Annotated in this window: 38 protein-coding genes; 12 read left to right on the top strand and 26 right to left on the bottom strand. The window is 52.5% G+C overall.

Annotated elements, in window-relative coordinates; genetic code table 11:
• The 16 genes from NMK_RS12600 to pqqA all read right to left on the bottom strand — a co-directional run.
• The coding region (locus tag NMK_RS12600) for an alginate export family protein (RefSeq protein WP_181376276.1) at positions 1–761 on the bottom strand (761 nt) is incomplete at its 3' end.
• A 13-nt stretch (positions 762–774) separates the two neighbouring features.
• Positions 775–1,467, bottom strand: a complete 693-nt coding sequence (gene narI / locus NMK_RS12595) for a respiratory nitrate reductase subunit gamma (RefSeq protein WP_109016113.1) — start codon at positions 1,465–1,467, stop codon at positions 775–777.
• A gap of 10 nt (positions 1,468–1,477) precedes the next feature.
• Positions 1,478–1,996: a nitrate reductase molybdenum cofactor assembly chaperone gene (gene narJ, locus NMK_RS12590; protein ID WP_109016112.1), complete on the bottom strand. Its 519-nt coding sequence runs from the start codon at positions 1,994–1,996 to the stop codon at positions 1,478–1,480.
• Positions 1,997–2,005: 9 nt separating this feature from the next.
• Entirely contained in the window at positions 2,006–3,550 is a 1,545-nt protein-coding gene (gene narH, locus NMK_RS12585; protein WP_109016111.1) for a nitrate reductase subunit beta, read from the bottom strand.
• 23 nt (positions 3,551–3,573) lie between these two features.
• Complete coding sequence (locus tag NMK_RS12580; protein ID WP_305778755.1) at positions 3,574–7,071, bottom strand: nitrate reductase subunit alpha; 3,498 nt, start codon at positions 7,069–7,071, stop codon at positions 3,574–3,576.
• Between the two features lie 184 nt (positions 7,072–7,255).
• Positions 7,256–7,918, bottom strand: coding sequence for a response regulator (locus NMK_RS12575; protein ID WP_109016110.1), 663 nt, complete (start codon positions 7,916–7,918; stop codon positions 7,256–7,258).
• Positions 7,915–9,876, bottom strand: a complete 1,962-nt coding sequence (locus NMK_RS12570) for an ATP-binding protein (protein ID WP_109016109.1) — start codon at positions 9,874–9,876, stop codon at positions 7,915–7,917. The genes NMK_RS12575 and NMK_RS12570 overlap by 4 nt, the downstream gene beginning before the upstream one ends.
• 19 nt (positions 9,877–9,895) lie before the next feature.
• Positions 9,896–10,153, bottom strand: a complete 258-nt coding sequence (locus NMK_RS12565; RefSeq protein WP_109016108.1) for a DUF2249 domain-containing protein — start codon at positions 10,151–10,153, stop codon at positions 9,896–9,898.
• 17 nt (positions 10,154–10,170) lie between these two features.
• On the bottom strand, positions 10,171–11,268 hold the full coding sequence (locus NMK_RS12560; protein WP_109016107.1) for a DUF8744 domain-containing protein: 1,098 nt from the start codon (positions 11,266–11,268) through the stop codon (positions 10,171–10,173).
• Positions 11,269–11,595: a metal-sulfur cluster assembly factor gene (locus NMK_RS12555; protein WP_109016106.1), complete on the bottom strand. Its 327-nt coding sequence runs from the start codon at positions 11,593–11,595 to the stop codon at positions 11,269–11,271. It abuts the gene before it with no gap.
• A gap of 81 nt (positions 11,596–11,676) precedes the next feature.
• Positions 11,677–12,594 carry a hypothetical protein gene (locus tag NMK_RS12550; RefSeq protein ID WP_109016105.1) on the bottom strand — a complete coding sequence of 306 codons (918 nt, stop codon included), beginning with the start codon at positions 12,592–12,594 and terminating at the stop codon, positions 11,677–11,679.
• The gene (gene serC, locus NMK_RS12545) at positions 12,581–13,663 is read right to left on the bottom strand and encodes a 3-phosphoserine/phosphohydroxythreonine transaminase (protein WP_109016104.1); all 1,083 of its coding nucleotides are present in this window, start codon (positions 13,661–13,663) and stop codon (positions 12,581–12,583) included. Before serC ends, NMK_RS12550 begins: the two co-directional genes overlap by 14 nt.
• Complete coding sequence (locus NMK_RS12540; protein ID WP_109016117.1) at positions 13,641–14,147, bottom strand: urate hydroxylase PuuD; 507 nt, start codon at positions 14,145–14,147, stop codon at positions 13,641–13,643. The genes serC and NMK_RS12540 overlap by 23 nt, the downstream gene beginning before the upstream one ends.
• Before the next feature lie 96 nt (positions 14,148–14,243).
• Positions 14,244–15,380 carry a pyrroloquinoline quinone biosynthesis protein PqqE gene (gene pqqE / locus NMK_RS12535; protein WP_109016103.1) on the bottom strand — a complete coding sequence of 379 codons (1,137 nt, stop codon included), beginning with the start codon at positions 15,378–15,380 and terminating at the stop codon, positions 14,244–14,246.
• Positions 15,349–15,642 carry a pyrroloquinoline quinone biosynthesis peptide chaperone PqqD gene (pqqD, locus tag NMK_RS12530; RefSeq protein WP_227871474.1) on the bottom strand — a complete coding sequence of 98 codons (294 nt, stop codon included), beginning with the start codon at positions 15,640–15,642 and terminating at the stop codon, positions 15,349–15,351. The genes pqqE and pqqD overlap by 32 nt, the downstream gene beginning before the upstream one ends.
• 49 nt (positions 15,643–15,691) lie before the next feature.
• On the bottom strand, positions 15,692–15,766 hold the full coding sequence (gene pqqA / locus NMK_RS19085; RefSeq protein WP_109016115.1) for a pyrroloquinoline quinone precursor peptide PqqA: 75 nt from the start codon (positions 15,764–15,766) through the stop codon (positions 15,692–15,694).
• 280 nt (positions 15,767–16,046) lie between these two features.
• On the opposite strand from pqqA, the gene mnmL reads away from it, so the two are divergent.
• The 5 genes from mnmL to NMK_RS12500 are packed head-to-tail and all read left to right on the top strand — an operon-like array spanning position 16,047 to position 19,737.
• Complete coding sequence (mnmL, locus tag NMK_RS12520) at positions 16,047–17,003, top strand: tRNA modification radical SAM protein MnmL/YtqA (protein ID WP_109016102.1); 957 nt, start codon at positions 16,047–16,049, stop codon at positions 17,001–17,003.
• Positions 16,993–17,994, top strand: coding sequence for a ubiquinone anaerobic biosynthesis protein UbiU (gene ubiU, locus NMK_RS12515; RefSeq protein ID WP_109016101.1), 1,002 nt, complete (start codon positions 16,993–16,995; stop codon positions 17,992–17,994). The genes mnmL and ubiU overlap by 11 nt, the downstream gene beginning before the upstream one ends.
• 2 nt (positions 17,995–17,996) lie before the next feature.
• On the top strand, positions 17,997–18,890 hold the full coding sequence (gene ubiV / locus NMK_RS12510) for a ubiquinone anaerobic biosynthesis protein UbiV (protein ID WP_109016100.1): 894 nt from the start codon (positions 17,997–17,999) through the stop codon (positions 18,888–18,890).
• Between the two features lie 8 nt (positions 18,891–18,898).
• Positions 18,899–19,354, top strand: coding sequence for a ubiquinone anaerobic biosynthesis accessory factor UbiT (gene ubiT / locus NMK_RS12505; RefSeq protein WP_109016099.1), 456 nt, complete (start codon positions 18,899–18,901; stop codon positions 19,352–19,354).
• Positions 19,351–19,737 (top strand): putative zinc-binding protein, encoded by a 387-nt coding sequence (locus NMK_RS12500; RefSeq protein WP_109016098.1) that lies wholly within the window; start codon positions 19,351–19,353, stop codon positions 19,735–19,737. Before ubiT ends, NMK_RS12500 begins: the two co-directional genes overlap by 4 nt.
• Here NMK_RS12500 and NMK_RS12495 read toward each other — a convergent pair.
• Positions 19,717–22,836, bottom strand: a complete 3,120-nt coding sequence (locus NMK_RS12495) for a bifunctional diguanylate cyclase/phosphodiesterase (RefSeq protein WP_109016097.1) — start codon at positions 22,834–22,836, stop codon at positions 19,717–19,719. The two genes, NMK_RS12500 and NMK_RS12495, sit on opposite strands and share 21 nt — an antisense overlap.
• A 352-nt stretch (positions 22,837–23,188) precedes the next feature.
• Here NMK_RS12495 and nirK point away from each other — a divergent pair, with 352 nt between their 5' ends.
• The 3 genes from nirK to NMK_RS12480 are packed head-to-tail and all read left to right on the top strand — an operon-like array spanning position 23,189 to position 25,991.
• Entirely contained in the window at positions 23,189–24,640 is a 1,452-nt protein-coding gene (nirK, locus tag NMK_RS12490; protein ID WP_109016096.1) for a copper-containing nitrite reductase, read from the top strand.
• Positions 24,637–25,398: a formylglycine-generating enzyme family protein gene (locus NMK_RS12485; RefSeq protein ID WP_227871473.1), complete on the top strand. Its 762-nt coding sequence runs from the start codon at positions 24,637–24,639 to the stop codon at positions 25,396–25,398. Before nirK ends, NMK_RS12485 begins: the two co-directional genes overlap by 4 nt.
• Positions 25,395–25,991: an SCO family protein gene (locus NMK_RS12480; protein WP_109016095.1), complete on the top strand. Its 597-nt coding sequence runs from the start codon at positions 25,395–25,397 to the stop codon at positions 25,989–25,991. Before NMK_RS12485 ends, NMK_RS12480 begins: the two co-directional genes overlap by 4 nt.
• A 119-nt stretch (positions 25,992–26,110) precedes the next feature.
• On the opposite strand, the gene NMK_RS12475 is transcribed toward NMK_RS12480, so the two are convergent.
• Positions 26,111–27,010: a LysR family transcriptional regulator gene (locus tag NMK_RS12475; RefSeq protein ID WP_109016094.1), complete on the bottom strand. Its 900-nt coding sequence runs from the start codon at positions 27,008–27,010 to the stop codon at positions 26,111–26,113.
• A 113-nt stretch (positions 27,011–27,123) separates the two neighbouring features.
• On the opposite strand from NMK_RS12475, the gene NMK_RS12470 reads away from it, so the two are divergent.
• Positions 27,124–27,882, top strand: a complete 759-nt coding sequence (locus NMK_RS12470; protein WP_109016093.1) for an SDR family NAD(P)-dependent oxidoreductase — start codon at positions 27,124–27,126, stop codon at positions 27,880–27,882.
• 722 nt (positions 27,883–28,604) lie between these two features.
• Here the strand turns inward: NMK_RS12470 and NMK_RS12465 are convergent.
• Entirely contained in the window at positions 28,605–29,603 is a 999-nt protein-coding gene (locus NMK_RS12465) for a GTP pyrophosphokinase (protein WP_109016092.1), read from the bottom strand.
• Positions 29,600–30,685: a nucleoid-associated protein gene (locus NMK_RS12460; protein ID WP_109016091.1), complete on the bottom strand. Its 1,086-nt coding sequence runs from the start codon at positions 30,683–30,685 to the stop codon at positions 29,600–29,602. Before NMK_RS12460 ends, NMK_RS12465 begins: the two co-directional genes overlap by 4 nt.
• A 366-nt stretch (positions 30,686–31,051) precedes the next feature.
• Between NMK_RS12460 and NMK_RS12455 the strand changes: the two genes are divergently transcribed.
• Genes NMK_RS12455 through NMK_RS12445 form a run of 3 tightly spaced genes read left to right on the top strand, consistent with a single transcriptional unit; the run spans position 31,052 to position 34,340 of the window.
• Positions 31,052–32,539 (top strand): ATP-binding protein, encoded by a 1,488-nt coding sequence (locus NMK_RS12455; RefSeq protein ID WP_181376275.1) that lies wholly within the window; start codon positions 31,052–31,054, stop codon positions 32,537–32,539.
• Positions 32,540–32,548: 9 nt separating this feature from the next.
• A complete protein-coding gene (locus NMK_RS12450) occupies positions 32,549–33,235 on the top strand; it encodes a hypothetical protein (RefSeq protein WP_109016089.1) in 687 nt (228 codons plus the stop codon).
• Positions 33,228–34,340, top strand: coding sequence for a hypothetical protein (locus NMK_RS12445; RefSeq protein ID WP_146187204.1), 1,113 nt, complete (start codon positions 33,228–33,230; stop codon positions 34,338–34,340). Before NMK_RS12450 ends, NMK_RS12445 begins: the two co-directional genes overlap by 8 nt.
• 847 nt (positions 34,341–35,187) lie before the next feature.
• Here the strand turns inward: NMK_RS12445 and NMK_RS12440 are convergent.
• The 6 genes from NMK_RS12440 to NMK_RS12415 form a co-directional block, all read right to left on the bottom strand.
• A complete protein-coding gene (locus NMK_RS12440) occupies positions 35,188–36,648 on the bottom strand; it encodes a bifunctional 2-methylcitrate dehydratase/aconitate hydratase (protein WP_109016087.1) in 1,461 nt (486 codons plus the stop codon).
• A gap of 88 nt (positions 36,649–36,736) precedes the next feature.
• On the bottom strand, positions 36,737–37,891 hold the full coding sequence (gene prpC / locus NMK_RS12435; RefSeq protein WP_109016086.1) for a bifunctional 2-methylcitrate synthase/citrate synthase: 1,155 nt from the start codon (positions 37,889–37,891) through the stop codon (positions 36,737–36,739).
• Positions 37,892–38,038: 147 nt separating this feature from the next.
• Positions 38,039–38,923, bottom strand: a complete 885-nt coding sequence (gene prpB / locus NMK_RS12430) for a methylisocitrate lyase (RefSeq protein ID WP_227871472.1) — start codon at positions 38,921–38,923, stop codon at positions 38,039–38,041.
• A 12-nt stretch (positions 38,924–38,935) separates the two neighbouring features.
• Positions 38,936–39,928 carry an HpcH/HpaI aldolase/citrate lyase family protein gene (locus NMK_RS12425; RefSeq protein WP_109016084.1) on the bottom strand — a complete coding sequence of 331 codons (993 nt, stop codon included), beginning with the start codon at positions 39,926–39,928 and terminating at the stop codon, positions 38,936–38,938.
• A 13-nt stretch (positions 39,929–39,941) separates the two neighbouring features.
• Positions 39,942–41,000 (bottom strand): MaoC family dehydratase, encoded by a 1,059-nt coding sequence (locus NMK_RS12420; protein WP_109016083.1) that lies wholly within the window; start codon positions 40,998–41,000, stop codon positions 39,942–39,944.
• Positions 40,993–41,874 carry an HpcH/HpaI aldolase/citrate lyase family protein gene (locus NMK_RS12415; protein WP_181376274.1) on the bottom strand — a complete coding sequence of 294 codons (882 nt, stop codon included), beginning with the start codon at positions 41,872–41,874 and terminating at the stop codon, positions 40,993–40,995. The genes NMK_RS12420 and NMK_RS12415 overlap by 8 nt, the downstream gene beginning before the upstream one ends.
• Positions 41,875–42,232: the final 358 nt, after the last annotated feature.

Genomic DNA, 42,232 nt, shown 5'->3' with positions numbered 1-42,232 from the left:
GTAGCAGCGTTGCCGAACCAACTGCGCCCGTGCCCCAGGTCTTCGAAGCTGGACAGATAGGCGTAGCCGACGACGGATTCCGTGGGCGAAATACTGTATTTGACGTTGGCGATGTTGAGGCTGCCGTCGTCGCGCAGCACCGTGGTGATCTGCCGCACGCGGTTGAAGTGCGCGAGGAAGATCTGGGTATCTGGCAGGGACTTGTTAAGCAGCGATTCGCCGTCGAACGCCTGCATCGCCTGGCGGAAGCCGATATCGCCGACGAAGCGCACGTTATCCAAATTGACTTGTTGACGGCCGATACGCAGACGCGTGTTCTTGATGCCGGTCCAGTCCAAATACAATTGGTTCACGCCGGTGTAGTCGGGGTCGACGATCTTGGCGTACTTCACCTTGTCGGGTTGGTTGGAGACGCCGTTAATCAGCGTACCGTTAGTGCTGTCGTTGTAGTCGTCCTGGAACTTGCTGACATCGATCAACTGCGCGGCGAAGCTGAAGTTGTGGAACGGCGCGGTCTGCCAACCGATCAGGCTGCGCAGTGTGGTGCCTTTGCCGTCTTGTAGATCATTATTGGCCGCTGAAGTATTAGCGGGTCCCAAGCCGTCCTGCGAAACATCCTCGTAGCGCAGGCGGAAGCTGGTCATGGGCTGACCGGTCTTGATGGCGTCTAGCAGGGTATCCGGTTGCTTCGGTACGGTTTCATCTGCGATGGCGGGTAATGTGGCAAGGAGCGCAGCAGCAATTATCCATTCGGTTTTCATCTCGAACCTTTCTTTATCGGAAAGAACGTTTGCTGCGTACGATCTGGTAGGAGCGTCCCACATAGCCGAAGGGGGCGCTCCACACATGCACCATGCGCGTAAAAGGGAACACAAGGAACACCGTCATGCCAAAGAAAAGATGTACTTTGAAGACGGTGTCGACGGGAGCAAGCAAGGTTGGATCAGGGTGTAAATAGACGATACTTTGCACCCACTCGGCTAGTGCAATCATTACGCCGGGATTTCCTGTATCGGCATGGCCCATGGAGACGGGAATCGTCGATAGTCCGAGCATTAGCGTAATAAGTAGCCAGCTCAGAATGAATTTGTCCGTGCCGCGACTCGTAACGCTGATACGCGGATTAAACATACGCCTTAGCCACAGCATTGCGCCTCCAATCAACGCTAAAAGGCCGAAGACCGAGCCGGCCCAGATCGCGATTATTTGGTGCGTCATATCGGATACCCCAATTCCTTGAAACCAATGATGTGGAGTTAATAGACCCACAGCATGCCCACCGAAAATAGCAAGTACGCCGACATGGAACAGGTTACTGCCGAGTCGCAGTTTTTTGCGCTCCAGCAATTGACTGGAATCGCTCTTCCATGTGTATTGCTCTCGGTCGAAGCGCTGCAGGCTTCCTAAAAGAAATACTGAGAGTGCGATATAGGGGTACACACCGTAGAGGAAGTTATGGAAGTTCATGAGCATCTCCTTAGGCCGCTAGGCGGGTCAGAGTAGCCCGCCCTTCGATAATCGATAGAAGCCCGGCATAAGAGCTACCGGCTTTTTTGAGGTTATCTGTGAGTACTTTGAAAATCTTATGCGCGTCGGACAGGAAAACCATTGCCTCGGTATCGTCGAGATAGGCAGCAAACTCAAGTACCAGAGGCAAATAGTCCGGCAATTCACTTTCCACGGCTTCTACACCGTAATCCTTGTAAAGCTCGCCTAAATCGATAAGCGCCGGGCCCCGATTATTGTCATCGCCAAATAAGTGATGTGTGAGATGTAGGCTGTGTTCTGCCGTAAGGTCGAAGGTCTGAACATAGTCGGCTTGTAACTCGGTGAGCGTTCGACCCTGCAAGTGTGCTAGAAAACCCAGCACCGCATGACGCTCAGGCTCGTCCACTTCCTCGCAGCGTTCTGTCAGATCGTAGAGTTCGGGCAGGTGATCGAGTAATTCCTGTTTCGGGTAGTCAAGCAGGGCGGAAAGCAATTTGTAGATTTGCATGGTGATCTCCTATTCGTTTGCCGAGGGGGCTGGGTCCTTGGGCTCCATCGAGCCTTTGCGACGACGTGGGAATAGCGTGATCTTGCTGACTCCCGCTGAGGTGTCGTTGCCGAAAGTGAAGCCGTTCTGCCCCTGGAATCCGTGGAAATCCTCAAGAGTGACTTCTGCATGTCCGGTCGGGATTACAAAGCGATCCTCGTGGTTAGCGATGGCGAGATAACGGTACATTTCCTTGGCGGTATCCTCGCTGATGCCGGCTGCCTCCAATGACCTTTTATCTGCAATACCTTCGACGTGCACCGAGCGCTGATAACTGCGCATTGCAATGAGGCGATTGAGCGCGCTCTCGATCGGTGCGGTCTTGCCCGCAGTGAGCAGATTTGCGAGATATTGCACCGGCAAACGCATGGTCCCGGCGACAGGAATCGCGCCATCTGGACCGACCGGCAAGTTACCCTGATCGATTTGCGACTGAACCGGCGAGAGAGGCGGTACGTACCACACCATGGGCAGGGTGCGGAATTCGGGATGCATGGGGAAGGCGATTTTCCATTCGATCGCCATCTTATAGATTGGCGATTTTTGCGCCGCAGTGATCCAGTCTTTGCTGATGCCCTCTGCAAGTGCGGCCTTGATTACTTCAGGATCGTTAGGGTCGAGGAAAATATTGCATTGCGCCTCGTACAGATCCTGCTCGTTCTCTGTACTTGCCAGTTTTTCGATCTTGTCGGCATCGTAGAGCATGATGCCGTTGTAGCGAATGCGGCCAACGCACGATTCCGAGCATACTGTCGGCATGCCGGATTCCACACGCGGATAACAGCCGATGCATTTCTCCGCCTTGCCAGACTCCCAGTTGTAAAACACTTTCTTGTATGGGCAAGACGAAACGCACATGCGCCAGCCGCGGCACTTGTCCTGATCCACCAATACGATGCCATCTTCTTCACGTTTATAAATTGAACCCGAAGGACAAGCCGCTACGCATGCCGGATTGAGGCAGTGGTTGCAGATGCGCGGCAGATACATGTGGAAGGTGTGCTCGAACTGACCGTAGATTTCCTTCTGGATGTTGTCTAGATTTTTGTCTTTGCTGCGTTTGGCGTATTCGCCCGCGAGATCGTCTTCCCAGTTGGGACCCCAGGTAATCTTTTCCATAGTCTCACCTGTGATCTGCGACAATGGGCGGGCTGTCGGCGCTGCCTCGGATAACGGTGCGTTTTGCAGGCGAGCGTAGTTATAGGTGAAAGGCTCATAGTAGTCGTCGATCTCGGGCAAGTCGGGATTGGCGAAAATATTGAGCAGCTTAGAGGCGCGTCCGCCGGATTTGAGCTCGAGCTTGCCATCCTTGAGTTCCCAACCACCGTTCCACTTTTCCTGGTTTTCCCATTGCTTGGGATAGCCGACGCCGGGTTTGGATTCGACGTTGTTGAACCAGGCGTATTCAACGCCCTTGCGGTTGGTCCAGACGTTCTTGCAGGTGACCGAGCAGGTATGGCAGCCGATGCATTTGTCGAGGTTAAAGACGAATGCGAATTGTGCACGTACTTTCATAAAATTCTCCTAAATTGCCTTGCTCAGCGAGAGCCCACGCCGACCGGGTTGCGCTGTGCCTCACGTTCTGGCGTCAGGTCCCGTTCCAGCCAATCGATGTCCGCATCCGCAACCTTGTGCAGCACGATCTGCTCATCGCGCTGGCAACCCACCGTGCCGTAGTAGTTGAAGCTGTAGGAAAGTTGAGCGTAACCGCCGATCATGTTGGTCGGCTTGACGATCACGCGGGTGACTGAATTCAAGATGCCACCGCGTTTCTTGGTGGATACTGAGCCCGGTACGTTCACGTTCTTTTCCTGTGCGTGATACATGACTGCCATGCCCCTCGGGATTCGCTGCGATACCACGGCACGAGCCATGGTTGCGCCGTTGGCATTAACGGCTTCCACCCAGTCGTTGTCCTGCAAGCCGATGCGCTTGGCGTCGTCTTCCGACACCCAGACATAAGGGCCGCCGCGGAACAGCGTGAGCATGCGAAGGTTGTCCTGGTACGAGGAGTGGATGCCCCACTTGGAGTGCGGCGTGATCCACGAAAGGACGAGGTGCGGCTTGGATTTAACTGCAGCCGGGATCGTGTTCTGCGCCTTCATGTCGAGCGGTGGACGGTAGGCACAAAAGCCTTCGCCGAAATCCAGCATCCATTCGTGGTCCTGATAGAAATGGGCACGACCGGTCAGCGTGCGGAACGGGATGTGTTCGTGTACGTTGGTATAGCCTGCGGTGTAAGAGACCGTTTCCGATTCGATGCCGGACCATGTCGGCGCGGTGATGATCTTGCGCGGCTGGGCTTGAATGTCCTTGAATGTGATCTTGTCTTCGTGGCGCCCGGCATAGAGGTGGTGGTGATCGATGCCGGTCTTCTTCGATAACGCGCTCCAGGATTTATGTGCGACTTCGCCATTGGTCTCCGGCGCCATGCGCATGATGGAATCGCACACCGAGATATCTTCCTCGAGCGAGGGCATGCCGAACGAAATGCCGGGCTCCTTCACTGTGTAGTTGTGGCGCTTAAGCTCTTCGTATTCCTGTTCGGTATTCCAATCGATGCCCTTGACGCTGTTGCCAAGCTTGACCATGAGAGGTCCTAGCGCAATGAACTTGCGATAGAGGTTCGCGTAATCGCGCTCGACCACTTTGAGGATTGGCATGGTCTTGCCTGGAATCGGTGCCACGCCATCACGCTTCCAGTCGATCACTTGGCCTAATGGTTGCGCCAACTCGGCGGCTGAGTCGTGTTGCATCGGCAGAGCCACCACGTCTTTTTTCGTGCCAAGATGTTTTTCGGCGAGACCGGAGAAGGCTTTGGCGAGCGTCTTGAAAATCTGCCAGTCGGACTTGGACTCCCAGCCTGGATTCACCGCCTCGGACAGCGGGTGGATGAAAGGGTGCATATCCGTGGTATTGAGATCGTTCTTCTCATACCATGTGGCCGTCGGTAGGATGATGTCGGCGTAGGCCCCCGTCGAATTGAGACGGAAGTTGATATCCACCATCAAGTCGAGCTTGGCCGTCGGTGCTTCCTCGTGCCATTTAATTTCCTGGTTGTCGCGACCGGCGCCAGATTCCTGCAGCACGCCATTCTGGGCGCCAAGCAAATGCTTGAGGAAATACTCGTGCCCCTTAGCTGATGTCCCGATGAGGTTGCCGCGCCAGACGAAGAGGTTGCGCGGCCAATTCACCGGGTTATCGACGTCGGCGAAAGAGGCGTCGAGTGCCCCGGTTTGCAGCTTATCGACGACATATTGGGCAACCCCAGTCTCGTCGGTCGCTCCGGCCTTTTCCGCTTCCTCGGCGAGCTTTAGCGGATTCATGTTCCAGTGCGGCGCCGAAGGTAGCCAGCCCATGCGCGTTGCGGCAACGTTGTAGTCGGCGAGTGAATAGCCCTTGTACTTGCCCTTGGCCGAAGGTGTCAGCAACTCGTCGGCTTTGACGGTTTCATAACGCCACTGGTCGGTATGGAAGTACCAGTACGAGGTGGAATTCATGTGGCGCGGCGGACGCTGCCAGTCCAAACCAAAAGCAATCGGTGCCCAGCCAGCCTGCGGACGCAGCTTTTCCTGGCCCACATAATGAGCCCAGCCCCCGCCGGTCTGGCCCACGCAGCCGCACATGTGCAGCAGGTTCATGATGGCGCGATAGGAGAGATCGTTGTGATACCAGTGGTTGATGGCGGCACCCATGATGACCATGGACTTACCTTGGGTCTTCGAGGCGTTGTATGCGAATTCACGTCCTGTGCGCTCGATGTCGGCTGCTTTAACGCCGGTGACTTTTTCGGCCCAAGCCGGCGTATAGGCAATTTCGGCATCGGAGTATGAGCTTGCAACATTGCCGCCACCCAAGCCACGATCGATGCCGTACTGCGCCACTTGCAGGTCGAACACGGATGCAACCAGTGCTTCTTCGCCGCTGGCAAGTTTTACTTTGCGTACCGGCACGTTGCGGTAGAGCAGTTCGTCTTCCCCTGGGTTGAAGTGCGGAAACCCGACTGAGACTACTTCATCCTTTGCTCCGATACAGGATAGCTCGGCGATAATTTCCTTCTGGGTCGCGGCATTCTTCGGTAGCAGGTTCCACTTGCCGTTCTCGCCCCAGCGAAAGCCGATAGAGCCGTTGGGCGCGACGAAGGACTGGGTACTTTCGTCGTAGACGATGGTTTTCCATTCAGGGTTATTGGTTTCGCCCAGAGCACCGTCGAAATCAGATGCGCGCAAGAATCGGTCAGAGACGTATCTGTCGTCATGCTGGCGCAACAGGACTTGCATCGGTAGGTCAGTGTACTTGCGGGCATATTCGGCAAAGTACGGGTCCTGGTTGTCGATGTAGAACTCCTTGAGTGCGACGTGGCCCATGGCGAGGAAAGCCGCGGAGTCTGTGCCCTGACGGATTGGCATCCACAAGTCGGAAAACTTAACGAATTCAGCATAATCGGGGGCCATCGCGACGATCTTGGCGCCCTTGTAGCGGACTTCCGAAGCAAAGTGGGCGTCCGGTGTGCGCGTCATCGGCAGGTTGGCGCCGGTAATGATGATGTAAGTGGAGTTGTACCAGTCGGCTGCCTCGGGCACGTCGGTTTGCTCGCCCCAGGTTTGGGGTGAAGCAGCGGGTAGATCGCAGTACCAGTCGTAGAACGAGCCGCAAGCCCCGCCGATGAGCGAGATGTAGCGCGAGCCGGCGGCGTACGAAATCATGGACATCGCGGGGATTGGCGAGAAGCCGTAAATGCGGTCCGGACCCCATTTGTTGATGGTATGCACGTTGGCGGCGGCAATGATCTCGTTGACTTCGTCCCAGCTGGTACGCACAAAGCCCCCCAGGCCGCGCACCGCCGTATATTGCTTACGCTTGCCTTCGTCGGCCTGGATCGCAGCCCAGGCTTCGACGGGATCCTTCCCTGACTTGCGCTCTGCGCGATAAAGATCGAGCAATCGGCCGCGGATCATAGGATGTTTGATGCGATGCGGACTGTAGAGATACCACGAGAAAGAAGCACCGCGTTGGCAGACGATGCGTGGCGGCAAAGAAGACGCTGCAGCAACTGTTCCGTGAATGTTAAATGGGATGTTTAAATCTTATTTTGATGTGCAGCAAATTCTTTCGGCATAGAAAACCGATTTCCACAAAGGTACTAGTGACAAGAAGATGTTGCCTTGATTTGAATCAAGAAGAGGCTTGTTGTCAGTGATACTGCACTAATGAGATTGACTACTCGCTAACCTTTTCCTCATAGAGCTTGGCGTAGCCATGTTCCGACGCATACACCGCTGCTTGTACCCTGCTTGAGAGATTGAGTTTCCGAAGAATGTGTTGAATGTGGATTTTCACCGTGCTTTCGGCGACTTCGAGTCGCCGTGCGATATCTTTATTGCTGGCGCCTTTGGCGAGCAAGGCCAGTACCTGTCGCTCGCGCGGACTCGTGACTTCGCTTTCTGTCGCGGTGTTCTGTCCCTGTAACCCGCTCATGAGCTTGCCCGCAAGTTGTGGAGAAACGACAGCATCGCCCTTGTAAGCACGATGCAGACATTCAATGAATGCATACATGTCGATGTTCTTGAGCAGATAGCCGTTGGCGCCGGCACGAATTGCGGCCATGAGATCATCAGCGTCTTCAGAAACCGTGAGCATTATGATGCACAATTCGGGCATCTCTTCACGCACCATTTTGAGCGTGTCCACGCCCGATATGCTTGGCATGTGAAGGTCGAGTAACAAGATATCTGGCTCAAGCTGTTTAGCGAGCTTGTAGCCTTCCAGCCCATCAGCAGCTTCGCCCACGATCTGAAATTCTTCTTGCCTTTCCAATAGAGCGTGAATGCCGCTGCGGAATAGCGCATGGTCATCTACAAGTAGGATGCGTATCGCCGTCATTCAAGGTTCCTCTCGGCTATTGTAGGTACTCGTAATTGGACTTTGGTGCCATGCCCCGGATAGGATTTGATTTCAACGCTACCGCCTATGCGCTCTACACGTTCTCGCATAATGCTCATGCCGATTCCCTCGTTACCTTGGCTAATGGTGTCTACGTCAATTCCGCAACCGTCATCGCGGATCGAGAATTTGTAATCTTCGCCGCGCCGCACGATAACCTCGGCCAAGGTGGCATGCGCATGCTTGCGTACATTGGAGAGCGCCTCCTGCACAATATAGAGCACCTGTGCCTGTTGCTCGGGGGGGAGTGGTAAAGCATGGCCATACTGGATGAGAGATGTCTTGATGCCAGTTTGGGACTCGAATTTGGTCAGCGTCCGCGCCAGTTCGGTTTCGAGGTCAGACTCGCTCACCCGACTGCGAAAATGTACCAGCAGTTCTCGCACATCTTCGTAACTTTCTTGTACGCCGGTGCGTATGCGTTGAAGATCATCGCTGACTTGTGCTGAGTCATTGCGCGCGATCGCGTTTTCAAGCATTTGCGTTTGCAGGTTGAGGAAGGCAAGCGACTGGGCAATGCGGTCATGCAATTCCTGGGCAATGATGTTGCGTTCGGAGGATATCGCTAGTTCTTTTTCCGCTGCCACGATGCGTGAACTTTCAATGGCCGCACCCAAATGCTGGGCAAGTGTTTCCAGCAGTTTGCGCTGCTGTGGGGCAATGACGCGATTTTCTTTAAAGAACAAGTTGCAAAGGCCAAGACTACGATCGTGCCAAAGTACTGGTAAGGCGAGTACTGCTCCGAACCCCTCGCGATTACAACCGTATTCGTAGCGAGAATGATCTGAGGCATCGATGAGATGAACGGTGGGGTACGGATGTGCTGCTACCTCACCACAAAAACATTCCCCCATTCCCTTGCACTGTTCGGCTGTAACGAGTGTGGGTGGCAAGCCTTCATGTACGAACAGATGCATTTTTCCCTGATTGCGATCCGTCAGCCTGAGCATACCCCCATCGGCGTTATATTTGCTCATGAGTTGTTGCAGGAATGTGCGGCACATTTCTTCCAGGTTGGGCGCATGTGCAAGTAGGGCAGTGGTTTCGTATAGTGTTTTGAGCTCGTCACGATGCGCTTCCAAGCTGTGGGTTTTTTCGACGACGCGCAGCTCTAGTGTGTCGTAGAGCTGCTGAAGATGAGACACCATGCTGTTGAAGCCAATTGCGAGGTCGCCGATTTCATCCATAGAGCGCATGGGGACGCGCACATTGAAATCCTCTGCCTGCATGCGGCGCATGCCATCGCGTAGCGAAATGATCGGGCGGACCACGACAAGATAAAGGAGCCCCATGAGGACGAAAGTGCCGAGCAGTGCCAGTACTAGCAATCCGATTTGCAGAGTACGCAATGCACTAAGGTTGTTGTCGCTATGGCGTTCCAATATGGATACCAATGCGTCAATACGTGTCACGAAAGTGTCCAGCCGGTTGGAAAAGTCGGCGATAAGCATTGCTTTATGCGAGACGTCGGCAGAACGAATTGAAGCAATGGCAGGAAGTATTTCGTCTGACCATTCTTGCGCGATCTTGTCCATATGGGCGTAGACCGTTTCAGACTTAGGCAAGTAAAGCGGACGTCGGGGATCACCGAGGCGAATGAGGCGTAGCGTATCCTCGAACTGTGCAATTTCGCGGTCGAGTTCCTGTAGCTGGCCCTGTTCGAGAAGAAAGGCGATATGGTAGGAACGCATACGCTCGCTACCCAAGGCATTGATTGCCGCCCCGGCCCCCTCAAGATTCCATGATTCGACGAGCGTGAGTCCAATCGCGATAAATGCGACCAGGAGAAAAGCGCCAGAAATTGTGGCTAGCTTGGTAACGAGTTTGCGTGATGAAAACACGAAGTCTTTGTATGGAAGCAGTGCCTTCACGTGATTGGCGCAATCGCGTGAAGGCATCTATCTCCAAAGTCGATGTCTACACGCGTGCGAAATCGATGACGATTTGGCCGGGCTCGCGCTGTACATAACTGATATTTACGGCAGGGCCGTAACGCTGGGACAGCTGTTGCAGCAACGGCAGTGGATCGTGGTCGTTAACGAATCGCATTGTTTCGCCGCTGACTAAGGCGTCTAGTGCTCCGAATATGGCGGCATGGCGAAAGCGTTTGGCGACGCCTCGGGCATCGAAATGGTAGATTTGGTCGGGAAGCAAGTGCAAATGAGGGTGGGACATCATTGATACCTCTATCGTTAGGAAAGTTGCGTTGATTTTCTGGCGCTCATTACTGAGGTCAGAACGGCTATGAATACGAACAGCAGCAGGGCGAGGGCGGTTAATGCACCTCCTAGTTGCCGGTAGGGTGAAATTTGAAAAAAATCTCCCGCAACACGGATAAGCAGGGCACTGTGCAATAGCGCCAGCGGCATGTACAACAATGGGGTATAAGCAATCCTTACCCTGACGACAGCAGGGAAAATCACCAGTGCGTGGCCGAAAATCATGGCGAATACAAACCCTACGAAAATTGCATGCAAAAATGCGTCATACCCGGCTCCGGGGATGAGTTGCACGTTCAGTAGGCCAATGAGCGCCGCTACGGGTAGCCATGCATAACCTGAAAGCAAACAGATGGCTATGAATCGGGTGAGCCCGCTCTGCTTGATCGTGCGGCGTGCAATATCGTGGCGTAGCAACCACAGTGTGAGGGTAAGAAGCGTTGCTGAAAACAGCTTCATGCCGAAAAGAGGCATGAGGAGCACGCCTGCGAGCAGGAGCGCGATGATGGTTATGAAAGCCTGTTCGCTGACTCGTGAAGTTTGAAGCAGACGAGATAATTCAAGGCGCTCGCCTGCGATTGTGAGGACGAGAAAAGCCGCCCACCAGATCACTATGCCGGGAAAATTTAACCTGCACAGCCACAGCAAGTCGCCGATAAGCCAGCATAAGGCCCCTAATAGCAGCGTAAGCGTGAATAGAGCGGGTTGCTTCTGCCAGATGAAGAAGGCGCAGATGACATAGATGCCGGCTGAGAGTACGAACAGCATGGCACCTGCCTGCCATTCTCCGGCAAGCGTGACGATGGCTCCGATGGCTGTGGCCAGGGGGGCGATGTAAGCCAAGCGGTTACCGAGCGCGACGGCACGCTCCAGAGTAATCAGTGTACCCAAGAATCCGCACACCATGAGCGGACCATGAAACTCTATGAGTGAGGTGGAGGGGAGCACAGTATTCAAACCTAGCCTGAGCAATCCAGCGTTGATTCCCAAGACAAGACTTGCAAAGGCGGCTGCCATCAGAGGAACGCGCCAGATCACGGGCAGGTTGGCTTGATTGGCTGAGGGCAGCATTTATTTCCAACCCAGACGGTCGCGAGCTTCGGTGGATATCATTTCAGGAGTCCATAAGGGATCCCAAACCAACCTGATGTTGGCTTCGACTTCTTTGGGCAATGCTGAGGATAGGGCTGCCATGACGTCGTCTATGATCATCTCGCCCATGGGGCAGGCCATGGATGTCATGGTCAGCCTGATCTCTACAACCTCCTCCGCTGCTGTAATCCCGTATACCAGCCCAAGATCGACGATGTTTTCACCAATCTCCGGGTCGATCACATGGCGGAGCGCATTGTACGCATCAGACTCCAATGGATTATGCCGTTCGGGGTGCGTGCTCATGAGTCACCTTAAATATGCATAAAAAATGCATGTTTAATTTATCATAGGTCCAGTGCATAAACAAATGTTTATGAAAAAACCTCACGGCTGATCCTGACGTCCGTATGAATCTTTATTCGGCCTCTCGCAGTGGCCTTGAACCCGTAGAAACGTATTCATCTGTCTGATCAATCCAGGACCGGATTGAACCAGTCCCGTGTGCACCTGGATCAAGGATGCCCCAGCCATCAATCTATCGGCCGCATCCTGCGGGGTGCGGATTCCGCCCACTGCAACGATTGGAATGCTGCTGTTCAGTGATCTAGTTACATGCTCCAGCATGTCTGCCGGTCGTGATCCCGAGCCGCAGAGTACGATTCCATCCATGCCTGCTTCTAAACCCATGCATACAAGCTCATGCGTGCTGCTGCGTGCCTGGTCGATTTTTATCATCATGGGCAGCCGATTGCCGTATTGATGAAAGAGCCATTCCCGTTCTTTCCTGACAGCATGCAATACATGGCCTAGGATGTTTCTGTGCTCCAGCTGGTGAAGGTCTGGTCCAGCGCGAACGCCCAGATTGATCACGATGTAATCTGCGTGCTGCCATGCGGCGTGCATGCATGACAGATAATCCTGTGCCATGGATTGAAGCTGGGTATCACGGTTCATACTAATGCTGATTCCTAGTGGAATGCGACGACGGTGGACGTATTGTCCAAGCGAATGGGTGACGGCATGGATGCCGCGGCTTCTCCCGGGCTCCGGTAGCGGCGTGACGGTGCCGATTTCCGCAAAACCAAATCCCGCGGTTTGTAGATAAGGATAGAGGTCGCCATGCTTGTCGAATCCAGCAGCCAACCCGACGACTCCGGGAAATCTCAAACCCATGACATCGATTCCCTGATCGACGGGCAAGTTTTTTCTCCTAGAGAGGCTCGCCAGCCGCAAGGCAAACGCGGCCATCGACCGGGCGTGGTGCGGCTCGATACGTCTGGCGATGGATTCATAGATCTGCATATTGCTTCCTGAACCGATGCATAAAGTCGGCTAGAGCCACGACACCGGCATCCGGCATAGCGTTGTATAGACTTGCGCGGATGCCGCCCTTTTGAACGTGTCCTTTAAGATTCACAAGGCCAGACCAAGCTGCATGGTCAATGAACAGTTGTGTGAGTGGCTCGTCCGGCAATTTGAAGCAGAGATTCATCCGTGAACGCTGATCGGGTGGAATATCACATCGGTAAAACCCCTCACTGGCGTCGATCACGTCATAAATCATCGCGCTTCGCGTTTGGCTGCGCTTCGCCATAGATGTAATGCCGCCTTGATGACCTATCCATTGAAACACCAGGTTTGCTAAATAGATTGAATAGGTGAGGGGCGTATTGACCAATGAGCCAGCCTCGACTTGGTAGGTGTAGTTGAGCACTGTGGGCGTCAAGGCATGGGCGCGCCCCAAAAGATCATCGCGGACGATGACAATGGTGAGCCCGGCTGGGCCGATATTTTTCTGAGCGCCCGCATAGATGAGACCGATTGGCTCGAAGTCGATGGGGCGAACGAGAAAGTCCGAAGTCATGTCCACGATCAGAGGAGTGGAAGCTTTGAGCGCTAGCGACAGTTGCAAGCCGTCGGCGGTCTCGTTGCTTGTAATGTGGCAGTAGGCGGTATTCGTCGAGGTGTGAATATAGTCTTCTGCAATGGCTGCATGTTCGACCTGGCAGTAACGATGTGCTTCATGGATCGCTTTGCGCGACCAATAGCCGCTATCGACATAGGCCGCACACTTGCTATCTCCGAGCAGATTTAGCGGTACGAGGGAGAATTGAGCAGATGCTCCCCCATGCATGAACAGGATATGGAAATGGTCGGGAATCTTGAGAAGTTCACGTAGCGTGTCGCGCGTTCGTCCAAGAAGCCGTTTGAATTTAACGCCTGAGAAGGGGGTTTCGAGTAAGGAAAACCCCTGACCGTCCCAGTCCGGCAATTCTCGCTGAGCTTGAAGAATGACCTCCTCTGGCATGACACCCGGTCCCGCGGCAAAATTGAAAACGCGACGTGATTCAGCTAAAAACGGCTGTGCCATGGGTGCTTGCTGCCATGAAGAAGAGGAGTGGGATTGAAAGCATGGTGTTGATGCGCGAGGAAAGATAGGTCACGCGTGCGCAACGGATGCGATCATCCAGCGAGGCGGGAACAAATCCGAGGACCTTTTTCTGGTGCGGCCACAGCACTAACCATAAGTTGGCGAGCATGAGCGTGCCTATCCACATCCCGAGACCGATCACGGCAAAATAGCCCTTGAGCATAATCGCATCCATCAGCCACCCCCGTTGCAACAGCATGACTATCCCGGCGCCCCATGTCACCACCGAGGCGTAACGGAATGTGCCGTGTTCGCGGTTGAGTAAGGCCATGAACGTGGCACTGCTGGCATCTGCCATTTCCTCACGTTGCAGCGGTCGGTAGCTCGGTCGCTGCACAACATTGGCATAGTTGTGGCCTATCCAGATGAGCCCGCCGAGGAAATGGGCCCAACGCAATAGCAGGTCGAACGCGTGCGCCTCCATCTCACGCTCCCAGTTGATAGCGCACGAACATGAACAGGACGATCGTGAGAACCAGGCCGCAGACGATGGTCCCTGTAGCGGTATCAAGCGGGTTCTTCATGATGGAATCACCGTGGTGCCGCCAGGCGTGCGCATTATCAATGGCTTGTGCTCGCGCGGCTTGCGGCTGCCGAGAATGGCCGATTCTATGATGTGATGATCGGGCGATTTGGCACAGGCTGGATCGGTATTGGAAGCTTCGCCCGTGAGCAGGAAAGCCTGACAGCGGCAGCCGCCGTAGTCCTTTTCTTTCTCATCGCAGGTGCGGCAGGGTTCCTTCATCCACTCGTCGCCCCGGAATTTCATGAACAACGGGGATTCGTGCCATAGCCATTGCAGGCTGTGCTCGCGCACGGTAGGAAACTCCAAGCCTTCAATGACACGGACCTCTTGGCAGGGTAACGCGGCGCCGTCGGGAGCTATGGTCAGGTGGATGGATCCCCAACCGTTCATGCAGGCCTTGGGGCGAGTCTCAAAGTAATCAGGAATGACGAAATAGATCGTCATACGTTTGCCCAATCGCGCTCTCGCACGATTAACTGCAGCTTCGGCATTGTCAATCTGCTCGCGACTCGGCAGCAGTTCCTCGCGGTTGAGCAGGGCCCAGTTGTAGTATTGGATATTGGCAAACTCGAGGTAGTCCACACCTATCTCCTCAGCCAGTGCGAGGATCTCTTCTACCTGATCGATATTTTGGCGGAAGACTGGCACGTTGAGCACCATGGGGAAACCCGCAGCCTTGATGCGTCGGGCGGTATCTAGTTTGAGATCGTGCACGCGTGCGCCTACGAGTTGGTCTGTGAGCGTCCGTTGTGCAGATTGGAGGCTGAGCTGAATCTGCTTGAGCCCGGCTTGTTTGAGTGCCGATAGTCGTTCAGGCGTCAATCCTACGCCCGAGGTGATCAGGTTGGTGTAGTAGCCCAGGCTTTCGGCCTCGGCGACAAGTTCCTCGAGGTCGTCACGCAACATAGGTTCGCCACCTGAGAAGCCTAGTTGCAAAGCACCCAATTCGCGGCCTTCGCGCAACACCTGTTTCCATTCTTCGGTGCTGAGCTCTTTTGAAGCATAGCTGTCGTAATCAAGCGGGTTGTTGCACCAGACGCATTTGAGCGGGCAACGATAGGTCAGCTCAAGTACAAGCCACATTGGCTTGCCGAGGCCGTCAAGGCTGGTTACTGATCCATCCTTTGGCATGTGAAGTCTCCAAAAATCTGTAAATTCCGTTTTCGACGATTATGTCGTCCTCATTGAAAAGCGCCTGGAGTTCGCCTACGAGTTCGGCGACTGTAGCCGCTCCATTGCAACGCTTGAGGATCTCCGCTGCACTAGCGTTGAGCTTGATGACGCCTTCTGGATAGAGCAGAACATAGGCATCCTGTGTTTTTTCCCAGCGCAGGAGGAACATTGGATTGAGTGCGAATTTGTCCTGCGGCTGTATCGTGGTATCTGCCATCATGACCTCTCGAGAAGGGGCGCGGCGATAAGCCCGCGCCCTTAGCTAACGACTAGCGTACATAGACGTAGGCGGTGACCTCGAAGCCAAGACGTACGTCGCAGTAGTTGGGTTCAAGCCATTGCATGTTGCTCTCCTTCAAGATTGATTAAGAGAACCGCCGGCACGCCATGGGGTATTGACGTGTCGGCGGGCGAACCCTGTAAGCCGGATCCGCGGTTGCAACTATCCTCTTGCTCAGCCATTCGGGGCAGTCGAGATTTATTGATTTGCAAATACTGAATATTCGGATTCAGATATACGTGGAATCATGATTTTTTGGCGAGAGGCAGTTTCTTGATCTTGATCAAGGAATAGGGGAATAGCGGCGCGTATACAAGAGCTTTATTTTGGTCTGGGGGAAGGGCATGGTTCTTTCCGAAAGGGTGAATACCTATGGGCAATATCTCTTGCATCGCTATGGCGAGCGCGTACACAAGATCGCGTTGGATGCGGGTTTTACCTGCCCAAACATTGACGGCACAAAAGGGTGGGGCGGCTGTACGTTCTGCAACAATGCTTCTTTCAGCCCTACGGCAGGCAAGCAGCAATCGGATATCGTCGCCCAAATAAAGAAAGCGCGCGAAGTAATTGCGCGCCGCACAGGCGCCAAGCGTTTCATCGCTTATTTTCAGGCTTACACCAATACCTATGATGATATCGAGGCGCTCGAGTCGATGTACCGCTTGGCGCTCGCTCAACCCGGAGTCATTGGGATTTCGGTAGGAACGCGGCCTGACTGCGTCTCTGAAGACGTGCTGGAGTTGCTTGCGGGGTTTCGACGCCAGGGCATGGAGATATGTCTTGAGCTTGGTTTGCAATCTGCTTTCGACCATACGCTGGTCCGTGTTAATCGCGGCCATACGCTTGCCGAATACCGTCAAACCGCAATTGCGGCGCGTCGCCTTGGCATTCCGTTGTGCACGCACCTGATTGTAGGTCTGCCCGGTGAAAGCGACGAACATTGGCATACCAGCCTCGATGTTGTGCTCGAAATAGGCACGGATGGGCTCAAGTTGCATCCATTGCATGTGGTCAAGCAGACCGTCCTCGCGCACCAATGGCGTCAGGGCGGGTATCAGCCGCTTTCCAAAGTGGATTATTTGCAAATCGCTGCAGATCTGATCGAGCGCACGCCGCCACATATCGTTTTTCACCGTGTTACCGCTACGGCATCGCCCGACATCTTGCTGGCACCATCATGGTGTTCGGAAAAATGGAACGTCCTTAACGGCATCGAACAGGAACTGAGGCGTCGCGGTGCACGCCAAGGCAATCGAGCGGGTATCCCGTATCAAAGAGAGGAAATCAAAGATGTCGCTTGAACTCGTTTGCCCCGCGGGCAATCTACCCGCGCTCAAGCTCGCGGTGGACCACGGCGCAGATTGCGTCTATATCGGCTTTCGCGATAGCACCAATGCACGTGCATTTCCCGGTCTCAACTTCGAGCGAGGTTCCGCCGAGGAAGGCGTGCGATATGCCCATGCCAAGGGTAGGAAAGTACTTGTCGCGCTCAATACCTTTCCGCAAACAGCTGCGTGTTTTGAATGGCAGAAGTCGCTCGATATGGCGGCAGATATCGGCGCAGATGCCGTGATTCTCGCCGACCCTGGGCTCATGCGTTACGCCAATCGGGTGCATCCTCAATTGAGATTGCATCTCTCGGTACAAGGCTCTGCGACCAACTACGAGGCCATCAATTTCTATCACGCACACTTTGGTATCCAGCGTGCGGTGTTACCACGGGTTCTTTCGCTGGCGCAAGTGGAAAAGCTGGTTGCCAATACGCCTGTTGAAATTGAATTGTTTGGTTTCGGAGGGTTATGCGTCATGGTCGAGGGCCGTTGCATTCTTTCCTCTTATGCCACCGGTGAGTCTCCCAATACAGCGGGGGTGTGTTCTCCAGCCAAGGCGGTGCGCTGGGAACAAACCGCAACGGGGCTTGAATCACGCTTGAATGGCGTGTTGCTTGATCGCTACGGCCCCCAGGAAAAGGCAGGGTATCCCACGCTGTGCAAGGGACGCTTCGAGGTCCACGACGAAACGTATTACGCTCTTGAGGAACCTACCAGCCTCAATACGCTTGAGTTGCTACCCGAGATACTTCGCATGGGGATCTCAGCCGTCAAAATTGAAGGTCGTCAGCGCAGCCCGGCGTACGTCGAGCATGTCACAAGAGTGTGGCGTGCGGCCATCGATGCAGCACTAAAGAACAGCGATCGTTACTCCGTCCACCCCACATGGAGTGCCACACTCGGTAATCTTTCAGAAGGACAACAACACACGTTGGGCGCTTACCATCGGCCATGGAAATGAACATGAAATTATCATTGGGACCAGTTCTTTACTATTGGCAACGCGACGCCATGATGAATTTTTATCTTCAGGCAGCAACGTGGCCGGTAGATGTCGTCTATCTTGGCGAAACGGTTTGTTCCCGTCGGCACAATTTACGCACCGATGATTGGCTTCGAATCGCTGCCGAGCTCCGCGATGCGGGCAAACAAGTAGTTCTTTCAACGTTGACGCTTATCGAGTCGGAGTCCGACTTGAAGACCATGCGTCGGCTTGCAGAAAATGGCGAATTTCTGGTCGAAGCGAACGATATGGGGGCGGTACATAGACTATCGGGAATGCCGTTTGTTGCCGGCTCCCAGCTGAATGTCTACAACCCGAGTACGCTCGATATCCTCGCTGAATTGGGAGCTTGCCGCTGGGTAATCCCGCTAGAGATGTCGCGGGGCAAACTTGCCGATCTATTGGCCCATAAACCAGCCAACATGGAAACTGAAATCTTCGTTTATGGCCGCATGCCATTGGCGCATTCGGCGCGTTGTTTCACTGCCCGGCATTACAATAAGTCCAAAGATGAATGTCAGTTTCGTTGCTTGGAACACCCCTATGGGCTAGACCTGGATACGCGTGAAGGAAAGCCTTTCCTTGCGCTTAATGGCACGCAGACGCAGTCGTCACACGTATACAGCCTCCTGGCTGAGGTTCAAAGCATGCGAGGGATGGGGGATGTGCTGCGTATTAGTCCGCAGCCCCTGCAAACAGGAGAAGTGGTGACACTGTTTCAGGCAGCGCTGGAAGGAGATGTGTCAGCTACGTCCAAACTCTCCTCCTTGCTGCCGGCTCAAGCTTGTGATGGCTACTGGCATGGTGCTGCAGGAATGCTGGCTTCCGCTGATCTTGCCTCTTTCATGGAATAGGAAAACTTATGACGTTCACGTTTCCAAAATCGTTAAAAACAGTTGTCTCGCGTCTTCCGATCTGGCCGCCATCCTTTTTGTTCGCCCGCATGCTGAATATCGGATTGGACGATGCGGTTCGGAATGGCCGCTTTGCACCGCTCTACGGCAAGAATATTTCCATCCATGTACTGGATACGGGGTTGCACTTGGCTTTTACGCTAGGGCCGAAAGGTTTTCGAGAGGCCTCCGGCAGCATTCCGGATCTCGTCTTCAGTGCCTCTACGGAAGACTTTTATTTTCTGGCCTCCCGGCGAGAAGATCCAGATGCATTATTCTTTAGCCGTCGGCTTTTAGTAGAAGGTGATACCGAGCTGGGGCTCGTCGCCAAGAATACCTTGGACGCCCTCGATTTGCCCCAATTCGAAATTAGCCCTACCCATATCCTCAAACGTCTCAGTCAACGCTTCGCTCCCTCCATATGAAGCGACAAGACTACAAGGATTTACCCATCGTCTACTCGTGCTCGGGATGTTCAAGTGCTGCGCAGACCGCTAATTACATCGCACTAAAGCTCGACCGTGAAGGCGAGGCTGAGATGTCCTGTATTTCTGGCGTGGGTGGTAATGTTCCGCATCTGGTCGACATTGCACGTTCGGGAAGGCCCATCATTGCTCTGGATGGCTGCCCGCTAGCATGCGTCGTGCATTGCCTTCAGCAACGAGGGGTTTCTGCTAATTTTCATTGGCTATTAAACGAGCAAGGGGTGAGAAAACGCTATCACACTGATATCGACCAGAAACAAGCGGATGAACTTGCAAATAAGGTGGCTGAGCAGGCGCGAAAGCTACGAGGTCGCGTGAAGTAACCGTCCGAATTCGACGGCGGGTAGGGGCTTCGAGAATAGGTACCCCTGACCATAATCGCATCCGGCTTGCTTGAGCAGAACATGTTGCTCTTCAGTTTCAACCCCTTCGGCAATAACTTTGATGCCCAGTCGATGCGCTAAGACTATGATGGCTTCGCAAAGTGCGAGATTGTTCGAGGTGTGGGTCAAATTACTTACGAAGCTTTGATCGATCTTCAGGAAATCAATATCGAATTTCTGCAGATAAGCCAATGATGAGTAACCGGTCCCAAAATCATCCAGTGAGATACGCATGCCTCCCAAATATAACTTCGATAGCTGGGACCTGACCTTTTCGCTGTTTTCCAACAGCACGCTTTCCGTGATTTCTATGACCACACTTTCTCCCGGCAACCCCAAAGCGGATAACTGGGCATGCCAATCGGAGTGATCTTTCGTGCCATTCTGGAACTGAATTGGCGACTTATTGATGCTGATTTGGACTTCCGATTTTCCATCGTCTCGCCATGCAGCTAATTGCTGCACAACATTTTGAAACACCCAATCACCTATGCCGCATATCAGTCCAGTTTCTTCTGCAATCGGAATGAAATTGGCAGGGCTGATTAGCCCTGCCACTGGATGGTTCCAACGAATGAGCGCTTCAGCTTTTGCGATCTTGCCAGTCGCTAATTCAACAATAGGTTGGTAATAAACTTCGAATTGCTTTCCTGCCAGCGCATTGTGCAAGTCGTTGGTGAGCCGCATGCGGATCTTTGCGACTTCCTGCATGGCTGCTGTGAAATAGCTAAATCCATTTCGACCTCCATTCTTTGTTGCATACATGGCTTGGTCTGCGGCTTTAAGCAAGTCGTCAATATCAACAGCATCGTTCGGATAGAAACTTATACCGATACTCGCTGAAACGTAAGCATAGTCAGAACCTAACTGGAACGGTTGCGAGATATTTTGCAGAATGGTTTGGGAGACCCTTTGGGCATAGTTAGGCTCCATGGATTCGAGCACGATGACAAACTCATCCCCACCCCAACGAGCAAGCATGTCTGACTCTCGTATACATGCCGATAGTCGTTGAGCGGCCTCCTTGATCAGAAGATCGCCCATGCTATGCCCCAATGTATCGTTGACTTCCTTAAAGCGGTCTAGATCTATAAACATTAATGCCAGGGGATTGCCAGAATTTTGTGATTTCTGGATGCTCAACTGTAGGCGATCCAATAGCATGCTTCGATTGGGTAACCCGGTAAGTTGATCGAAATTGGCTTGATTCCAGATGAGTTCCTCTGATGCCTTTTTTTGGGTGATATCAGAAAACAGCGCTACATATCGGTCTGCTCCACTTTTACTACAGATGCTAGTTATAGTTAGCCATTCCAGATACAGCTCGCCGGACTTGCGGCGATTCCATATCTCACCCTGCCACTGTTTATCATTGTGAAGCGATTCCCACATAGATTGATAAAAATCTCTATCGTGGTAACCGGAGCTGAGAATGTGAGGGTTTTTTCCTATGATCTCCTCATAGGTGTATCCAGTAAGCCTGGTAAAGGCAGGATTGACGGTAAGGATGATCGCATTGTGATCGGTTACGATCATCGCTTCGCTGCTGTTTTGATACACCATGAGTGCCAGTTGTAATTCTTCGTTATTCCGTTTCTGATCAATAGCGATACTGGTGAGATTGGCGATTTGAGCGATCAGTCGTAAGTCTTCATCAGACTGAGGGAGATTGTTCCGTCGGTAAAGCACCGCCGCTCCGATGGGTTGGTTGTTTTGGCTTCGTATCTGCTCGATTCGACACGAAACCGGAGTGCTAGGATCGACTGTGTCGGAAGATGGATATTGAAAAAGGAACCACCAGGTATCTAGTACAGTTTGTTGGTCAGCAACAACCGCGGGAATTTGCATCTTGATTCTTGCATTCTGGGCCGCGGGGCAGTTGCATTCTTCTAGGCTATAGATGTTGCCGATAAAAACATGTTTGCCGCTATTGTCATTCACCATAATGCAGCAGAGTAAACCGTCGTTTTCTTTCTCCACACTATCTACGATGGTTTGTAGCACATTCTTGAGTGGCGTATTACGAGCGATGAGCTCCAGAATCAGATTACGGGTACGTTCGCGCTGCTCGGAACGTCGCAACTGATGCATCACGAAATCGACTGCCAAACCGACGTCAGTAAGGACAATGACGTAAAACCATAAATTGGTTAAATTGGTTCGTTCGATGTCATCTCCAAAGAAACCTATGCCATTTTTTGCGCCGAGTAGGGCTTGCAGGCCGGTGAATGCGATGACGAGGAATACCCCGTGGCGTCCGAATCGAACAGCGGCCCAGATAATAAATACGAACATCAGGAAGGCTTTGGCATAGTCCCCCAGTGGGTCCGCAAGCCAACCGAGAAATACCATTTGTCCAGTCAGGAGCGCGAGGCCGAAACAGCTGATAGTTTCGGTGATCCTGTCTCTTTTGAGCCAGCCTTTGGGAAGGCGTTGCCAGGTCAACACGATGGGAGTGGCGAGGATAATGCTCAATGTGTTGCGTTCGGCCCATAGCAACAACTCCTGCATGAAGTTCACCCCTGACACCCATCCAGCTATATGAAGTGCCGAGGTGCTTACAACTGCGTCCATTCCCCCTGTTGCCGCTGCTGCGATACCTAACCATAAGTAATCATGGAAATTCTCGAGCATATGATTGAAGCGATGAATCCGGGCCAACAAAGATATCCCTAGGACAACACCCATTGTGTTTCCGATGGCCATGCAGATGGCTGCTGCAGGGGAGTCGATAAGGATTAAGTCGGCGGTTAATGTTGCGAGAAAGATCCCGGGCCATATTCGTGTTCCGAACAAAATTAGTAAGGCTAGGGATAACCACGAAGGTGGCCAAACGATAAGCAGTTTGTGATCCACCATGAACAGATTCATCACTCCCTTGGTCGATAGGGCGTAAATCAGGGGGAGTACAACCATCAAGATCAGATAACCTGCCGGCCGGTCCGGCAAGGTTTGCATCCCTCGCGCGCTCAAAGTCATGAATATCTGTCTGAGGAGTAGGAGCAGAGCATCTTGAGTTTTTCTGACAATCAGATACATCGGTCCAATTTAACCTATACCCATAGTACGAATAATTGATCTGGGTCAAGGAAACCCCCTCAGAATAAAGACATTCTGGTCGCCAATTCGGATCACAGTTTTTGTTCAACAAGACGGAGGATGTGAACCATGGTAGGAGGGATGAGGCAGTACGTTCTACAGATGTCACCGGTCATGGCGGTCGGAATGAACATCGTGTTCGCTGATGCATTTCAGCACCCGAAGATGCGCTATCCATAAACAATTTGGCGCAAGCAAGGGAATTCATCAAAACATGGATAGTGCAGAATTAATGCACTGCCGATACATAAAGATGCGGGGACATAGACTCAGAATTTAAGAAAGGCCAATCATGAAAACGTTTAAGGCTCTTTTAACACTTGGACTCCTTTTAACTGCTAATACGGGCTACTGTGATATTGGCAGTCAGGATAAGAATGTTCGCGAAAAAATCATTGGACAGGAAACAGCTGTCCTCACAGATGCTCCTGCTGTACCGCCTCCCATTACGCGAAAACACGCCACCAAAGTCATCGTCAATCTTGAAGTAAAAGAAGTCGAGGGCAGACTTGCAGATGGGGTTCAGTACACCTTCTGGACGTTTGGAGGCAAGGTCCCCGGGAAATTTATCCGGATTCGGGAAGGTGATCAGGTGGAATTCCACTTGAATAACCATCCCGACAATAAAATGCCGCATAACATCGATTTACATGCGGTCATTGGTCCGGGTGGAGGCGCAGCTGCCTCGCTGACGGCTCCAGGCCATAGCTCTCACTTTTCCTTCAAGGCCCTCAACCCAGGTCTTTATGTCTACCACTGTGCGACGGCACCTGTAGCCATGCATGTCGCCAACGGGATGTACGGTCTAATCCTGGTTGAACCCAAGGAAGGATTGCCGAAGGTCGATCATGAGTACTATGTTATGCAGGGGGATTTCTACACGCAAGGCAAAAATGGTGAGCAGGGCCTTCAGCCATTCAGCATGGTAAAAGCCATCGACGAGAAACCTGAGTATGTCGTTTTCAATGGCGCGGCAGGCTCTCTGGTGGCGGACAATGCACTACAGGCCAAAAAAGGTGAAACGATTCGACTGTTCGTGGGCGATGGGGGGCCAAATCTGACTTCTTCATTCCATGTGATCGGCGAAATTTTTGATAATGTCTATCCAGAAGGGAATACCAATACTGTCACGCATAACGTGCAGACGACCTTCATCCCGGCGGGTGGTGCGGCGATCGTTGAGTTTAAGACGCACGTGCCCGGCACTTATATTCTCGTAGACCATTCGCTCACAAGAGCCTTCAACAAGGGTGCGCTTGCTCAGCTTAAGGTCTCCGGTGATGAAGAGAAACTGATTTATTCCGGAAAAATCACCGACGATGTTTATCTTCCGGAAGGCACTGGTATGAGGAATGCGGAGCAGACCAAAGTCGCCCAACCTAGTGCAGCTACAAAGCAAGAGCGCATCAAACTTGGTGAAGTGGTTTACAACACCAATTGCGCGGCATGCCATCAACTGACAGGCTTAGGTGTTCCACAAGCCTTTCCTCCGCTGGCCAAATCAGACTTCTTGAATGCCGATAAGGTGCGAGCAATAAAAACGGTCACTGGTGGCCTGCAAGGCAACTTGACTGTCAACGGCGAAACATTCAACGGTGTTATGCCGGCATGGAGTCTGAGCGATGAAGAGATCGCTAATGTTCTGACATATGTCTACAGTAATTGGGGTAACTCTCAACAAGAAGTAACGCCTGATGAAGTTCGTCGCCACAGAGTGACCCCAGGAAAAAACGGCTCGGAATGATCAAGCAGGCGGTATTGAGCGTTATTGTGTCAGCCGCCTCTCTGGTAGCCATGGGTAGCGACGATTTAGTCGCTATTCCAGGAGGTAGTTATGTTCCGTTTTACCCACAAAAGGGGACGACTACCAAAACGCCAGTACCGCCAACGCTTGTAGAGTCATTTCTTCTCGATCGAGATCCTGTGACCAACCGACGCTATCTGGAATTTGTTTTTCAGCATACCGAATGGCGCAGGTCCTCGATCAAACGTATTTTTGCAGACTCTGGTTATCTTCAGCATTGGAATAATGATCTATCAATCTTGCCGGAGGACCTTGATAAGCCGGTTGTCAATATTTCCTGGTTCGCTGCAGAAGCTTTCTGTGAGGCTAAGCAAGAGAGACTACCTATGACCGATGAGTGGGAATACGTGCTGGAAGATCTAGGCCGAGGAAAGGCTAGTCGGATGCAACAGGTGCTTCAATGGTACTCAATACCTAACCGTGAATTACCTCAAGCAGGAAATAGCCCACCAAACGGTTTCGGTATTCGCGATATGGTGGGAGCCATCTGGGAATGGACAGAAGATTTCAACAGTTTTATGGCATCCCCAGACTCAAGAGATTCCGGTCAGAGAAACATGTTCTGTGGCGGAGGCAGTCTCAATGCCAGTGACCCGACAGATTATGCCTCTTTTATGCGGTATTCTTTCCGGTCAAGCCTTCAAGGAGATTTTACTGGCCGAAACCTTGGATTCAGGTGTGCAAAGGATTTGAAATGAAAAAATTAATAGCAGGCTGTTTTGCAATATTGTTTATGTACGGTGTTCCTCAAGCATGGGGACATGAACATACTTCAGGCATGAGCATGACCGAACCTCAAACAGGGTCGATTTACAATTTGAAAGACACCTGGACAACAAGTGAAGGAAAAAACTTTCAGCTGACGGAACTCGCCGGAAGACCGGTTGTTATGAGCATGATCTATACCTCATGCAAGGAAGTGTGTCCACGCATTGTGGAAGATATGAAAAAAATTGAACGTACGCTGCCGCCAGAACTTGTCGGGAGAGTGCAATTTGCTGTCTTTTCTTTTGACACTCAAAGAGACACCATCGATAAGCTGAAAGAGTATGCCAAGGCTCATCACATCGATACGCCAACATGGTTAATAGCACGAAGTGATGCAGGCGCCATTCGCCGCCTCTCTATAGCGCTTGGAATGAAATATAAGAAATTGAGAGATGGAGATTTCGAGCACGACACACTTATCAGCGTTGTTGATCAGTACGGCGTGATTAGCTATCGAGTGAATAATTTCACTCATGAAACGGATGAAACAATCTCTGCAATAAAAAAGATGATGAAGCAATAAAGTGTCAGAAAGCAAATGATTACAGTTATCCCAGGGGATGCACTCTAAGTATTCTTGAAACAGGGCATTAGCGGTGGATTACGGATCAGGCTAATCCGTGCAGTAATTTCACTGTGGCTTTATAGGAGATGCTCATTTAGCACCTCACTGAGCCAGTCCATGAATATCCGTACTCGCTTAGACAAATTTCGTTTATGCGGATACAACAGTGATACGGGGATGGGCGGTGCCTGGAAATCCTTGAGTATCTCCACGAGCTTACCCTCTGCAATCAAATCATAAGCGCCAAGAGATGGTGCCTGAATGATGCCAAAACTCGCTACACAGGCAGCACGGTAGGCATCGGTATTGTTGACGGCAATGCGGCTCTTCATGGGGATTTTGCGGTAGATGCAATCGTCCAGATATTCAAACGCGTCGAATCGATCGGCGGAATTCACGTGATAATGAACCAACCAATGCTGCTCAAGTTGTTCTGGCGTGCAGGGCTCGCCATAGCGGGCGAGATATCCGGGGCTGGCGAAGTTCTGCTGGGACATTTCCCCCAAACGGCGCACGACTAGTCCCGAGTCTGAGAGTTGTCCTGTCCGCACCACGCAATCGTAGCCTTCCGTAACCAAATCTACCCTCCGGTCGGTGCTGCTCAGTTCCACCTGAATATTGGGGTAGCGATTCATGAACTCTGGAAGCTGCGGGATGACGATATTACGCGCCATGGGATGGGACATATCGACCCGGATGATCCCCGTGATACTGCCATCATCTCCCTGGAACAGGCTCGTTAACTCATCCACCTCTCCCAAGAGATGCTTGCTGCGTTCGTAGAAAAGTTGTCCGTCGGGCGTCAGCTGTACTCTTCGCGTGGTCCGGTGTAGCAGCTGAGTGCCTAACTGGTTCTCTAGTTGCTGCACGGCATTGGAAACGCTGGCTTTCGGCAGCCCTAATTTATCGGCGGCTTGGGTAAAGCTAGCTAGCTCCGTCACACGGACAAAGCGTTTGATGGCCTCTATCGTTTCCATAGTTATTCCTTTGTTCGTTTTTGGTGAACAGTTAAATCAGTATTGCCATGTTTATCACGTTTTTATTCATAAATAACATGGCAATACTTTTTCAATAACTCAGGAGAGCTGAAATGACACAAAAGATTGGTTTGATTACGGGCGGTAGCCGGGGACTGGGAAAAAATACGGCGTTGGCAATGGCAAGCCGGGGCATCGATGTGATACTCACCTACCATAGCCAAAAATCCTCGGCCGAGGCCGCCGTTGCGGAAATTACCGCGTTGGGGCGCAAAGCCGTTGCCTTGCAACTGGACGTGGCAAAAGCATCACAGTTTTCGCAGTTTGCAGAAGAGGTGAAATTAGCCCTGAATGCCAATTGGCAAACGGAGGGATTCGACTATTTGATCAACAATGCAGGCACTGGCATTCATACGCCTTTCGCAGAGACCACAGAGCAGCAGTTTGATGACATGGTCAACATTCATCTGAAATCCGTATTTTTCCTTACGCAAAAACTGTTGCCGTTGCTTAATCATGGCGGTCGAATCATCAATATTTCCAGCGGCCTCGCCCGTTTCGCCTTGCCCGGCTATAGCGCTTATGCAGCGATGAAAGGCGGTATCGAAGTCTTAACGCGCTATATGGCAAAAGAGCTTGGCGCACAGAAAATTGCCGTCAATACAGTAGCCCCAGGTGCGATCGAAACAGATTTTGGCCACGGCTTGGTGCGGGACAATAAGGAGGTCAATGCCTTAATCGCTTCGCAAACCGCTTTGGGTCGAGTCGGAGTGCCTGACGACATTGGTCCTATGATTGCCTCACTGTTGTCAGAAGATAACCGATGGGTGAATGCTCAGCGTATCGAAGTCTCAGGAGGCATGCTGATTTAACTCAGCCGCTTTTTAGTCAGCGGCGGGTTGGGCCTGGAAAATAGATGCCCTGGACCATAGTCGCATACTGTTTTTTTAGGGGCTTCAGTTAAGACGGGCTAAGTTTTTTTACCCTGATTGGAAGGAAATAATTCCCTGTTAAATATGAATGATTAGATTTAGTTAAACGCCGAAATTGCTGTTTGAAGGGGACTGCCGAGGATTAATACACGATTAATATGATAGAAATTCCCTGAATATTTCCGTGTTACAGGGAATTTACTTCTGAGATGAGTTAGGTGGAGACTACAAGCACCGCCAGTTAGTCTAGAAAAGCCGCCATGTGCGGCTTTTTCTTTAAAAGGCCCGCCTCGTGCGGGCCTTTTGCTTAAGTGCTTTCTCTGTTTACGGGAAATTCGACCGAAGGGCGTTGGATGTCCTCCACAAATGCGGGTTTTCTCAGTCGCCAAATTCCGCGGTCGGTTTTTTACCCTCGCAGACCTGATTGAGGTGGTATCAGGTATTGGGTCGTTAGGTTTGTGATGGCTTTGTGGTGGTGGGGAGATCCCTCATTGGAGTACACCTCTGTTGGCAAACAACGTAGCTGTCACTCAAGATTTTCCCAATGGAATACTTCGAGGTGGCTGTAGTGATGAGCCTTGCGAGAAGCAGTCGTTTAACAAGGACGTGACCGCATCTTGCTACCAGTTCCGCTGAACAGTGGGTAGTGCGACCAACTTACCTCACACGTTGTCGTAGCTGATACCCAGATCGAGGAAAACTAGTTTCAAGTCCTCGTTTGTCAGCGGCCAGATATCCTTGACCTCGGCCGGCCTCGAAACGGCCATGTGATAGGCGAACAGGATGACTGGCTGCCTAAAAAGGTGATGCGTATCGAAGCGGGATTTAATGCGCTCCAGGATGTAGCCCTTCGACAAAATGAGACTGTCGATCCGCGAGATCAGATCCGCTGGTATTTGCTCAGAAAATGCGTCCAGAACCACAACATTAGACTTCTCTGCTTCGGGACGTATTCCAATATGGTGAATATATGCTCGATTCAGTGCGTCAATCGCATCTCGGACCGGTTTCGAGGCCGATTGAAGGTCACGCATCACCAACTCGAAAAAGTCATCCGCCGCCTCGATCAGCGCCATGCTTTTTGCAACGGTTCGATTGATTTCCGGGGATGCTGCCTTCTTGGGTTTATAGATCGTATCGTGCGTCAGCTCACTATGCGCGTGCTGCAACAATGTTCGAATTTGAAGTTCGCAAGGGGTGCCTTTAGGAACCGTTACATTTCCATGAATGATGTCTCGTGCCGCCCGCACCACGTAGTGCAAAGACTGGTAGGCAAACTCCAACGGGCGTGCTCGGCGCTCTTCCTCGTAATCGCGATCCTTGGATCCTTCCCAGTCTTGGTCGTCCAGAATCGCTTGTTCTACGAGCCGTATGTGGCTCGATAGAAGCACCACAAAGCGCATGCCCACCTTGTCGGTAATTTCCGCGTATGGATCGCCATACTTCTTGTCACGAAAAAGTGCCTTATCAATGAGTGATTTTGCATCCTTCAGGCGTGGTTGAACCTGTAGTTTCAAGAACTCGCTAACTTTCCCCGGAGGATCTTGCTGTGCAAGAACCTCCGACAATTGCATCATCAATTGGTTACGGACGTAGTCACCCCATGCCTCGTAAATCGGGTGTTCGGTTTCCCAGAGAGTGCGAATCTCGCTCTCAGTCATTCTTGCTTCCTGATTCGGTCTTTAACTGTAATTCGAGTCCAGGTTGGCACTTCGCCGTGTCCATCAGCTTCGCCCTCGATAGCCTCCATTCGGATCATGCTTTCGAATTTGTCGGCAGGTACAATCAGTTTAATGTCCTCGGAGAAGCTTACCTTCCGATAACGCAGCGCAGTTGTGACGTCCGACAGATCCTTGTGAATGGCCGTTGCAGGAAAGTCCTTCTGTGCCATGAACTGCTCGTAGGCATCGCGCAATGCCGGATCGTCAAAGTAGCTCTGGGCAAAGACAGATGTTTGAACGGTGGGACTTTGGTCGACTTTCAGGTAGGTTACTAGTGCGTTGTGCAAGTCGATCTTTTGTTCCTCAGGAAGGTCAATTTGCTTTATAAAATCTTTCGTGTGGTCGTGGAACTCGCGCGTCCACCTTGCACTTGTTTCTGGAAATGCGCAGCCTAGGAACCCCTCATAAAAATACTGCGCTGCGCTCAACTTGTTGGACACGCTGATCTGGTCATCGTAGATAAACGCTCGCCATCTATCCTGCAATTCGGCTTCGCCCGGATCGCTCTCAACGAAAATCCCAATCTTGTAGAGTTTCGTTTGCGGCGTAAGCAGTAGGTTGGTAAGGAATTGAAGTGAAATCGAACCATTCGCGTTCTGCTGCCGTGTGAAGCCGCTGTGCGTCTCGGCCTTGATAAAGCCGACAATGCGCTTTGACGGATGGCCTGCACTTCCGGTAAAAACAACCAGAATGCCGCCAGGAAGCCCTCGCCTTCCTTGTGCCGAAGTCAGCTTGTTGGCCGCGGCGGAAGAGCTCGTGACAAACAGGGCATCATCCAGATCGACCAGTTGATCGGCTAGCGAGCATGTGCTCGCGGCATCTGCCTGAATAATGGTCATTTCCAACGCCCGAGAAGCACGCCCCATAGCGTCCATTATGCGGCTGCAGAAGGCTTCAATACCTTGCGGATTCAGCGTTACAAGGCTCGTGCCATAAACCGGAGGCACGATGTTTCTCTCGTTGTCCCGCTCGAATACCTCGTGGGTGATGATGCGCGTAATGCTAAGGTTCTCGAAGATCATATGGACGCCATCTACCGAAAAAGACACATTATGCCTAGTGGATTACATTAATGCACGATACGAGCCAAGTCGGAAAATGGTACTTACAACTTGGAACGGTACATCTAGTTGGGCCAAGGGTTCTTGGCATGCCGCCAATTCGAAGAATGCCTTCGGCGTCTGGAGTGTGAGCCAGATTCAGTAAGCGGAGGATCCATATCTGAGTCTGCATACGAGAGCAGAACTTTGTCGTGGGAATTCAAAGTGACCGCTTGAGGGCGCAAGTTGTCGACAGCTATCTGCATCAGATCCAAACTGACTATATACATCATGAAAATTTGTCAGGGGCTCAGGTATCATTGTTTTCTAACAAAAAAGAGTATGTACATGGCACATAAATTTGATGATGAGGGGAATGAGATAATCGATCCCGATGCCTCAAATATGATCGAGGCATTGCGTGATATTGGTTATTCTCTCGAGTCGGCCGTAGCAGACATCATTGATAATTCGATCTCAGCCAAGGCAAGCCGAATAAATATCCGTTTCGGCTGGGATGCTGATCACCAACCTTGGTTATGCCTCATCGATAATGGCACCGGGATGACGGAGCCTGAGCTGGTGGAGGCAATGCGTCCAGGAGGCCGTAATCCATTGACGCCTCGAGCCAAGGATGAGCTTGGCCGATTCGGGCTCGGGTTGAAAACTGCCTCATTTTCTCAATGCCGCAAAGTAACTGTCATTACCAGAAATGATGGCACGCTGTCAGCTAGGCAGTGGGATCTGGATCTGGTCAGAAGAAAGGGCACTTGGTCCCTTCGAAAGCCTGATTGGAGTGAAGTTAATGGACTCCCCTGCGGTGATATGCTCGACGAAAAGGGAACGATTGTTCTCTGGCAGCAATTGGACAGACTCGATCTTGGAACCGATCGGGCAAGGTTCCATCAGGTATTCAATGAAAGAATATCCGCCATCAGTGAGCATGTCTCCCTAGTATTTCACAGGTTCATCTCTGGGGAGCCTGGCAGGGCGAAAGTGGAAATAGCCATCAATGACACTCCGCTCGCCCCATTTGATCCATTCAATGCAAAATCCACTTCCACTACTCATCTGCCGGAAGAGCCGATAGATATCGAGGGTAAGACTGTCCTGTTCAAGCCATACATCCTTCCCCATCACAGCCGAGTCAGCCCTGAGGATTACGAGCGTCTCGGAGGCAAGGAGGGTTATTTGCGTGGCCAGGGGTTCTACATCTATCGGAATCGTCGACTGATCATTCATGGAACATGGTTCCGGATGGCTCGTCAGGATGAAATGACCAAGCTGGCGCGAGTTCAGGTCGATATTCCCAACACGCTCGATCACTTGTGGACCATCGATGTCAGGAAATCGCGTGCACAACCTCCAGAGGCTGTCAGGAGACGACTTAAGGGCATACTTGATCGAATCCGGGATACTGCAAAACGTCCATATACTCATCGAGGTACTGCAGCCATACAACATCCTTCGGAACCTGTATGGCGTCGATTGAATTTCAATGACCGAATCAGCTATCAACCAAATCCGGAGCATCCGCTGATCGCGGAATTCCGTGGTGATCTCCCAGAGGCAATGCGCAATCGGCTTGATGGGTTACTGACCATTCTCGGGTCCGCATTGCCGTTCGCCATGCTGTTCAATGATTTGGCTGAGCGTCCGAAACAGACGGATGGCCTTAACACTTCTGATGATGCACTTTGCGAGTTGGCGAAACTGCTTTTTGAAGATGGTCCCGAGCTGGACCCCCATTATGTTGGGCTGGTCATGCGTGTCACAGAGCCCTTTGCGTCTGCTCCGGAATTTGTAGAACGTTATGTTTCCCGTGTTGGAAAGTAGGAGATTGCATTGAGTCCGCAAGATTTTGAAAATCAGGTCAGAAACAATCTGAATAATCGCTCCGTAGTAACTTCCGAAATCATTCGAAAAGTCATTGACCTCACATTGGAAATACAGGGTCCTGAAGCCCCGCAGTTTTCAGATAGGGAGCAATTCGTCGAACTGATTGCTCGGTCTATCGAGGAAAAACTGGATATCACCATGCCGGATGCGACTGTAATTCAGTTGCCATTTAAGGAATGGCTTGGTGAGCGCAGGGCATCCCCGGCTGACTTGTATTTCTGGGATCGCTACCGAAACAGTCTTCTGCAGGATGGATTTGGCAAGGAAATCGTAGGAACAATCGGGAGAGATACTGACAAGATAATTGGTCTTCTTGAAGATCCTGTCAAAACGGGAGCCTGGAAGCGTCGTGGGTTGGTGGTTGGGCATGTCCAGTCAGGCAAGACCGCTAACTACAATGGTGTCATCTGCAAGAGTGCCGATTATGGATACAAGATCATCATTCTTCTTGCAGGTGTTCATAATAATCTTCGCAGCCAGACCCAGCAGCGCGTGGAAGAAGCCTTTATTGGGGTAGATACGGACAAGAAAGATAGAAATCTGCCCTTGAAGGAATGCAAGACCGGAGCGGGAAAGTTGGGGGACGATAACTGTAGGCACCAAGTAATACCAAAAAGGGAGCGGGATGAATAGCTTTGGAAAAATTGTCGCATTTAAGGCCTCTAGGCCTAGTGATGCACATGAAAGCCCGACGCTTTCAATGGATCGGGCTCGCTACAATAAGTCCAAAAATATTGAGAGTAACTTTTTGGTCGATACGAACATCTTGATCGATATGGATTCGGCTTGTGAAGATCAGTATCCAGCTGATGAGGCTACATTGATCAAATTTGGCCTATTGGAGTTCGTAAGCTTTCTAAAGGCTTGCCATGACGAGGAGATTCCATATGGAATTACTGCGTACTTCGGCATATCAGAGATGCCATCCCACCTAGCGCAGAAGAGAGCCAAGAGTCTCAATACATTTTCCCAGAAATTCGGTCTTGTATGGATGGATGACGATAGCTCAATGCCCGAGCAGCTTGGCAGGTCCTTACCCTCGCAGTTTGATGTTTTAACTCAAGACCAACAGGACTTCCTAGCAATCTCATTTGCTTCATTGCTTCTTATCTTAATAGTTGAACGCGATGGCGAAGAGTTTTCGCCAATAGGAAGGCTTAAGCGCTATGTGCGAGAGCATCGGAGGCACATTGGGGTCATTTCAGTTCGAGAACTCGCTATTGCCAGATATGTTTTTGCCAGACAACAAGACTGTAGTGGCGAATTGGACAAGCTCAGAAGTAAAGTTGAAATGAACTTTGCTAAGCGAGACAAGAAACGGCCCAAAAATATAGGCGAGATGCAAGCCATTGCATTAAATGGTGCATCAGATCTGGCGATGCTCAATGCTATGAACATCGCCGATGTTAAAGGGCTCGATGGGCGAAAATTGGACTGTTGGCTTTTTACTAAAGACGAGAAATTAGGCATGTATAACAGCATATGCTTCAATACAGGGCAGGGGAGTGACCAGGTCGGGATGTTTACTGTTTTTCATGAGCATCCTGGGGAGTCGTTGTATTGGCAGGAGTCCGTAGAAGTCTTGAGAACTTATGCAGCCGAAGGGCAACGCCGGGTGTTTGAAAGCATTGCTCGCCAGCTGCAAGGGCAAGATACCGATGAGGAAATTCGGCAAAAGATAGCAACCTTTTCTGACAAAGCGCGTGCAATTATCAGATTGGCAGAAGCAGGTCTGTAAAGACTTGTATAAGAGGTGTCTAGAATCATTAGAGAAATGACTGGCAGAATTCCCTGATAGATCCATTAAATTTCCCTAATTGGTAATTAAGGGAAGAGTGATCGATAGCAGTTGAACTGCGTTATTTTCCTAGGTATCAGGTAATGTTTTTTTACGCTTGTCATATTGAAAATTATAAATTCCCTGTAAATCAGCCTGTTTTAGGGAATTCAGTCTGAGAGAAGTTGCTGACAGACTTCGTCCACCGCCAGTTAGTCTAGAAAAGCCGCCATGTGCGGCTTTTTCTTTATCAGGCCCGCCACGTGCGGTCCTTTTGCTCGAGTCCTTTCTCTGTTTCCAGAAAACTCATACCTAAGCTCACTGATGGCGGCTGGAAATGCTAGTTTTCTCAGTCGTCAAATTTCAAGGTCGGGTTTTCCTCGCGCGTTTATCTGCCAATGAAATTAGATTATCGATGACGACCGGTTCTCGGCCTTTCACTTATTCTTGCATCATTACTTTATACGAGTTCGTAGTCTCTTGATGCACGTAATAAGGCAGCTTGAATTACACCATTGTTGAATCTTTCAAAATTATCTGGAGAGAGAACCACCCATTCATATGGCCTGTGACTGAGTCTAGGCTTACCTTTCACCCCACATCGTAAGCTCTGAAGCACAGCAGATACTGCTACATATACATCGGCCTGGGATAATTTACGGTTGCCTCCCTTAGTATTGATTAGGGTAAAGTCCGGACGGATTTTAAAATCCCTCTCCTTAGGACTGGAGTTGTTTACTCAATTTATCGAATAGTAAAAAAAGGCCGCTTTCGCGGCCTGAATCTGCAACCACCTCTTCAATTAATTTTAGATTACGAATAAATCCACAAACTCGTTCACCGGCATGGTTTCAAGCGTTTTCTGATCCTCGCACACCTTGAGAATGGCGTCTTGTTGCTTGCCTGGGAAGCGCCGGGCGAGGTTGGTTTCGAACTTCTTGACCAGCTCAGGGATGCCTTCACCACGACGACGGCGATGGCCAATTGGATATTCGACAATGACGTTTTGCGATTGGAATCCATCTTTGAAGAACACCTGCACGCCGTTGGCAATTGAACGCTTTTCCGGGTCGAGGTAATCCTTCGTAAATTGCGGATTTTCAACACATTCCATTTTGGCGCGAAGGGCGTCGATGCGCGGATCGGAAGCGACGTCGTCCTCGTAGTCAGCAGCGGTAAGGCTCCCCTTCAGCAGTCCGATGGCTGTCATGTATTGGATGCAGTGGTCGCGGTCTGCTGGATTATTTAGGGGACCGCGCTTGTCGATAATGCGGATCGCAGATTCGTGCGTAGTGATGTAAATTTTGTCGATGCCGTTGATCATTTGCATCGTATCCAGGCGATTGCCAATCTGGTTATGTAACTGGAAGGCGCATTCCACTGCGGTTTGAGCGTGGAATTCCGCGGGGAAGGAAATCTTGAACAGCACGTTTTCCATCACATAGGAGCCGAAAGGCTGTGGAAAGGTGAAAGGCTTGCCCTTGAATAGCACGTCGTAGAACCCCCAGGTTTTAGCGGTCAAGGCGGACGGATAGCCCATTTCGCCCTTCATTGCCATCAATGCTAGTCTGACGGCGCGGCTCGTTGCGTCCCCTGCAGCCCAGGATTTGCGCGAGCCGGTGTTGGGACTGTGGCGGTAGGTGCGCAGACTTTGGCCATCTACCCAAGCGTTGGAAACGGCGTTGATGACTTCTTCCTGTGTGCCACCCAGCATGGCCGCGACTACAGCAGTGGAGGCGATCTTGACCAGGACTACGTGGTCGAGTCCGACGCGGTTGAAGCTGTTTTCCAGCGCGATGACGCCCTGGATTTCGTGCGCCTTGATCATGGCGGTGAGCACCTCGCGCATCGTCAGCGGCGCCTTGCCCTGAGCGACACTAGTACGCGAGAGCCAGTCGGCCGTGGCGAGAATGCCACCCAGGTTGTCGGAAGGGTGGCCCCATTCTGCCGCAAGCCAGGTGTCGTTGAAGTCCAGCCAGCGCACCATGGCGCCGATGTTGAATGCACCCTGGATGGGGTCGAGCTGGAACTGCGTGCCTGGCACCTTAGTGCCGTTGGGCACGACTGTGCCGGGAACGACAGGCCCGAGCAGCTTGGTGCAGGCGGGGTAGGAGAGTGCTTCCAGTCCGCAGCCCAGGGTATCCATGAGGCAGTAGCGCGCGGTGCTGTAGGCTTCTTCGCTGTTAATGACGTAATCGCGGGCGTAGTTGGCGATATCCACGAGAACCTGATCTGGCTCCGGGCGCACGTTGGAAATGTGGGACGACATTTATGATTCCTTGCTAATTAGAAAATCGTAAAAATTCTGCTATTTCTGCCCCGTCATTCCGGGAAGGCCGTAATTACGGCAGGTTCTGTTAGCGTTTATCGATAGGTACGAACGCACGATCTTCCGGCCCGACATAATCGGCATTCGGGCGGATGATCCTATTGTCCTGGCGTTGTTCGATGACGTGTGCGGCCCAACCGGTGGTGCGCGAGATCACGAATATGGGTGTAAACATGCTCGTAGGGATGCCCATCATGTGGTAGCTCGAGGCGCTGTACCAATCGAGGTTGGGGAACATCTTTTTCTCGCGCCACATGACTTGCTCGATGCGGTCGGAAATATCGAACAGCGTCATGTTGCCGCCGTCTTCGCACAGCTTGCGCGAGACTTCCTTGATAGCCACGTTGCGCGGATCAGAGATGGTGTAGACCGGGTGACCGAAGCCGATGATGATTTCCTTGGCGGCCATGCGGCGCATGATATCGGCCTCGGCTTCGTCGGTCGTGCGGTAGCGCTGGATGATTTCCATGGCCGCTTCGTTGGCGCCGCCGTGCTTGGGTCCGCGCAAGGCACCTATTGCACCGGTAATGCAGGAATACATGTCTGACAGCGTTCCCGCTACTACGCGACCAGTGAAGGTCGATGCGTTGAATTCGTGTTCCGCGTAGAGCACCAGTGAGGTATTCATCGAACGGATATGCAACTCGGAAGGCGCCTTGCCGTGCAGCACGTGCAGGAAGTGCGCGGCGATGGAATCGTCGTCGGTTTCTACTTCCACGCGGCGGCCATTGTGGCTGTAGTGGTACCAGTAGAGCAGCATGGAGCCGAAGCAGGCAATGAGGCGGTCTGCCAGATCGCGTGCGCCCTGGGCGTTGTGGTCCTCGGCTTCGGGGATGAGCGTGCCCAGCATGGAGCAGCCCGTGCGCATCACGTCCATGGGGTGAGCGGAGGCGGGGATTTGCTCCAGCACTTGCTTGAGCTGGATGGGCAGGCCGCGCAGGGTTTTCAGTTTGCGATGGTATTCCGCGAGTTCCGACTGCGTAGGCAGCGCGCCGTGGATGAGCAGGTAGGCGACTTCCTCGAAGGTGGCTTGCGCCGCGAGTTCGAGGATATCGTAGCCGCGATAGTGCAGGTCGTTGCCGCTGTGGCCTACAGTACAGATGGCCGTAGTGCCGGCCGAGACGCCGGCGAGGGCGACGCCTTTTTTCTTCTTGGGCTGCTCGATGGTAGCTACTTCGCTCATTTCAATTCTCCTCTCCAACAAATTCGAGTAAAAACTACTGCGTAGGCAGTCTGCGGCGTTTCTCGTTGCTCGAAACCCTCATGCACAGCTTGTACATTCCGGTTTGCGCGCTCGTGCGCCTTACATCTGATCTTTCTCGCTACGTTTTTAGTTTTTTTCTTGAAACAGCTGATCCAGCTTCTGCTCGTACGCGTGGTAATCCAGAAAATCGTACAACTCGCTGCGTGTCTGCATGAGATTAACGACGTTCTTCTGCGTGCCGTCGCGGCGTACCGCTTCATAGACCTTGAGCGCGGCTTGATTCATCGCACGGAAGGCGGATAGCGGGTAGAGCACCATGCTCACGTCGGCGCTCGCGAGTTCTTCTACAGTGAAGAGCGGCGTGGAGCCGAATTCCGTAATGTTGGCGAGTACCGGGACTTTGACTGCGGTGGCGAACTGCTTGTACATGCCGAGCTCGGTCATGGCCTCGGGGAAAATCATGTCGGCGCCGGCCTCCACACAGGCACACGCCCGGTCGATGGCGGATTGCAGGCCTTCAACAGCCAGCGCATCGGTACGCGCCATGATGACGAAGCTGGGATCGGTCCTGGCATCCACGGCAGCCTTGATGCGGTCGACCATCTCGGTCTGGCTGACGATGGCCTTGTTGGGGCGGTGGCCGCAGCGCTTGGCCTGCACCTGGTCCTCGATGTGAACGGCGGCGGCACCGGCCTTGATCATGGACTTGGTGGTACGGGCGATGTTGAACGCCCCGCCGAAACCGGTATCCACGTCCACGAGCACGGGCACGTCGGTGGCGTCTGTAATGCGGCGCACGTCGACGAGTACGTCATCCAGGGTCGAAATGCCGAGATCGGGAAGCCCGAGCGAGCCAGCCGCGACGCCGCCGCCCGAAATATAGAGCGCTTTGTAGCCGGTGCGAGTGGCTAATCTGGCGTGATAAGCGTTGATCGCACCGATGATCTGCAGGGGTTTTTCGGCAGCAAGCGCCTCGCGGAATCGTTGTCCCGCTGAAAAGTTCGTCGTCATGATGCGTCTCGTCTAGCTAAAGAAAGCGGTCTCCGCAGCTTCTGGAATCGCTACGCCGGTGAGCTTGGCTTTTTGCAGGACTTCCCAGAAGTAGCGGTAGGTTGCGCGGTCGTGCAGTTCGCCCGCGTACTGGATCGGCCCCCACTCGGCCTGTTGCGCGGCGAGCAGGATGTTGGCGGAATCCTGCACCTCGCTGTAATCCGGCTTCATCGCGTCGACGATGGCCTGGATCTGGGTGGGGTAGATGCTCCACATGCGCAGGAAGCCGAATTCGTTGCGCGCACGGTAGGCATCCTGATAGGTGGAGTAGGCATTCTTCAGGTCGAGCGAGACGTTGTGTGCAGGCACGACCCCATGCGCCAGTGCAGCTGCCACGACTTCGGCCTTGGCGCGAGCGAGCAGCTTGTGTTCGAACTGGCCGGGACTGCGCATGGCGGACGCCGGGATTGCGCCATGATGGCCGCTGACGAAATCCATGAGACCGAAGTCGAGCACTTGCAGCCAGGGCAGCGCGGCGATCTCGTGCACTTCGCGTAGCGCGCCGTGCGTCTCGATCAATACGTGGATGGGAATCTCGCGCTGAATGCCGTTCTTGGCGGCTACCTTCTGGATATATTCGATCATTTCCGCCGCCTGCCGCGCTTGCGTGGGCTTGGGGATGGTGATGTAGGCGAGTATGTCGCCCAAACCGCCGACGAGAATGTCCACATCCTGCTTCCAGGAAGGGTGTGTGTAATCGTGGATACGTGCGCCGGCCATTTCGTGAATGTTGGCTTCAGAGCTCAATACTCGCACGATCATCTCTGCGTGTTCGCGCTCTTTGCCGGCGGCGGCGCCGTCTTCGCAGTCGCAGGTGATATCGAAAATCGGTCCGAGCTTTTCCTGCAATTGCAAGGCCTTGACGATGAGCTTTTCGCTGCCCGCAAAGTGTTCGCAGGTGGGGATGGCTGGGAAGGCCTTTTCTCCACTGAACAGGGCGTCGCTGGGATGTACGGCTTGTGACATGCAATAGCTCCTTTTATTGGCGCGGCATCAATACGGTGTAATCGAGGTCGAGCACCACGTTGGGGTGGTAGACGGTTTTGCCGTTCTGTTCGACGTGTGTGGCGGTGAGTTCGGCAAGATTCAGGTTCTTGACTCCCACCAATCGCAGGCGCAACGCTCCGAGGTCGTTGCGTCCCGGTATTTGCCATTTATCGAGAACTTCGCTACGCGCGTAAAAGGTGTCGCCGCCGAAACTGGGGTTACAGTGAGTGCCGGCGTTGATCGCGGCGATGGCAAAGGCGTTTTCCAGTCCGTCGTAGGTGAGGGCGCGGCAGACCGATATCACGTGCCCGCCGTACATCAGGCGACGGCCGAAAGGCGTCTGCTTCATTGCGAAATCGTCGAAGTGCAGGCGCGCATTGTTCTGGTAAAGCTTGGTCGCAAGCGTGTGGTCGGTATCGTCCACTGTCATGCCGGCCGGGTGATCGATGCGCTCGCCGGTTTTGTAGTCGTCCCACAAACGCGAACCGCCGGTGATGGCAGTTTCGTACTGATGTGCATCTAGCTCGGCCGGAATCGCCAGATCTGCTGGCGCAACGAATTCCGGCAGCTTGGGCACGGCAGTCTCAGGCGCAGGGGTGTTGCTGTTTTTGTGCACCATTACCCAGCGGATCCATGAGAGGACTTCCTTCTTGTCCTGATTACAGGAAATAGAGCGCACATAGACGATGCCGTTCTTGCCCGAAGAATTTTCCTTGAGCCCAATGACGGTAGAGGTCGTGCTAAGCGTATCTCCGGGGTAGATAGGGCTTAAAAAACGAATGTCCGCATAGCCCAGGTTAGCGACGGCATTGACCGAAATGTCCGGCACCGTCTTGCCGAAAGCGATATGGAAGGCAAGCAGGTCATCTACGGTCCGGTCGCGATAACCCAATGCGTGGGCCACAGGTTGTGCACAATGCACTGGAAAGCGCGTGCCGGTGAGAGCGATGTAAAGCGCGCAATCACCATCAGTAATCGTACGTGGAGTGGCATGCTCCAGCACCTGTCCGAGCTTGAAATCCTCGAAAAAATTGCCCCCTGGCTTAGTCATAGCCTTCCTCCAGTTCGGTGATCCGCGCGCTGATATTCAGCAGCTCTTGTGCGGCAGTCACATGGTGATGCTCGACCAGTTTGCCATCCACCACCACGGTGCCGCGGCCGGCGGCATTGGCTTGTGCCAGCGCTTCGATAATGGTCTGGGCGTGCTTGATTTCAGTGGGGCGCGGCGTATAGGCGTCGTTGCTATAGGGCAACTGCGAGGGATGCACCAGCGTCTTGCCGTCAAAGCCGAGATCTCGACCCAGGCGACAGGAGTATTCGAACGTCTGCAAATCGGTCAGGTCGTTGGTGATGCCGTCCACCACGGCCCGGCCGTAGGCGCGGGCAGCGAGAATAACCAGCGACAGACTGGTAATCAAGGCGATACGCTCGTGCGTCTTTCGGGCCCTGAGCTGTGACATCAGGTCGGAAGTGGCGATGACGATACAGGCGATGCGGTCCGACGCGCTGGCAATTTCCTTGGCGTTGAGCACGGCGAGCGGACTTTCGATCATCACCATGATGGGTGTGTCGTAGTCTCCGGCTGCAGTCAGTGCATCAATCGCGGCCAGTACGTCCTCGCGAGATTCGATATTGGGGAACAGGATGGCATCCGCACCAAGGTTTGCGACGGCCTTGACGTCGTCGCGGCCCCATGGGGAATCGAGATCGTTGACGCGCACCACAACTTCACGCGGGGCGTAACCGCCTTGCTTGACGGCCTCTACTACATTAATTCGCGACTGCTCCTTGGCGGCGATAAGGATCGGATCGCCGAGATCGAGAATTACAGAATCGACCCGTAGCACACGTGCCTTATTGATATAGCGCACATTGCACCCCGGTACGTAAAGCATGGAGCGGCGAGGGCGGAAGTATCTGTTCATCGGCGAGCCTTTAGTTGACTGGACTTCAAGTTACCTGAGTAAAAACAGCTCTTTATTTTGTTCCGTCGTTTTCTGGCGGGGACGCTATTGACTCTGGCGTTACCGCGATCACTTGAAATGGATTCTATCGATGCCCATGGGTGGTGTCAACAATAATCATATGTCTTATATAAGATATAAAATGGTAGACTATCAGATATTGGCATGGTATAAATTCACAAACGGTTCATCGGCTTAGCTCGGCTATTGATTAAGGGGTGAAAGGCGGATGGCGAATGCTTTACATATAAGGTGAGGAGATACTCGGATGAATGCCATTGCAACTGTGCTGATGGAGGCGCGCGTGTTCGAGCCCAGC

Source organism: Novimethylophilus kurashikiensis, assembly GCF_003112435.1.
Lineage (GTDB): Bacteria > Pseudomonadota > Gammaproteobacteria > Burkholderiales > Methylophilaceae > Novimethylophilus > Novimethylophilus kurashikiensis.
The sequence above is the reverse complement of the archived record's forward strand: the minus strand, read 5'-3'. Positions and strand labels throughout refer to the sequence as shown.

What these genes read in the sequence shown, in the direction of transcription:
- NMK_RS12475 (WP_109016094.1), bottom strand. Translation starts at nt 27,010, where the DNA reads ATGGAAACGATAGAGGCCATCAAACGCTTTGTCCGTGTGACGGAGCTA.
- NMK_RS12500 (WP_109016098.1), top strand. Translation starts at nt 19,351, where the DNA reads ATGAAGCGACAAGACTACAAGGATTTACCCATCGTCTACTCGTGCTCG.
- narH (WP_109016111.1), bottom strand. Translation starts at nt 3,550, where the DNA reads ATGAAAGTACGTGCACAATTCGCATTCGTCTTTAACCTCGACAAATGC.
- NMK_RS12470 (WP_109016093.1), top strand. Translation starts at nt 27,124, where the DNA reads ATGACACAAAAGATTGGTTTGATTACGGGCGGTAGCCGGGGACTGGGA.
- NMK_RS12570 (WP_109016109.1), bottom strand. Translation starts at nt 9,876, where the DNA reads ATGCCTTCACGCGATTGCGCCAATCACGTGAAGGCACTGCTTCCATAC.
- NMK_RS12420 (WP_109016083.1), bottom strand. Translation starts at nt 41,000, where the DNA reads ATGACTAAGCCAGGGGGCAATTTTTTCGAGGATTTCAAGCTCGGACAG.
- NMK_RS12425 (WP_109016084.1), bottom strand. Translation starts at nt 39,928, where the DNA reads ATGTCACAAGCCGTACATCCCAGCGACGCCCTGTTCAGTGGAGAAAAG.
- NMK_RS12555 (WP_109016106.1), bottom strand. Translation starts at nt 11,595, where the DNA reads ATGAGCACGCACCCCGAACGGCATAATCCATTGGAGTCTGATGCGTAC.
- serC (WP_109016104.1), bottom strand. Translation starts at nt 13,663, where the DNA reads ATGGCACAGCCGTTTTTAGCTGAATCACGTCGCGTTTTCAATTTTGCC.
- NMK_RS12565 (WP_109016108.1), bottom strand. Translation starts at nt 10,153, where the DNA reads ATGTCCCACCCTCATTTGCACTTGCTTCCCGACCAAATCTACCATTTC.
- NMK_RS12495 (WP_109016097.1), bottom strand. Translation starts at nt 22,836, where the DNA reads ATGTATCTGATTGTCAGAAAAACTCAAGATGCTCTGCTCCTACTCCTC.
- narJ (WP_109016112.1), bottom strand. Translation starts at nt 1,996, where the DNA reads ATGCAAATCTACAAATTGCTTTCCGCCCTGCTTGACTACCCGAAACAG.
- mnmL (WP_109016102.1), top strand. Translation starts at nt 16,047, where the DNA reads ATGGTTCTTTCCGAAAGGGTGAATACCTATGGGCAATATCTCTTGCAT.
- narI (WP_109016113.1), bottom strand. Translation starts at nt 1,467, where the DNA reads ATGAACTTCCATAACTTCCTCTACGGTGTGTACCCCTATATCGCACTC.
- NMK_RS12485 (WP_227871473.1), top strand. Translation starts at nt 24,637, where the DNA reads ATGATCAAGCAGGCGGTATTGAGCGTTATTGTGTCAGCCGCCTCTCTG.
- nirK (WP_109016096.1), top strand. Translation starts at nt 23,189, where the DNA reads ATGAAAACGTTTAAGGCTCTTTTAACACTTGGACTCCTTTTAACTGCT.
- NMK_RS12560 (WP_109016107.1), bottom strand. Translation starts at nt 11,268, where the DNA reads ATGCTGCCCTCAGCCAATCAAGCCAACCTGCCCGTGATCTGGCGCGTT.
- NMK_RS12575 (WP_109016110.1), bottom strand. Translation starts at nt 7,918, where the DNA reads ATGACGGCGATACGCATCCTACTTGTAGATGACCATGCGCTATTCCGC.
- NMK_RS12465 (WP_109016092.1), bottom strand. Translation starts at nt 29,603, where the DNA reads ATGACTGAGAGCGAGATTCGCACTCTCTGGGAAACCGAACACCCGATT.
- pqqE (WP_109016103.1), bottom strand. Translation starts at nt 15,380, where the DNA reads ATGCCAAAGGATGGATCAGTAACCAGCCTTGACGGCCTCGGCAAGCCA.
- NMK_RS12445 (WP_146187204.1), top strand. Translation starts at nt 33,228, where the DNA reads ATGAATAGCTTTGGAAAAATTGTCGCATTTAAGGCCTCTAGGCCTAGT.
- NMK_RS12540 (WP_109016117.1), bottom strand. Translation starts at nt 14,147, where the DNA reads ATGGAGGCGCACGCGTTCGACCTGCTATTGCGTTGGGCCCATTTCCTC.
- pqqD (WP_227871474.1), bottom strand. Translation starts at nt 15,642, where the DNA reads ATGATGGCAGATACCACGATACAGCCGCAGGACAAATTCGCACTCAAT.
- NMK_RS12415 (WP_181376274.1), bottom strand. Translation starts at nt 41,874, where the DNA reads ATGAACAGATACTTCCGCCCTCGCCGCTCCATGCTTTACGTACCGGGG.
- NMK_RS12550 (WP_109016105.1), bottom strand. Translation starts at nt 12,594, where the DNA reads ATGCAGATCTATGAATCCATCGCCAGACGTATCGAGCCGCACCACGCC.
- NMK_RS12480 (WP_109016095.1), top strand. Translation starts at nt 25,395, where the DNA reads ATGAAAAAATTAATAGCAGGCTGTTTTGCAATATTGTTTATGTACGGT.
- prpC (WP_109016086.1), bottom strand. Translation starts at nt 37,891, where the DNA reads ATGAGCGAAGTAGCTACCATCGAGCAGCCCAAGAAGAAAAAAGGCGTC.
- ubiT (WP_109016099.1), top strand. Translation starts at nt 18,899, where the DNA reads ATGACGTTCACGTTTCCAAAATCGTTAAAAACAGTTGTCTCGCGTCTT.
- prpB (WP_227871472.1), bottom strand. Translation starts at nt 38,923, where the DNA reads ATGACGACGAACTTTTCAGCGGGACAACGATTCCGCGAGGCGCTTGCT.
- NMK_RS12455 (WP_181376275.1), top strand. Translation starts at nt 31,052, where the DNA reads ATGGCACATAAATTTGATGATGAGGGGAATGAGATAATCGATCCCGAT.
- NMK_RS12460 (WP_109016091.1), bottom strand. Translation starts at nt 30,685, where the DNA reads ATGATCTTCGAGAACCTTAGCATTACGCGCATCATCACCCACGAGGTA.
- NMK_RS12440 (WP_109016087.1), bottom strand. Translation starts at nt 36,648, where the DNA reads ATGTCGTCCCACATTTCCAACGTGCGCCCGGAGCCAGATCAGGTTCTC.
- ubiV (WP_109016100.1), top strand. Translation starts at nt 17,997, where the DNA reads ATGAAATTATCATTGGGACCAGTTCTTTACTATTGGCAACGCGACGCC.
- ubiU (WP_109016101.1), top strand. Translation starts at nt 16,993, where the DNA reads ATGTCGCTTGAACTCGTTTGCCCCGCGGGCAATCTACCCGCGCTCAAG.